Below are 56435 nucleotides of genomic sequence, written 5' to 3'. Positions count from 1 at the left end.
TAAATTTGCGCATAACATTAACACAATTTCGAAGCGGGATTAAAGGCAAAATCTATTAAGAATAAAGATTTGACAAAAATATCAGGCAAAATAAAAGGGCATGTCGCCCTTTTATTGAAAATATAAATTATTGGTCTGGTATGCAGACCGTTTTGAAGATTTAGTTGGATGACATGGCAACTTTGATTTTGTCCATGGCATTTTTTTCTAACTGACGAATACGTTCAGCAGAGACATTGTACTCTGCAGCCAGTTCATGCAAGGTCGATTTATCATCATCTAACCAACGGCGCTGTAAGATGTTGCGTGAGCGATCATCCAACTGTTCCATAGCATTATGCAAAGCTGAAGTACTTTGTTCTTCGTAATCTTCTTCTTCGACTAAACGAGCAGGGTCATAGCGGTTATCTTCGAGATAAAGCGCTGGTGCAACATGAGTTGAACCTTCATCATCGTCATCACCTTGAGCTTCAAAAGCAGCATCATAAGCGGTTAAACGACCTTCCATTTCCAGGACTTGTTCTGCTGTTACATTTAAGTCATTGGCAATTGATTGTGCTTCTTCAAGTGTAAGTTTTTTACTTGATTTTTTTAGGCTACGTAAATTAAAAAACAATTTACGTTGCGCTTTGGTGGTCGCAATTTTGACAATACGCCAATTGCGAATCACATATTCATGAATTTCAGCCTTAATCCAGTGCACAGCAAAAGACACTAAACGCACGCCCATATTTGGGTCAAAGCGTTTAACTGCTTTCATTAAACCGAGATTACCTTCTTGAATTAAATCACCTTGTGGCAAACCATAGCCCGCATAACTGCGCGCAATATGCACCACAAAACGTAAGTGAGACATCACTAACATTTTCGCAGCATCTAAATCTTGATCGTAAAAATAGCGATCAGCTAACTCTTTTTCTTGTTCAGCTGTCAAGATTGGAATCTGATTTACGGTGCTGATATAAGCACCTAAGTTAACACCTGGTGCAGATAAGGACAGGGGCATCAACTGATTGCTGCTGTCACTCATGGGTTCTCCTTATAGGAATTTCGTTGTATAGCTAATGCATTCATCTTAATTCGAATATTGTACATAAGTAAGGAAATTTGGGTATCGAAATGTAAAAATATATGCAAATTTGCAAAAAAAAATTTGAATTGAAAATAATTAAGATTCAATTAAGTAATGAAATTCATGCTCTGATCGTTTAGTCAATTGGCAGGAAATCTTGTTGATCTCGCAATAACGCGTAATATCAATTTCACTATGTGGATCAGAGGACATTAAAAGAAATATTTGATGAGGCAATGCTCTTTTTAATTCACGCTTTAACATTAATAGAGGCATTGGACAGGGTTTACCCATACAATTTATTTCAATCGCTGTCTGACCTAAAGGTTCATTCATTTTTTGGCAAGGTAACAACAGGGTTATGGAACACATATTTTACCAAGTTTATTGAAACACCCCAACAAAAATTGGAATATTCTTCAACAAATAAAAAATAATCGTGAAGCTGTTTAAAAAACACGCTTGATATCGAAAATAATTATCAAAAAAAATTCTATTAATTGTCATAAACCCATGTTAAGCTCGTTGCGTATTTAGGATTTATCAGAAACAATTCTTGTTTTGAAACCCTATTACAAGATGGATGTAACCGGGATTTTGTTAATAGTTTTACAGAATGATTACAAGCTTTGAAATTAGAAAATATTTTAAAACTTTGTTTGCTCTGCTGTTTGCAACACCGGGTGGTCCCTTTTTCTTAATAACTGAGGATTAACTTATGACAGCTCGTGAACAAGGCGTAGTTAAATGGTTCAACGACACTAAAGGCTTCGGCTTTATCCAACGCGCAGGCGGTGATGACGTATTCGTTCATTTCCGTGCTATTCAAGGTGACGGTCATCGTTCACTTCGTGACGGTCAACGCGTTGAATTCAGTGTTGTGCAAGGTCAAAAAGGTTTTCAAGCTGAAGAAGTTCAGCCTTTAGACTAATCTTAAATTTTTAAAATTTAAGTGGCGCTCCAATTTCTTATAAATTGGGGCGTTTTTTGTTTATAATGGGCGCAATTAAAAGTGTCTACAGTTAGAGCTCGTATTTATGTCATCAGGTTTCGAAACCCTTAATTTACATCCGCAACTTAAACAAGCGATTGATGCTTTAGGGTTTAAAGAAATGACCCCAATTCAGCAAAAAGTATTGAAATATACTTTAGCAGGTCATGATGCAATTGGTCGTGCTCAAACCGGCACAGGTAAAACAGCGGCATTTTTAGTCAGTATTATTAATGATTTGCTCACAAACCCAATTAAAGAACAACGTTTCCGTGGTGAACCACGTGCATTGATTCTTGCGCCAACACGTGAACTTGCAATTCAAATTGAAAATGATGCAAAAGATTTAGTCAAATATACCAATCTAAATGTCGTGACTTTGGTTGGCGGCGTTGATTTTGATAAGCAAAGAAAACAACTGGATCAAGGTTTTGTTGATATTTTAGTGGCAACTCCTGGTCGTTTAATTGATTTCACAGAACAAAAAGAAGTTTGGTTAGATCAAATTGAATTTTTGGTGATTGATGAAGCTGACCGTTTATTAGACATGGGCTTTATCCCATCAGTTAAACGGATTGTGCGTTTTTCGCCACGTAAAGAGCAACGTCAAACCTTAATGTTCTCGGCAACATTTAGCTATGATGTTCTCAATCTTGCCCAACAATGGTTATGTGAGCCAGTTACAGTCGAAATCGAACCAGAAAAGAAAACCAACGCTGATGTTGAACAACGTGTATATGTGGTCGAAAAGAAAGATAAATATCGCTTATTGCGCGAAATTTTGGCAGATGAACCCATTGAAAAAGTGATGATCTTTGCCAATCGCCGTGATCAAGTACGTAAACTTTATGATCATTTAAAAGCAGATGGTTATAAGGTGGTGATGCTATCAGGTGAAATAGCGCAAGATAAACGTTTGAAAATGTTAGATCAATTTAAAAATGGTCAGCATAATATTATGATCGCAACGGATGTTGCTGGCCGTGGTATTCATGTTGATGGCGTATCTCATGTGGTGAATTTCACTTTACCTGAACAGTCAGATGATTATGTACATCGTATTGGTCGTACAGGTCGTGCAGGTACACAGGGTGTAAGTATTAGTTTCTTGTCTGAAGATGATGCATTTAATTTACCGACTATTGAGAAAGCGATTGGGCAAAAATTGCCTTTAACGCGACTAGATGGTTATTGCTAAGTTTTTTGTTTCTTTATCGAATTGTGTTTAAAAAACCCACTTATTTAAAGTGGGTTTTTTATTGGCTATTTTAGTTTAGACGGCTAAACGGATTAACTTGCTTTACAGCTAAAGGTCAATGTTGTTTGATAGTCAGTATCTTTTTCAATACCGTAGTTTTTACCCATTACTGAACCTAATACGCCTGCTGCTGCCGTGATCATTTTTCCAGTCTGTTCATCAACGACACCTTTTAAACTGCCATGGTATTCAGTTTTTTCATCCACTAATACCGGTGCACCTTTTTTACCGCAAGCCTTGTTTGCTGCAGTAATGGCATTATTTTTTGCGGTAATTTGGTCTTTACCTAAGCCAGTGACTTCATACTGGTTATCTGCTTTTTGAATCGCTAAAGTTTGTGTTGGATTTGATGCACATGCAGTGAAGAGTAACGCTGAACTAGCAAGTAAAGTGATCGTTGTTAATTTATTCATATTGATTCTCAAATTCCTGTACTAAAAATTAAAAAGATACTGCTTTTAAATTAGTTATAATTTGAGCATAGAATATGGGCTAAATATTGAGAAACATGTATAAATTTTGCAGTTTTTTTTAAGTTTATTGATGATTTGGCTTTATTTTCGAAGCCAAAGGGTATCGAAGGCATTTTTTGCGAGCAATCATGCTCATTGATAACCTAACAATAAGTTGTATGTAATATTGACAGATGCCAAGTAAATTTTGTCGGAGATAGCTTAATGATTTTAGATTATGCTAATCTTGAAACAAGTGAAATTAACCAGATAATAGATAGGTCAATGTCAGATTTAAACTTCAAAGCAGTACATGACAATATTCATCAACGTCAATCGATTGGTCATTTGGTTGAACCTGCACCTTCACACGCACAACTGAATATTGCATTTAAAGCCGCTTTAACAGCACCTGATCATCATCGTTTAAAACCCACACAATTTATTGTCGTGGATGTTGAGCAACGTGAAGCATTTGGTGCATTACTGGCACAATCTATTGCTGACTTAGGTGAATTAGATCCAGCCCAAGTTGAACGGGTAAAACTTCATCCTTTTAGAGCGCCTATTTTAGTGCTTGCTGTGACTAAATTTCAGGATCACCCTAAAGTGCCTTTTTTTGAACAAACGCTGAGTTCAGGGGCTGCAATTGAAAACTTTTTATTGTCGATGCAGGCACAAGGTTTCGCAACTATGTGGCGGAGTGGGGCTGTGGTCGAATCTAAATTATTAAAATCAGCACTGGGTTTAGCTGAACGAGATTTAATTTCAGGCATTATTTATGTTGGTACAGCGGCAAAAGCGATTGCCCCGCGTGCAGAGATTGAAACAACACAATATGTTCATTTTTGGCAAGCTTGAGTCAAAAAGTTGTTGATATTTTCAGGTCGAAAAATCATTGGGTTATTAGGATAAGCATTTTAGGATAACAATAAATGTCGGATTTACAATTTAAAGATTTAGTTGAACCTATTGTATTGGGTCAGAAAACAGCGTTGCGTGTGACTGTACTGGGTGGTGGTAGTTTCGGTACTGCAATGGCAAATACAGCAGTACGTAATGGTTGTGATACCATGATTTGGATTCGTGATGAAAGTATCGCAGCTGAAATTAATGCGACTCATGTCAATAAACGCTATTTACCAGATTTTCAATTAGAGGTGGGTTTACGTGCTGAGTCAAATTTAGAAGAGGCAGTGCGTGATCGCGATATTATTCTGGTGGCAATTCCAAGCCATTCTTTTCGTGATGTTTTACGTCAAATTAAACCCTTTATTAGTGCACAAGCCGTTGTTTCATTAACCAAAGGCATCGAAGCAAAAACCTTTAGCTTTATGAGTGACATCATTCGGGAAGAGCTTCCTGAAGTTCCTTATGGTGTTCTTTCAGGACCTAACTTAGCCAAAGAAATTGTTGCAGGACAACCAGCAGGTACAGTGATTGCCAGTGATAGTGAATTAGTACGTTATGCCGTACAACAAGCATTGCATAGTGCCTTGTTTCGAGTATTTGGCAGTGATGATGTACATGGTGTCGAATTGGGTGGGGCACTTAAAAATATTTATGCTGTTGCAATGGGAATGGCTGCTGCTTATAAAGTAGGTGAAAATACCAAGAGTATGATTTTAACCCGTGCCTTGGCTGAAATGAGTCGCTTTGCAGTTAAGTTGGGGGCAAATCCTTTAACATTCTTAGGTTTGTCTGGTGTGGGTGATCTTTTCGCAACCTGTAACAGCCCGTTGAGCCGAAATTATCAAGTTGGTTTTGCCTTGGGTTCTGGAAAGACACTGGAACAAGCAACCTCTGAATTGGGACAAACCGCTGAAGGGATCAACACCATTGTACAAGTCAATGCACGTGCAAAGGAGTTGGATGTCTATATGCCAATTACCACTGCATTGTATGAAGTTATTTTTGAAGGTGCGCCACCACTGAATATTGCCGTTTCTTTGATGAAGAATGGGCATCGTAGTGATGTAGAGTTTGTGCTTCCGCATAACGAAGTTTAATCGTGTGTTGTTGGCACAATATTCAAAACTTTAGAGATGGATTTGTAACAAAGCCTCGTTATAATCAGTGCAGTATTAAAAAGGAAATCTTATGCAACTGACTTTGGTGCGTCATGGTGAAGCAGCTCCACCCGTCAATGGGGTGGACAGTAAACGGCCTTTAACACAACGTGGGCATTTACAAGCACAACAAACGGCTAATTTTTTAAAAGAAATCGTGCAGCCGGATGTATTTGTTGTCAGCACTTTATTGAGAGCACAAGAAACATTGGCGCACATACAGACGTACTTCCCGAATATATCTGTATTGGTCTGTGACAAAATAAAGCCAGATGATGATGCAAAATTAGCAATCGAATGGTTGTCACAATTGCCATTTGAACGTATTGTGGTGGTATGTCATATGAATGTTGTGGCACATATTGCAGAACAACTGACACATGAACATTTTAATCCTTTTGCCTTGGCAGAAGCTCGTATCTATGAGCAAACTGTGATTGCAAATGGTCTATCTACACAAGATAAAGCCTTTATTCCAACTGTATAAAAGCATTGTTAAAAGAACTTAACGGCAGAAAACGATAAATGTTGTACTTATGGATGCCTGAAGCCAATGGGGTTTGGCAGTGGTCTCGAGGAAGTGATTGGACTAAATCTTCGAGCCTAGAACAATTAATACAAGATATTAAACTTTACCAAGGTGAAGAAGCTGTGGTTTTCTTCCCAAGTCGTGAAGTGCAAATTCTTCAACAGAAATTCAGTAAAACTCAATATAAACAATTGGGTGTAGATGGTGTCAAATATTTATTAGAAGAATATGTGATTTTGCCGATTGATCAGATGAAAGTGTTTTCACACTTTCAACAACCCGATCAGGTTTCAATATTGGGGATTCATCAATATGCTGTCACCACAATGCAGCATTCCTTGTCATTGATTCCGTTAAAAATCGTCTCTTTATTACCTGACTTTTTGATGCTGCCTGTACCAGAAGTCGGACAGACGATTTTGGCCAATGTCAACGGACAGTTATTGGTTCGAGAAGGCGAGTTCCTTGGTAATTCGATTGATGATCTGAATGTATATTTGGATTTCGCTGATCGAGAGAAAAGCTATTTATATAGCGGATTGACAGATGAGCAAGCGGTCAGCTTATTTGCCATTGCGACAGCAGATCAGCGTGAGCCTTTTGATTATCAATTTAGTGAAATCAAAAAACCGAAACTACATCCTTATAATGTATTGCCAAAAGCCAAGCAAGCCAATCAAGGCGTTTCTCGTTATTGGCAAGCCTGTGCAGTTTTGGTGGTTGTTTTGATTATTGCGCAATTGAGTTACGATGCTTTGCGTTGGATTAAGCTGAAGAAAGTTGCAGATCAAACTGCTTTGATTGCAGTGGATCAGTACAAAAAATGGTTTCCAAATGAGCAGCGGATTACAGAAGAGTCTGTAGAACGTCAGTTTAAAAATAAATTGGCACTGAGTCAGAGTGCAAATACCCAAGCTTTACAATTACTCAGTCGTGTGGGGCCAATTTTAATGCAACATCAGATCATTGCCAGTCGTGTGAATTATGATACAGCTGTGTTAAATATGGATCTGGTGGCGAAAAATGCTGAAGGCTTGCAGACCTTGGTGACGCAACTGAATCAACAGGGCTTTAAAGCAGAATTAGGCAATGTTCAGACGCAAGGCGCATCTGTCGTTGGTTTGGTGAAGATACAATAATGAAAACAATGGAAAATGTGCAAAATCGACTGGATATATGGTCTGAGAAAATCGCAGAGAATTTAGAAAAAATATCTCCACGTGAACGTGTCATGGTTATTTTTACTACGATTTTTGTCATTGTGGCAATTGTGGGGGCGGCGTTGTGGTACACCCATAAAGCTGCCGAAAAACAACAAGCACGTTTAAATCAGATGAAAGATCTTGTGGTGTGGATGCAAAGTAATGTGGTGGCCATGAAGCCCGCAGATGATTTGGCATTAACCACTGCGGATAAAATTCAGCGTGTGGCTCAACAACAAGGACTTTCGGTTGCCTCGCAGCAAGTGGGTGAGCAATTTCAGATTATTGCACAACATCAAAACTATGCCGTTTTAGCTAACTTTTTAACCCAAATTGCTCAAATGGGTGTGAGTTTGGAAAAGATGGAGTTAGCCAAAGAAGGTGGGCAGATTAAATTAACAGCGACGGTACAGTAGTAGTGAAAATAAACACAGTTCAAGCATAGCCTTTTCAACATACTGTGCCTATAATATGGCAACTTAAAAAGCAGTAGACTTTTGTAGCTATGATGTATTCACTTGCTCGCCCTTTGTTGTTTTCTTTAGCACCAGAGCGTGCACATGAACTCACATTATCCATGCTTAAATCTGCCCATAAAATGGGGGCGATTCGTCAAACTGTTGCTGCCAAACCAGTCACTTGCATGGGAATTGAGTTTCCAAATCCAGTTGGTTTAGCAGCAGGACTGGATAAAAATGGCGCTTATATCGATGCCTTAGCGGGTTTAGGATTTGGTTTTATTGAAATTGGAACCATTACGCCTAAGCCACAAGAGGGCAATCCCAAGCCACGCCTTTTCCGTATTCCCCAAGCCAAAGCAATTATTAACCGTATGGGGTTTAATAATGATGGTGTGGATCAATTGGTTGAGAATGTTAAAGCCGCAAAATTTAAAGGCATTCTTGGTATCAATATTGGTAAAAATGCCACAACACCAGTTGAAGATGCAGTTTCTGATTATTTAGTTTGTCTTGAAAAAGTTTATAACTACGCATCTTATATTACTGTTAATATCTCATCTCCAAACACCAAGAATTTACGTTCTTTACAAAGTGGCCATGCGCTCACTGAACTTTTGGAAACACTCAAAAAACGTCAGTTAGAGTTGGCAGAAGAATTGCAGCACTATGTTCCGTTAGTGTTGAAAGTTGCACCAGATCTAGAAGCTTCAGATATCGAATTTATTGCATCACAATTGTTGCAGTTTAAAATTGATGGATTGATCGTGACCAATACAACATTATCCCGTGAGGGGGTTGAAGGTTTGCCATTTGGTGATGAAGCGGGTGGTTTATCAGGTGCGCCCGTATTTGAAAAGAGTACGGCATGTTTGGCGGCTTTTTCAAAAATTTTACAAGGTAAAATTCCTTTGATTGGTGTTGGTGGAATTTTATCTGGTGAACAAGCTGTTGCAAAACAACAAGCCGGTGCAAGCTTAGTCCAAATTTATAGTGGTATGATCTATACAGGTCCTACACTCATTAAAGACTGTGTTGACGCTATGATTTAAAATATGAATACCTTAGACATTATTATTCTGATTCTATTGCTCATTGGAGGGCTAAACGGTTTGCGACAAGGATTCGTGAAAGCCTTTGCGAACTTGATAGGATGGATTTTTGCACTGATTGTCGGTGCTAAATATGCCAATATCATCGCACCTTCAATGTCTGCACTCAGTCAGGATCCTGTGGTGCAGAAAATTGCTGCATTTGCTTTTATTGTCTTGGTGATTATTGTTTTAACATGGATTGTCACAGCCTTACTCAATCAGATTTTAAAAACTTTAAAACTCGGTCCGTTAAATCGTTTAGCTGGAAGTGCTTTAGGGACCTTGAAAGGTTTGTTCATCGTCCTCATTACTATGCAAGGTTTAGGGCCGTGGGTTGAAAGTTCTCCAACGTGGAAACAATCCAAATTCATTCAGACGCTGTTACCATTTGCACCTTTGGCATCTGAAATCTCTAAAGATGCTGCAAATGAAGCATTACATCATATACATTCAGAAGATCGTTCCGATGATACTTCTGTAACTAAGGCTGATCGATCATCGGATACTCAAAGCGATGAAAAATCAGCACATTCGACAAAGAATCCGTTTTATTAGTCCTAGCTGGTCTGCGAGGTAGTTATGTGTGGAGTCGTTGGTATAGCAGGTAAAGCACCTGTAAACCAAATGTTATTTGATGCGTTGACGATGTTACAACATCGTGGGCAAGATGCGGCTGGGATTGTGACTTGTCATAATGGACGTCTTTTTCTAAGAAAAGATAATGGTATGGTACGTGATGTATTTCATACTCGCCACATGCGCGCATTACTCGGTAACTATGGTATTGGTCACGTGCGTTATCCAACTGCTGGTTCTTCAAGTAGTGCAGAAGCGCAGCCTTTCTATGTAAACTCACCTTATGGGATTACATTGGCGCATAATGGTAACTTAACCAATGCGGCTGATATTCACGATGACTTATTCAAAACTGACTTACGTCATATGAATACGGACTCAGACTCAGAAGTATTGCTGAACGTTTTTGCTCATGAATTGCAAAAATGTGCATCATTAACGCCAATGCCTGAAGATATTTTTCATACAGTTAAACGTGTGCATGAGCGTTGTAAAGGTGCTTATGGCGTCGTTGCAATGATCACAGGGCATGGTATCGTAGGTTTTCGTGATCCGAATGGTATTCGTCCACTGATCTATGGTTCGCGTTTAACTGAAAATGGTGAAACAGAATATATTATCGCTTCTGAATCTGTTGCGATAACCGCGTTAGGTTTTAAAGTAGAACGTGATATTGAGCCTGGTGAAGCGATCTTTATCAATTCAAAAGGTGAGTTCTTTTCACAACAGTGTGCGGCAAATTCGCGTTACCGCCCATGTATTTTTGAATATGTCTATTTTGCGCGTCCAGATGCAACCATCGATGGTATTTCGGTATATAAAGCACGTTTGAAAATGGGTGAAACCCTTGCGAAGAAAATTCTTCGTGAATGGGGGGATATGCATGACATCGACGTGGTGATTCCAATTCCAGATACAAGTCGTACTTCTGCTTTAGAATTGGCGAATATGTTGGGTGTGAAATTCCGTGAAGGTTTCATGAAAAACCGTTATATCGGTCGTACCTTTATCATGCCGGGTCAGCAACAACGTACCAAATCTGTTCGTCAAAAACTCAACCCTGTAGAGCTTGAGTTTAAAGGCAAGAACGTTTTGTTGGTTGATGATTCGATTGTACGTGGTACCACTTGTAATGAAATCATTCAAATGGCACGTGATGCGGGTGCGAAAAAAGTCTATTTTGCCTCTGCTGCACCGATGGTGAAATATCCAAATGTGTATGGTATTGATATGCCAGCAAAAGCAGAGTTGATTGCTTCACATCGTAGTGTTGAAGAAATTCAGGAGATTATTGGTGCTGATCGTTTAATCTTCCAAGACTTGGATGATTTAAAAGCGGCAGTAAGAACCAGTAAAGTACCTGTTATTCAGGATTTTGATTGTTCAGTATTTGACGGTGTTTATGTCACAGGTGATATTGATGAGCAATATTTAACTGATCTTGAGCAAAGTCGTAGTGATACTGCGAAAAAAGAAAAAGATGGTTATATTGATGTCAATATCGATGCAGCATCTGTGGATTTAAGCGGTATCAAAGAAGAAATGTAAGCAACTTTGATTTACATTGAGAAAAAGCGGGAAGTTCCCGCTTTTTTCATTTATAGTATTTTGCAATGTAATGAGGAATTTTACATTGAAAGATGTCAGTCATTATTTGATAAAAAACAAGAATATGTTGTGGTCTGCAAGTATTTGCTTACTTGCGGTCATTTTGACCATTTTTATTCTAAATACTGTTTTAGGATTGCTGGTTCACTATGTGGACCCAGATCAAGAGATCTGGTGGAATATTCTCAGTCCTTACTGTGTTGGTTTGATCATCGTCATCATTGGTTGGTCAATCGCATATGAATTTTATGTGTTCCGTACAGGTGGTCACTCACTCGCAAAGCAATTAAAAGCTCGTCGTTTAAGTCAAATTGAAAGCACTCCAGAAGAAAGTGTGGCCTTAAAACTCGCAGATAAATTTGCAGAGACTTTTGAGATTGATGCACCTACATTGTATGTATTGCCAGATGAAGTCGGGGTTAATGCTTTAACTGCTGGGTTTCATCCAAGAGATACGGTGATTATCTTGACCTGGGGTGCATTACAGAATCTGGATGAATTAGAGCTTTATGGTTTATTGGGGCATGAGTTCAATCAAATTCTATCCGGTGAAGCGCGAGAAAATACCCGACTTAAAATTTTATATAGTGGTTTAATTACCTTTAGCCAGTTGGGAAGTAAAATTGCGAAACAGGGTTTTAATCGTTATAACGCCAAGGGAAATCAGCATAAATTTGAAACCAGTTTTGTTGCGGTTGGTGGAGTGATTTGGCTGCTCGGCAGTATGGGAATTTTAATTAATCGTTTGATTAAATATTTCACTTTGGGTGGTCGTACTTTTTATAACGATTATAAAACTAAAAAATTATTGCTCAATAATGCCAATGTGCAAACCTTATTACGTATCTATGTGCATCATGCAGGTTCTCAAATTCATAGCGAGTTTTCCGAAGCTATTGCGCATATGTGTTTTGCCAATTCCTTAAGTCCGCAAAGTTGGTTAAATATCCATCCAAGTATTGAAGACCGTATTTATGAGTTAAATCCAACACTGTTACAGGATCTACAGCTGGAAAATTTAAAAAAATTACGTAGTCAGCCTTTATTTAGTTTGTTACGCCCTTTGGAAGAATCAACAGGGGACGTTTATAACCCGTGGGTATCTCCACAGCCTTTACCTTTATTGCGTTTATCTCCAATTAGTTTTGCTTTAAACGATGCAATTAAACCTTTAAACCCAGAAGTACGCCGTCAAATTGAGCGTTCTGACTTGATTCAGCGCGCTATGCAAACGGCAACGGGTTCTCGTGAGGTGATGGTCGCAATCTTAATGATTCGACAGTATCGCGAGTTTATTCCGTCTGATGCGGAGGTAAGTCGTGCCATTATTGACTCACTTTTAAATTTAGATGGTCGGGTACATATTCAAATTTTCCATGATGCCTGTGAAAACCTTGGTAATATGCCTGCGACCAGTGCACGTCAATTCGTCACCAAGCTAGCGAAAATTATTCAAGAAGATGGCGAGATTGGTTTGTTGGATGCATTGCTGATTGAGCGTGTAAAGGCTGAATTGCATTTGTTGCCGATGCATACACCGTCATCCTTGGAAACGGTTAAACCACAAATTGTGCGCTTGATTGATGCCTTGCTACACGTACAGCAAATTAACAGTGCCAATCAGCTTGATGTGCGATATGAGATTTTAGAACGGGTTTTGTCTAAGGATGAGTTAGAACTGTTTGAAGAAATCTCAGATGAACCTATTGATTTGGGTGAAATCTTAAATGACATCGCAGGGTTATTATTACGTGATCGCCTCAGCATTTTGGGTGTGGCTGAAATTTGTTTGTGGAATGATCGAATTATTACCCAAGATGAATTAGATGTACTGCAATTGCTGTATTGGCGACTTGGCTTTGCCACAGACGATATCGTAGATCAAATGCAGAAAAAGAACAGTGTGATGATTATTTAACAAGGGTAAAGTGAGTTGTAGATAAAGCCATCATAGCAATGATAATAAAAAGAATTAGCTGGGAAATGCTAACACCACTTGATCTTAAGCGGTGTTAGAAAAAACGCTGAATTAACTCGCCATCGCATCGACAGAAAGCTCAGCCACGGTTGGCTTGGCTTTTTCTGCTTTTAGACCTAGCTTATTAAACAATTGTTTGTCTTTGCCTTCACCAGCATTTGGTGTGGTTAATAATTTTTCACCACTAAATAGCGAGTTTGCACCTGCCATAAAGGCTAAAGCTTGATCTGAGTCAGTGAGCGATTCACGGCCAGCAGAGAGGCGGATATAGCTGTGTGGCATGATAATACGCGCAACCGCAATCGTGCGAATCCATTCTGTGACATCAAGTTTTTCAACATCAGCAAGTGGTGTGCCTTCAATTGGAACAAGCATATTAATTGGTACAGATTCAGGATGAACAGGCAGGGTTGCTAATTCATGTAATAAACCAATACGATCATTACGATTTTCACCCAATCCAACAATACCACCACTACAGACTTTCATCCCCGCATTACGGACATGATCCAAGGTGTCTAAGCGATCATCAAAAGTACGGGTGCTGATGATATGTGAATAGTATTCACGAGATGTATCTAAGTTATGATTGTAATAATCTAGGCCTGCTGCATGTAAACGTTCAGCTTGTGATTGGTTGAGCATACCCAGTGTCATACAGGTTTCTAAACCTAATGCTTTAACTTCGCGCACCATTTCGAGGACATAAGGCATATCACGCTCATGTGGGTTTCGCCATGCTGCACCCATACAAAAACGCGAAGAACCTGATTCAATGGCTTCTTTTGCTTCACTGATCACTTTGTCAACTGCAATACGTTTTTCAGCTTCTAATTTTGAATCATAGCGTGCAGATTGCGAACAATATTTGCAATCTTCAGGGCACTTACCAGTTTTAATTGAAAGTAAAGTACTGACTTGAATGGTATTGGCATCAAAGTGTTCACGATGAGTTTGCTGTGCTTTGAAAACTAAGTCTAAAAAAGGCTGTTCATATAAAGCTTGAATTTCTTCACGAGCCCAGTCATTACGTACTGTCATTAATTAAATCCATGATAATCATTATCTATCCCTGTATATAATACATAATTCATGCCAATTCCATAGGGCAAAAAAGTCCAAATACGATGGTATCTTACGATTAAAAAGATCAAGAGTATAGAAAACTAAAATTATAAATATAGTTGCAAAGTTAACCACATTCCTTGTGATTTACTCACAAAATTTTAACTTTAATTTTTATTAACTTCAGTGTATTGGTCATTAAAATATTCAAAAATTACGAACTTTGCAACGATCTGAAAATTATCACTCGGCACAATTTAAGGGCATCAATGGGCTGAAATTTGGTGTTGTTTAGCATTTTGCTCGGTAATAGCCCAATCAATATGGACTTGCACAACTTCATCATGTAAGGCTCTATTTTGGGTCAATGCTGCAATAATTTGGGCTGAATACGGTGCATTACCTAAGCCAATTGCAATATTGCGCATAAAGCTTTGAAAGCCTGTACGTCGGATGGGGCTACCCTCAGTACAATTGAGGAAGGTTTGTTCATCCCATTGCCATAAATCCAATAAGTTAATATCGTCTAGGCCATGACGTGGGTTAAAGTCTTCAATCGAAGCTTTTTTGGCAAAACTGTTCCAAGGACAAATCAGTTGACAGTCATCACAGCCAAAAACACGGTTACCAATACCACGTCTTAACTCTTCAGGAATGATTCCCTTATATTCGATGGTTAAATAGGCGATACATCTGCGCGCATCCAGCATATACGGCTCAACAATCGCTTGAGTTGGGCAAATGTCGATACAGGCTGAGCATGAACCACAATGATGCGTTGCTGGTTCATCAAAGGGCAAATCAAGTGAAGTAAATAATTCACCTAAAACAAAAAAAGAACCCGATTTTTTATGAATCAATAAAGTATGTTTACCAGTCCATCCCATACCCGCACTTTCTGCCAATGATTTTTCAAACACCGGCGCTGAGTCGGCAAAGGGGCGGGATTCAAACGGACCAACTTTTTCTTTAATAAGGGTTGCCAAGGTTTTTAGCCGACCACGCATGATTTTATGATAGTCACGTCCACGTGCATAACGGGCAATAATTGCTGAATTGGGCTCATCTGGTACATAACGCGGTTTTGGTGTTTCCACCAAATAATTCATTCGTACACAGATGATACTTTTTGTGCCTGGAACCAGTAGTGTTGGATCCGCTCTTTTTTCTAAATTTTCTTCTAAAAACTTCATATCGCCATGGTATCCGCGTTTTAAATATTCTTTAAATCGTGGTAATTCAGCTTGAGCATCAGGACGAGCAATGACACAATCAGCAAAGCCCAGTTGCAAAGCCTGTTGTTTGATCCAAGATTTTAGTTCTTGAAGATCAAGCTGTTGCAAGGGAATGGATTGCGAAGTTAAAGTTGCCGACATAATGAATCAATGCGCTATAAAATAGTGAGAAGAAAAGGACAGAATGATGCATCAGCAAGTTTATCACAGCCGTGAAATACAAGCATGTGAAGCGCGTTGGTTTGCTCAGCAAAATAGCGTTTTTGGTTTAATGCAACAGGTGGCTTGGTCGATTGCGCAACGCTTAAATATTTTGTTTCAACAAGCTTCTCCCCCAATTACCACTGTTGCAGTGTGGTGCGGTGCAGGAAATAACGCAGGTGATGGCTATTGTGTTGCTCATTATTTGCATCAATACGGTTATCAAGTCGAAATATTTGCAACTGAAGCAGGGCATTCTCAGCAGTTAAAGGCGGCAATTGAATTAGTACAGACAGATAAAATAAAAATTCATCCACATTTTAATATCCAAAAGCGCTTTGATTGTCATATTGATGCACTGTTTGGTATTGGTTTAAACCGTGATTTGGACGATGCATTGCAAGCGATTATTCAACACTATAATGCCCAATCAGGTTTAAAAGTAGCCATCGATATTCCAAGTGGTTTAAATGCCAATACTGGACAGCCATTACCTGTTGCGGTAAAAGCTGATCAAACATTGACTGTTTTAGGTCTGAAAGCGGGCTTGTTTACAGGGCAGGGTCGAGAATATGCGGGTCAAATTGAGCTCATTTCAATTGTTCCAATAGACCCAGAATTAAAAGCAGTCGCACAGTTGTCACCTACCCAGATTCAATTGCCACAACGCCAAGCGTTCGGCCATAAAGGCAGTTATGGGCATGTTTTGGTGGTCGGTGGGCATGCAGAGATGGGCGGTGCAGTCATGTTAGCTGCTGAATCTGCATTTAGTGCGGGTGCAGGAAAAGTCACGATTGTATGTCATGCCAAGCATCACACAGCAATTCTGGCACGCTCTCCTAACATCATGCTAAGAGATATCAATGCTTTAACTGATGTGGATATTCAAAATTTATTAAGCCATGTGGATGCTGTCAGTTTTGGAATGGGTTTAGGGCGTGATGCTTGGGCGAAACAACAATTTTCAAAATGGTTTTCACCCATTCATTTAACCCCACAGCTACAAGTGGTTTTAGATGCTGATGCTTTATGGTTTTTAGCTGAACAAGCTGCTCAAGTCAATCAACGAACTTACCTGACGCCTCATCCAGGTGAGGCTGCTAAATTATTAAATTGCTCAGTGGCTGAGATTGAAAATGATCGTATTGCTGCGATTCAAAAACTTCAGCAAAAATATTCAGGACAATGGGTACTTAAAGGTTCTGGAAGTTTGATTTTAGAAAAGCATCTATGGATCTGTACTGCGGGGAATGCAGGCATGGGCACTGGTGGAATGGGAGATGTTCTTGCAGGAATGATTGCCAGTTTAAAAGCACAATTTGATGAAAATATTCACTTACATGAAATTGTCACCTTACATGCTTTGGCAGGTGATAGGCTCGCAAAAAACGGTATGCGTGGTTTACAGGCCCAGCAAATGCGTGATGCTGTGTATTATGTGGTCAATCATTGTCAGGAGTGAGTATGTGATGAAAGCGGTAAAACTGTTAATTCGTGGTAAAGTTCAAGCTGTAGGCTATCGTCGTTGGTTTGAAAAAGAAGCCTTACAATTGAATTTAAAAGGCTATGTGAAAAATCTAACTACAGGCGAGGTTGAAGCTGTTGTGGTCGGAGATGAACAAGCGATTTTAAGTTTGATTCGTCATTGCTATGTTGGGCCTTTACGTGCTGATGTGAGCAGCATTGAACAACAAAACCTAAATCATGATTTCGACTATACTGATTTTAAGATGATTCGTTAAAGAGATCATTTAGAATAGCAACCACATACTGATATAAATCAATATTACCTATGATGATCAACAAAATTTTATTCAGCTGTATTTTGATGTGCGGTATTCATACTGAGCTTGTCGCACAACCAGTAGACGCTGTGATGAATAAGAATAAGATTGTTTTAAAAGATTTGGACTTTAAAACTGTGATGAAATCTTTTTATCAACAGCAGATCCAATATGTCAAAATCCTTCAATTAGATCAGAGCAATATACAGTATGTCGGGATTAAAAATGCCGAATATACCCATGTCTTTGATCGTGATGATGCTGTGATTGTATTTAGTCCTGCGAATGCTTATCAAAATGCTCAAAATGAGTTGCGCTATCTTATAAGTACAACAGAAGTTTCGATAGATAAAAATAATCAATTACTAAACTTTTGTGGTGTATGCGCAACATTTACTAAAATCTACCTATTTAAGAAAAATGCTTTAGGTCAATTTGAGTTAGTGAGCCAGAGTCAGGATGAAAATAGTTGGATGAATGCAGATTTTAATTATTTGCCTTATCCGACTGAAAATATAGTTAAAAATATTCGAAAAATTGGTCCGCGAATAAAAGGCTATGTCGAAGAACAAGCGTATAGTCGACAAGGCTATTCAACGAGCACGCTCTATATCATCCCATTTGATGAAAACCCTGTAATGGTCAAATTGGAAGTTGCAGAAATTGGGAATGACAATGAAGTGACAGGAAGTGATAAAATCTACAATACACAAGCTGATTATCGCTTTTTAAGCACTGAGCATGATGGTTTGTACGATATTGAAATTCACTATTCTGGTACGCAACAAATCTATGTTGGTGATATCGCTAAAATTGTGCCTATAAATGAAACCCATGTTTATCAGTATAATGAAAAACAGCAGAAGTATATTCGAGTGAAATTACATGATTGATAAATATTTAGTTGTTGGAATTGTATTTGCTGCGTGTTTGGTATTGATCATTTATACCCAACTCGATAGTGGAAAAAAAGAAGATAAGTCTTTGTCATTCAAAGCAAAGTTACAAAAGGAATTTCCAAATTATACCATTCTTGAACGGAATCAAAACTTCATAATTTGTCGAGAAGGGAGTAATCCACGTATCCCTGAAGAGTTGGTATTGATACGTGTTGATTCAGAACAGAAGAAAAATCTAAGAACTTCTGGAAAAATGTTAATTGCAACCTATACGAAGCAACCCAGCATTCGTGAGATTCGAAAAGATACTTTGCCTTATTTAACTTGAGATGGGCTCTACCATCTCAATAAATAAAAACCCTTTCAGATCACCTTGGTGAATGTGATAGCTTGTTGATGATTGCGATAGCCTGGACTTTGACATGGGTAGAGCGAGGCGTTTTGGTGGCGTATATAAACTAACGTCGACGACTACTATTGCGACTCCGCCCACGAGCCATACCGCCTAAAGCATTCAGTACAGCTAATTTGCTCATACTGCCAGAAGCATGGGCATGGCAAATTGCTGCAGCGAGTGCATCGGCAGCATCTTGTTGGGGTTGGATTGATAAGTTAAGTAACTTCATTACCATCATCTGAACTTGTTCTTTGTCTGCAGCGCCATAGCCCACAACAGATTGTTTAATTTGACGGGCCGTATATTCTGCAACTTGTAAGTCTAAATTGACCAATGCTGCAATTGCCGCGCCACGCGCTTGTCCAAGTTTTAAAGCGGAATCAGGGTTTTGTGCCATAAATACTTGCTCTACAGCAGCTTCTGTAGGACCATGAAACTGAACAATACGTTCAACTCCAGCAAAAATTCGTTTGAGTCGCTCAGGCATTTCTGTTGTTTCAGTGCGAATTGTACCAGCATCAACAAAAGTAAGTTTTTGACCATCTTTTTCAATGATGCCATAACCTGTTAAGCGTGAACCAGGGTCAATTCCAATAATTAAAGGCATAATACTGCTTATCGTAAGTCTTGCTTCAATTATATGATTCTAAAAATGAATTGTAAGTAAAATTTTAACTTAGTTGTATAATCAAAGTACACAACAGTATTATTTCCCTTAAGCACAACGCTAGGGTGCTCATTATTTATAAAATCTTAGTCAATAAATCGCACAAATACATAAAATCGTTGTCAGAACACAAAATTACCCTTTAAAAATTTTTAACTGCCCATATAAATGATAGAAGCAACGAAATTCATTGTTTTTATATGTGAATTTTCAAGCTCACTTTTAATTTATCTTTGAGATGCCTTGTTTCGATGAAACTTTTTCCTATTATTTTAATTGGTACGATTCTTGAAATTGCTGTATGGATTGGTGTAGCCCAATTCATTAGCGGTTGGTACGTATTTTTCTGGTTTATCATTGCTTTTGTAATTGGTTTAAACTTGTTGCGTTCAAGTACAGCAACAATTATGCCGCAATTACAACAAATGCAAATGACAGGAATGATGGGAAACGATCCTGCAATTGCCAAAAAAATGGCGACAGCATTTGCGGGTATTTTGTTGATGATTCCAGGTTTAATCACCGATGTCTTGGCACTACTGGTTATTCTTCCACCTGTACAGAATGCAATTAAAAATGCAGGTATGAAATATATGGCGAAAAAGCAACAAGCCATGATGAACAATATGATGGGTGGAATGGGGGACATGGGTGGTGCTCAAGGTGAAAACCCATTTGCAGATTTGATGCGTCAAATGCAGGATATGCAGAACCAGCAATCTGGTGGGCAATATCGTGATTCAACCATTATTGATGGTGAAGCGCATGAAGTTGAACCGCAGCATAAACAAATTGAATTGAAAGATGTAAATAAAAAATAAAATACAGTCTATGATATTGAATAGAACGCCGAATCAATGATTCGGCTTTTTTATGTCTGAAATCAACGAAAGCAAGCATAATTTCTTAAACATATTTTTGATCAAACGATATAATCACTGAGTCACAATTTCTAAGATTTTATTATGTCGATGTTATTGACTATTTGTGCACTACACTTTGTTGCACAGTTGAGTCCTGGTCCAGATGTATTACTTGTCGCTAAAAGCTCAGCATCGACAACACGTGCCAATACTGTAAAAATCATTTTAGGCATCTCTGCTGGTGTGGTGGTATGGGTTGCATTAACCTTGCTTGGTTTTACGGTTTTATTGGAACAATGGCCATGGATTCAACAAGTCTTGATGCTGATCGGGGGCTTATTCCTTGCTAAAATGGGCTATGCAATGTTGAAAGGCGGCATTGCAACACTTAAACAAAATACCAATTTAGATGGCGTGATAGAGCAGCCCCCTAAAAACTATTTTCTATTGGGCCTTTATACCAATTTAGCTAATCCTAAGATTGTGATTTATTTTAGTAGTGTTTTTTCATTGGCATTGAGTTCAACAGCAGGTGCAAATTTAAAACCGCAGTTGGCAGTGATTATTCCAATACAAACATTTTTAGTTTTCAGCCTGTTGATGATGATCATGTCAATTCCTAAAATTAAACGCGTTTATCAAAAATCGGGAAGTTATATCGATATTGTTTCAGGAAGCTTTTTCTTATTATTTGCCATTTTCCTTTGGGTCGATGTCTTGAAAATGTTTTAGTGGTCGGGATGTTGTAGAGGATTTACGGGTTGTTGTTGTTGTTGTGACTGTTGATCATTGCGACTATCGTTTTGATCTTGAGTGGCATAGCGATGTGGATCTAAGGTTTTAATATTATTTTCAGATTGCGTGTATTTACGACTGCGATTTGCACGCTCTCTTAAACCGCCTTTTTTAATCAGCTGTACCAAAATAATCTCCAAAACAATATCTTTAACTTTACAGATTATAGCTTGAATCAATGTAATACAGAATATTGAATGAATGATCCACAATTTGATAGCTGTTGATTTATAATCACTTATTTTTAGTATGTAAATTTAAGTTATTGAATTTATGCAATAATATATTGAAACAAATTTGTCTTGTCAAAAGATATGAATCATGTACACTAAAAAAAGAAACAGATTTTTTGCATTACATATATGGATATAATTGTAGTGTAATAATTAAAAACAATAATAGCGCCATAAAAGGAGATCTGAATATGATTCTACAATATCATTGTGCTTGTTGTGATGAAGCGGTCAGTTCAACACAAAAAGTTTGTCCAAAATGTGGCTCTCAACATATTAAAAGCCCATATGGATTATGGACGTTTTGTCTGGTTGCTTGTTTGATTGCAGCAGTAACGTTTAAAGTGGGACATATTTATTTGCAAAATCACAATACAGAAACCCCAGCGCAAGTTTCTTTATTGAGTGTGTTACAGCCAGATGCTAAATCAGATGGTCAATAATTCGTGTAGATGGTAGGTTTAATTGTATAAAGGTTTGATTTTTTAAAAAACAATAAAATTAGATCATGCTAATGATTAAAATAAACAAACCATTAGAGATGTTTTAAGTTATAAATATCGATAAGATATTTAACATATAGATATTCAGTGGAGTAGAGGAGGAAAAATTTTGAGGTATTCATCCCGATAACATTAATTCAATAAAAAAGCTCGCATTTGCGAGCTTTTTTCAGATTTAGATCTTAGGCTAGAATTACAAATTTGCAGAAGCTTTAAGTGCTTCAACTTTATCTGTCTTTTCCCAAGTAAATGCAGTATCTGAACCTTCACGACCAAAATGACCATAAGCAGCGGTTTGCTTATACATCGGTTGAATTAGATCAAGCATACGGGTGATACCGTATGGACGTAAGTCAAAATGCTCACGAACCAATTGGATAATCAATTCATCAGATACTTTGCCGGTATTAAATGTGTTGATCGAAATCGAAGTTGGCTCAGCAACACCAATTGCGTAAGACACTTGAATTTCACATTTATCCGCCAAACCTGCTGCAACAATATTTTTTGCAACATAACGGCCTGCATACGCAGCAGAACGGTCAACTTTTGATGGGTCTTTACCCGAGAAAGCACCGCCACCATGACGCGCCATACCACCGTAAGTATCTACAATGATTTTACGACCGGTTAAACCACAGTCACCCACTGGACCACCAATCACAAATAACCCTGTTGGGTTGATGTGAAATTTAGTACCTGCATGGAACATTTCAGCAGGGATAATTTTTTTCACGATTTCTTCAATCACAGCCTCTTTAAGATTGGCTTGTGAAATTTCAGGATCGTGCTGAGTTGAAAGAACAACTGCATCTAAACGAACAGGTTTGCCATTTTCATAGGCAAATGTTACTTGGCTTTTTGCATCTGGACGTAACCACGGTAGTGCGCCGTTACGACGTAATTCAGCTTGTTTTTCCATTAAGCGATGCGCATATGAAATCGGTGCTGGCATCAACACATCAGTTTCACGGCTTGCATAACCAAACATTAAACCTTGGTCACCTGCACCTTGGTCTTCTGGTTTCTGACGATCTACACCTTGTGCAATTTCAGGTGATTGTTTACCCACCATGTTAATCACAGCACAAGTTGAACCATCAAAACCTAAATCGGTATGGTGATAGCCAATTCCATTTACGGTATTGCGGACAATAGTTTCAAAATCGACATTTGCAGTCGTTGTAATTTCACCTGCAAGAACGACTGCACCAGTTTTTACTAATGTTTCGCATGCAACCCTAGCGTATGGGTCTTCTTTTAAGATTGCATCCAAGATAGCGTCACTGATTTGGTCAGCCATTTTATCTGGATGGCCTTCGCTCACAGATTCCGAAGTAAAAACAGCATACTCGCGCATGAAAGTCCTATCACAGTAATTTATAAAGACGCAATATGTTACATCGACTTCAGCCTGAGGACTAGCATTACCTGACTAAAATGCATGAATTAAATTCATTTTCATGTGTTTTTAATTGATATGCTCATTAGAAAAATTGATAAAAGATTATGATTGAGTCCTGTTTCTTGGAAAATTTGCAAAAGCAGGCCGATTTGCATTCAAGTTATCATGACTTTTTATCGTGTGAAACGCTTTAGCGAGATCTTGTTCTATTGAATAATGATCAGCATCAAATTTTCAAAATTTAGACTGAATAGGATGGTGAAAGAATATCCGAATGTAACTGCATCGCTTAAACATAATCAAATTTGTTTTGCTGATGTTGAGATGTTCGATGTGAATAAGAAAAAAGACCGTTTTTAACGTTGATTTAAGACTATTCGGTATATTTTTTAATTAATTTGCAACCTAAGCGGATAAATATAGACTTAAGTCTTTACCCTGATCGCTTTTTTTAAGACAATACATCCCAGTTTTTGAATTTTCTATTCATCTTCCTATATTTTAATTTATTGGACTCTGATTTATGACAACCCCGCTGAATGAACGTCGTATAGCTAACGCAATTCGTGTATTGGCTATGGATGCTGTGCAAAAAGCTAATTCTGGACATCCAGGTGCTCCAATGGGGATGGCAGATATCGCTGATGTCGTATGGCGTGAATTTTTAAACCATAATCCAAGCAACCCACAATGGGCAAACCGCGACCGTTTTGTATTGTCAAATGGTCATGGTTCAATGTTGCAATATGCTTTGCTTCATTTAACTGGTTATGATCTTTCTATTGAAGATATTAAACAATTCCGCCAATTACATTCTAAAACTCCTGGTCACCCAGAATTAGGTTATGCACCAGGGATTGAAACGACAACAGGTCCACTTGGTCAAGGTGTTGCCAATGCTGTAGGTTTTGCACTTGCTGAGAAAACTTTAGCGGCACAATTTAATAAAGAAGATATTCAAGTTGTAGATCACTTCACTTACTGTTTCTTGGGTGATGGTTGCTTAATGGAAGGTATTTCCCATGAAGCATGTTCACTTGCTGGAACATTAGGTCTTGGAAAACTCGTTGTTTATTATGATGACAACGGTATTTCTATTGATGGTGAAGTAGAAGGCTGGTTCTCAGACGATACAGAAGAACGCTTTAAAGCTTATGGTTGGCAAGTACTTCGTGCAGACGGTCATGATGCAGATGCAATTCGTGCTGCGACAGTTGCTGCGCGTGCAGAAAGCTCGAAACCAACGTTGATTATCTGTAAAACGATTATTGGTTTAGGTTCGCCAAACAAACAAGGTAAAGAAGATTGCCACGGTGCGCCACTAGGTAATGATGAAATTACATTAACTCGTGAAGCATTGGGTTGGAAAGAAGAGCCGTTTGTTATTCCTGCTGATGTCTATACAGCTTGGGATGCAAAAGCAAAAGGTTCAGCTTCAGAAGCTGCTTGGAATGACGTTTTTGCAAGCTATGCTGCAAAATACCCAACAGAAGCGGCTGAGTTAAAACGCCGTGTGAATGGTGACTTGCCTGCAGAATTTTTGGCACAAGCGGATGCTTATATTGCTGAAGTGAATGCTAAAGGTGAAACCATTGCAACACGTAAAGCAAGCCAAAATGCGATTCAAGCATTTGCACCTTTACTACCTGAAATTTTAGGTGGTTCTGCTGACTTGGCGGGTTCAAACCTTACACTTTGGAAAGGCGCGAAAGGGGTTGAGTCTGATCCTGCGGGTAACTACGTACATTATGGTGTGCGTGAGTTTGGTATGACTGCAATTGCCAATGGTGTAGCATTGCATGGTGGTTTCATTCCTTATGTAGCAACCTTCCTTATGTTTATGGAATATGCTCGTAATGCAGTTCGTATGTCTGCATTGATGAAACAACGTGTGATCCATGTTTATACTCATGACTCAATTGGTCTAGGTGAAGATGGCCCAACCCATCAACCTGTTGAGCAAATTGCCTCTTTACGCGGTACACCAAATTTAAATACATGGCGCCCATGTGACACAGTTGAAGCGTCTATTTCTTGGAAATCTGCTTTAACACGTAACGAAGGTCCTACAGCGTTAATTTTCTCTCGTCAAAACTTGCCATTCCAAACACGTACTCAAGCTCAGATTGAGAATGTTGTGAAAGGTGGTTATGTATTGGCTGAAGAAAAAGGCGAATTAAAAGCGATCATCATTGCGACTGGTTCAGAAGTTTCATTGGCGATGGAAGCATATGCACAACTTGACGGTGTTCGTGTAGTGTCTATGCCATGTGCGGAAGAATTTGTGAAGCAAGATGCTGCATATCGTGAAGCAGTATTACCATCAAATATCCGTGCACGTGTTGCAGTTGAAGCTGGACATGTAGATTACTGGTGGAAATTTGTAGGTTTAGATGGCAAAGTTATTGGTATGTCAACTTATGGTGAGTCTGCACCAGCCAAAGATTTGTTCCAATTCTTTGGTATTACCACTGAAGCTGTTGTTGGCGCTGTAAAAGAATTAACTGCTTAATTCTTGCATCGTTTTAAATATAAAAACGCCCCTCTCGGGGCGTTTTTATATTGTGAAATTTGTTTGTAAATTAAGTAAATTTTAGTAGCAGTTTTTAGCAATAGGTATATAGTTGTGCCATTCATTGGGTATTCATGAAACATAGTGATACATATCCCAGAAGTGAGGAAAATATGAGCCTTTATGAACAAATTAGTGATGAAATTACCTTGATGGACGCAGGTGAGCAAAAATGGATTGGGCAAGATTTGCCACTTGAATCTATGGTTGCTGTTGAGTTGCTGTTACAAGATTTTCAAGAAGACAAGTTGATTAAGATCCGCCGTAAAAACCATGAAAAACAATCTGGTTTAAAGCAAGTCGATCGTGTCTTGGTTGAGAAGTTATAAGTTTAAAAGCCCCGAAAGGGGCTTTGATTTTTATCGTTTGTAATTTTAAGAATTAATCTTCATTTAAATTAACAGCTGAAAAAAATTATAATTATAGAATCTATTTTTGAAAATATAAAAGATCAGCAAATGAATACTGAACAAGAACAATATTCCATAAAACTAAAAGAGTTGATTGCACAAGGTTATAAAATTTTTTCTGTATATAGTCTTGATAAAACGGAAGCTTTAGATGCCTGTATGTGTGGTGGTTGTTGTTTTGAGGAAGATCATATTTATTTGAAAAATACACCATTGCAACGAATTGAGATTGGTATTTTCAACAATTATGTAAATGCAGCATATTCAAATCAAACACCGCTATGCGAGTTCAAATATTTTTTACCATTGTTTTTAGATTTTTTAGTGCAAGGAACCAATAATTTTTTATCAGAAAATTATTTCTTTCAGCGCATAAGTGCTTATAGCTTAGGGGACTGGACTATTGGGGAATTAGCCTTTTTACAGCAATTTGCAGAAACTTATATTCATTATCATTTATATCAAGAAGAGAATGCTGAATTTAAATATATAGAAAATTTTTTGGATATGTTTCAGTCTTATTTGTTTGATACAGAAAAATTGTCAGATCTCTGTTTAAAACATCCCGCAGCATATAGCTTAATTGACTATGCAACGCAAAAAGTGAATAGCGGTTATGATGAATATGAACAAGCAGATGAATTAAGTCTTACTTCTGAACGTGTTAGAAAAATCTTATTGCACTGGAAAAATGACGAGTCTATCCGCCAGCATTTCATAGATTGTTATAACGTTTTTAAACACCAAGGTTATACTTTTAATCAAGGAAATGCTAACTGGGTCAGAAAATGGATAGAGGGCATTGAACGGGGTATTTATTAATAAGAATACCTGATCCTCTTGTTAAAAAATGAGGGAATTCTTATTCAATACCCAACTCTGTCTGAATTTGGATATTTGAAGTCAATAATTTATGAACAGGGCAGCTTTCTGCAACTTTAAGCAGTCGTTTATGTTGCTCCTCGGTGAAATCACCTTTAAGAACAATTTTCCTTGAAATATTATTTTGACCTGCTTCAGGGTCACCCTCAGGATTTAAAGCTAAATCTAATTGAACATGTTCAATTTTAAGCCCTTTATGATTTGCATACATTTCTAGGGTGATCACAGTACAAGCGCCTAGTGCTGATAATAAAATTTGAATTGGATTCGGTGCAGTATCTTGACCACCTTTATCGCTAGGTTCATCGGCATACCATGTATGTCCTTGCGGATTGGTGAGTGTTACACGATAAGCTGTTTGTGTACTTTGTGCTTGAGCAATATTTGCCATAAAACATTCGTCAGATAAAAAAGACCAGTACTATAAATATAAAATTTCCGTAAAATGGTCTAGTGTAATTTATTGAGCTTTAAATTTTAGTTTTGAATTTAGTTTCTGATATATACATGGTTTAATTAAATTTAATAAATTAAAATTTTATAAAACAATATCTTATATTAATTTCTAAGGGCTTGATTAAGTTTTAAAAACGCTCATTATGGAATCGTTGCATATATGCAACATATCGTATTATCAATAACAATGAATTTATACGGGAAGTGTATAAACTAATATCCATTCGATAGCGAGAATATAAAGATGAACTTCAAAGCATTAACATTGGGTTTAGCCGTAGCATCAGTAGCAACTTTCAGCATGGCAAAACCTGTAGATTACAAAATTGATCCAACACATACTGCAACAGTATTTACTTGGAATCATTTCGGTTTTTCAACACCTTCAGCAAACTTCAGTGACATTCAAGGTACGATCTCTGTTGATAATGTAAAACCAGCAGACTCATCTGTCAATGTAACTATTCCATTATCTAGTTTAAATACCAATGTTGCAGCATTAGATGAGCATTTAAAAAATGCAGATTTCTTTGATGCTGCAAAGTATCCAAACATCACTTTTAAAAGTACTAAAGTTCAAGCTTTAGGTAAAAACAAATACAAAATCACAGGTAACTTAACTGTGAAAGATGTGACTAAACCTGTTGTTTTAGATGCTGTTTTAAACAAACAAGGTGAGCATCCAATGACTAAAGCACAGTCAATTGGTTTCAATGCAACGACATCATTTAATCGTTCAGCATTTGGTGTAGGGGCATATGTGCCAAATGTAGGTGATAAAATCACTGTAAATATTACAACAGAAGCTTCTGTAGCGAAGTAATATTGAAATAGATCAAAGGCCTATAAAGTTAGTTTAATTTGCTTTATAGGCCTTTTTTATCGTCTATTCCTTATTCAATTTAAAATATTTAAATAATCATTACTCACTATGATTTGCTCTAGAGGCAAAATCAGCTATTTTTCAGTCGTTGCAATTCTTTTATATTTTTAAATTTTTTCTAACATTAGCATGATACTGCTTATATAAAATGCTAGACAATTTCCTGCTGGGAAACTAACGACTATTTCGAACTGCTCTAGAAAAACTACGGTCGTCTGTGTAGTTAATGGTCGGTGCAAAAAAACCAGTCTTAAAGTCGACATTCCATGCCTTATATTTGTAGCCTATAGGTTTCCATGGGGATAATGAACTTGACCAATATTTACCATTAGATGGGGTATTAGGAAAAATATGAGTATCTAATGTAGGGCTAGTTGAATCATCAGCACAGTTAGCCGGAGCTTTTTGCCCATAAGGTAATTTTTTCATTTCAAGTTCATGATCTTGTCCATATTGTCTCCGCTCTTGTTCTGGTAATTGTATTTGTCCTATTTTCCTCCAGCCAGTACTACATTTGCGAATTGTTATTAATTCTTTTATTTGGGGAACACGCCAGTTATTTTTACCCTCAAATCCACCATTTTTATTCATTTGATTAAGATAATCTTGTGCATCTTCCCAGTTTTTAAATTCCATAGGATCGCCCTTACAAGTTGAGCCAGTCCATGATTGCCCAATTGAACAACGCATCCAGATTAGACCTGTTGCAGGGTCACGCCATTGCCCAGATTTGCTTAATTGCTCATCCGTTTCTGCGTAAACACTCATGGCGCTTGTTGACAATATTAATAGCAAGCATGCTGGAATTAAGCTTTTACGCTGCTCAATACAAAATTTAAATTGGTTAAAAATATTCATTTTGTCTTAGTGCTTAAGGAATAGTTCTCTTTAATTTACTTTTACTTTCCTCCAAAGTAAATGTAGAAAAGACCGAATACCGTATTATCGTTGCCTTGATATATTTCATAACTACATTAGTGAATATCGAGCAATGGTAAAGCAGCTGATATATCTGTTTAAACTAGACTTTTTATCACCTAGTTATAAGTTGAATCGATCTAATCGGTACGGATATCTAAATATTCAATATAACCAGTACCTTCAACTGCACGACTCTTGAATGTACCTTTATATTTATAGCTCCCTGCATAACCTCCCGCCATACCATATTGAAAATCAGCATTTGTTCGACCATCAATATGGATTAACGGGTTTCCATTATCATCATTCACGCTCCATGAGAAGGTACGAGCTAAACGCATTGATAAACCATTCGGGGTTATAACGCGCTGATCTTCAAATGTATGGACATTAAAATTAAATCCATTTGAATGAATACTGCCATGATCATCTGTAGAACGAATATATACTCGACGTTGCAATACCAGATTTAATGGACCAAGGATTTCTACAAGTAGGACTTGAGTTTTCTCATCGATATTTAAAATATGATAAGTAAAATAATTGATATATAAATTTACATCTACTGCACGAGCATATTCATAAGTACACAGTCCTTGAACTGTGGTTTTCTTACCTTGATATTCAAGAAATCCTTCATATTTACATAATAATGCCCAGTGATCATATAAACCCAATGACATTTGTACAAATTGGGCAATTTTATCAGTCGCATGAATCTTTAAATCAAAATTGAAATCATGACCTTCACGCTGCGCATGAAAATTTGGATATGTACCTTCGAGTAACACGTCACGACCAAAACTTAAAGATGAACCATTGCTTTCCAATACACAGTCATTTTCTACACTATAGCCATTAAAATGTTCTTTTGTACCTACTGCGGTACCGATTAATACGTTTGCAGTATCAAGCGCAGTAGTTTGGATTAAATGTTGATTCCGAAAAATTTTTACACGAGGTTGGCCAACCACAATTAAAAGATTCAAAAAATTAAATGGTGCTTCAAGATTTGGAATCATAACCCCATAATGAACGCAAGAATACTTTCCTTTTGGTGTATGCGTTGGCGTATTCACATCAAAAGGTCTTCCGTTGATTGTCTCTGAACGATCGATAAAATGATGTAAAAACTTTGGTGCAGTAATGTGTTTGGCAATAATCTTTTCATCAAAATGATCCTTAATACTTTATTTGTTAAAATTTACAGTTCTAATGAGATGCCTTGACGAGTACTTTTTATATCCAATGCACTCTTAGAGGTAATTTTAAGATATGATTTTGCAAATATTTTCTGTGATGTCTTGTTTAGGATTATTTCAAAATTTTGAGGTAGTTTTATTCCTAGGGGATTGCTTTCTTTAATCGAAAGTTCAGTAAAAACACGTGTTCCCATAATATAATCAAACCACGGACGTGTAACACACCAATTGGCATTTTGATTACTTGCCATATGATGATCATAGTGCCAAGGGATTCGTTTACGCGCATATTCAGGGTCTAGATGAGATTTTGCATGTACACGCCAATAATTCCAAATCCCATAATATAAGCCGGCAGTAAAAAATGGTGCAATGGGTAAAAATACAGTTGAAACCGCGGCTAAACCTAACAATGCGGTTTTTTCATTATAAATTTCTGCATTTTTAAACATAGATTCACGATATCCTTCATCATGAAACAGATCTGTTCTGGCACGTTTATGATGTGCTATATGTGTGAAGAAAGGGCTATTACGGTGTTTACTTGGAAACTCATGCAACCATACCTTATGTGCATACCATTCAAATCCATTCGCAACTAAAAGGCCAATTGGAAAACCTAACATCTCTGATCCTTTTCAATTAAGAAATAACCATCAGTGTAGAAAAAAACAGCTCATTTCTTTTGACCGAAAAGCTAACTCGTTAAATGTCATTAGAATCAAGTTATAGTGAAAACTTATTTTTGCTTGCGCTGGCGATAATGGGATGGCGTTTCATTTGTCCAACGTTTAAAGGCACGTGAAAAGGCGGAAGGCTCAGAAAAACCAAGTAAATATACAACTTGATCTATGCTTATATTGGGATTCATCAACAGCTTTTTTGCCATTTTTTCACGATAAGTTGCCAAAACTTTTTCAAAAGTCGTGTTAACTTCTTTAAGATCTGCACGAAGTTTTCGGGGCTGTAGCCCTAAATGTTGGGCAATTAATTTTAGATCTAATTGCCCTGATTCTAATAAACCAGAGCTGAGTAAGTTTTCTATATCATTAATCAAATAATATTTATCGACAACTTTTATCTGCTGTTTAGCGACATGCTCATGTATTTTTAATAGCATTGGTTCAGCCGATGCTGAAGCTAAACTCAATATTTCCGCATCAAAAATTATACAGCCGTATTGCATACCTAAACGAGTCGGGCATTTCCAGATACGTTGATATTCATCTAAACTCGCGCCTTCTTGGTAAGGCAACCATATTTCTTTGGGATAAAAATGATTGTTACTGATATAGTTTAAAAAATTAAGCATAACGCTTATGGCACATTCTAGATAATGACGAACTGGGTGCTGAAGATTCGTGATCATTGCATTTTGATTTTCAATGTGTAAATGAGCCACAAAAGCATCGGTAAAAATTTTCTGATAACGCAACGCTCTTTGTAAGCCGTCCCCAAATGTAGGACTACTCATAAAAATGTATTCTAATATTTCGCCTCTAAAAATCGGAAAATGTTCACCTACATGAAGTCCGATATCCTGATCAGCACTGATTTCTTCAGCTATTTCCCAAAAGCGTTGTTGGGTCGAATTATCTCGCCGAATGGTTTTGTCAGGTGGTTGTTCAGATAATCTTATTTGTGAAAATATCCGATTTGCGTCCAAATTCATTTTATTTAGGGTGTGATATGTTAACCAGAGAAAAACACCAGAATCACTAGATTTGCTTTGATCCATAAATCAAAAATACCGATTTCAACAGATACAATTTATATTCGTAGATCAGGCTACAAACGTATAAAAGTCATCAAAATTTAAGCTTGTTTTATCATATTAGAGAAAGCCATTTGACTGTTCAATGTCATTGCGTGCTAATTTTAATTATTGTTCTACAATCTAATTTAGCTATTCAGCAAATACGCCTAACAACCTTTTTAAAAAGTCTTTTATTTATGAGCAGCCTTTTCAACTAGTCGCTTAAAACTAGGGCATTGCAAATGCGATGGTGCAGGGCAGTCACCTACGTGGCGAAGTATGTCACGGAGTGCGATCAATTTATGAATTTGAAGATCAATCTCATCAGCTTTTTGGTGAATAACACTTGGGGAAAGATCAAGTGCACCACGACTATCGAACATTGCTGCGATTTCTTTAAGTGAAAAGCCTGCTGATTTTCCCATTGAAATCAAAGTGAGTCGTAACAGAACTTCAGAAGAGAATTGTCTACGTAATCCATGCCGAGAAATTGAGAAAATCAAACCGATTTCTTCGTAATAGCGTAGTGCTGAAGGTTTAATTCCACTTTTTGCTGAAACTTCACCAATATCAAGAAATTTCATACTTGACCTCAAGTCAACTTGAATTAGTAGTATGTGCTTAAACACCACTGCTGACAAGAGCGCAACATGACAGAGCAGACAGAATCATTAACAATGACAAACAAGACCCAAACTGGAATCACTATCACTTTGGGGTTATCCATGCTATTGGCATCGCTGGGAACAAGTATTGCTAATATCGCATTACCCACACTAGCTGAGGTTTTTTTACTGCCATTTATTCAAGTACAGGCTGTTGTAATTGGATATCTGATCTCGTTGACGATCACGGTTGTGATTGCTGGACGCTTAGGTGATCGATATGGATGTAAGTCTATGCTGATCGTTGGACTGCTTATATTCAGTTTGGCTTCACTGCTATGTAGTGTTGCACCCAGCTTATGGATATTGGTTGCTGCACGATCATTTCAAGGAATAGGTGCGGCATTCTTAATGACACTTGCAATGGCACTTACACGTCAGACCGTCAGTAAATCACAGTTGGGAAGAGCAATGGGAATGCTTGGAACAATATCTGCTTTAGGTACAGCACTTGGACCAGTGTTGGGCGGGTTTCTGCTTGTCGTGAGCGGTTGGCAAAGCATTTTTGGATTACAGTTTATACTTGCGGGTATCGCGATTATTCTGGCTAGGGTACTGCTGCCTAATGATTACATTAAAAAACAAATTCCTGCACTAACTTCTTTGCAAACAGACCAGAACATAACACTAAACCTCATGGTTAATTTGTTGGTTGCTGCTGTTATGATGACCACACTTGTCATTGGACCTTTTTATCTCAGTCTTGGTCTAAACTTGGATCAAATACAAGTGGGTTTGATTATGGGGATTGGGCCAGTGGTTGCTATCTTAAGTGGGATTCCATCGGGTCGACTTGTCGATCGTTGGGGCAGTCGCTATATCGTCATTACAGGGTTAATTTTTCTGATTTTCGGTAGCTCGATGCTCGCTATCTTACCGAAATTGATGGGTATAAGTGGCTATATTATGCCGATCATTATTTTGACTTCGGGTTATCAGCTGTTTCAGGCAGCCAACAATACCATGACCTTGGCGGATGTTCCCAAAGCTCGACAAGGGATGGTATCAGGACTTCTTAGCTTATCTCGTAATATGGGCTTAATTATCGGGGCTTCAGTGATGGGAGCTATTTTTTCATTTGGTGTTGGCACAAATCAGCTCACTCAGGCAACGGCTTTAGCAATCATTGATGGGATGCAACTTACCTTTATTTGTGCTGGAGCATTGATGGTTGTCGGCTTACTCATCAGTTGTGTCTCATTTCGTAGATAATATTGATCAGAAGGGTTTGTAGTGCAATCGTATAAAATGAGCCAGATTCAACAAGCCCTCAAAAAGAGGGCTTGTATGCATTTATTTTTGTTTGGTTTCAATTAAATCACTTAAATCATATCCTAAGCTTTTAGCATAATTTAAATATTCTTCAGTCGTGGCTGGATCAAGCTGTTGAGATCGACTGAGTAACCATAAATATTTCTTATTGGGTGTACCGATCAATGCAACTTGATAGTTTTCATCCAGCTTTAAAATCCAATAATCACCACGCCCTACAGGTAACCAACGAAGTGCTTTTGGTAAAAAACTCACTTTTAATTTGGAGTTTGTAGGCGCGTTTTGTACAGATGCTTCGCCAATTGATTGTTGAAGCTTGCCATTTTTATCGTAACAACGATTATCCACTTTGATTGAGCCATTTTCATTTAAGGAATAATCAGCAGTAACGTTATAATCGCATTTCTTTTGAAAATACATTGGCTTGCGTGCAATTTCATGCCAAGTACCCAGATACCTCTTTAAATCTACATTTTTAACGGTTTGAATCTTCTCATTTCCTGCATAAGCAAATGCCGCAACACTCAGTAATGCTATTCCACCGACGAGCGTTAATATTTTAAACTTGTTGTTCATGACATAGCCCTATATTTAAGTATTTAATATATATATTCATTATGTCGCGCTCGATGCGGGGATATTGTAATTTTGCTTACAAGTCATGTAGTTTTTTCATGTAAAAATCTCTTCTAAGCAGTCCAAGTTGTCTTTTTCTTGCGATAATTTCATCATGTTGGTAGGGCAGTATTTCAACCAATTGATCAACAGTTAAATGGTTGTTTTCAATGAGAAAGCAATCTTGATCTGTTGACCAAGCAGAGGATAAAAATTGTTTTCTGTTTGGCTTATTTCTAGGGGACATGGATTAAATTCTTTACACCTTGATGGCTGATAATCAATAAAACTACGAGTGATTGAATTTTAACGCTCTGCACTTTGAGTGAATCAGATTCGATATGTTTTATATCAAATCTTGATTTTGTTACTTAATCAAGATTTTAATACGTACTTTAGCAAAACTCAAATTTTAATTGTTATCGACAAATTGAGCGGGGGATAAAAATAGTTTATGCTCAGTTTAATCTAAGAATAATGGGGTGGATTTATGAAAAAAATAACAATGGTATTGTTGCTTATGCTTACAGGCTGTATTACACCAAATCCACATAGTTTGGTATTGATGCAGCAAAAAAAACAAATTGAAGTCATGCATGAGCAATTGGATAATGAAAATACCAGTAATGAGGTAAATAGAGCATTATTATGTGGTGAATATGAGCGTGTCTATAAAAAAGAATACCTGCCTGCTTTAATGAAATTAGACAAATCTATGGGACAAGAAAAACCCAAACAGTATTATTTGGATGAATTAAATAACACCATTACTCAATACTTAGATCTGAAAAAAATAACCTGTTAAGGCTTTTTAGTTGGTTCAGTATTTATGCTAAGTTTCTTCCATTTTCTGATTTGAACTCTAAAATTGGTAAAAGGGGCGACAGTGTTGATATGAATCCATTTATACAGTGGCCAGTTGGCAGGTGTGGTTGCCCATTTACGTTGATTTATTTCAAATAGTTCTTCATCTGTTAGATTTTCAATCCAGTCTGTGACTGCTTTGACCCGTTTAGACAATAACTGAGTATTTTCTTTTAATGAATGCTGGGCATAAGTTTGATAAAAATTTTGATATAGACTGGCTAAGTTATTCCATTTATAGCCTTCTTTTGGCATTGAAACGGGGAAACCTGCAAGTTCTTTACTTTCCCATTCTAATAATAAATTTACCCATCCCAATTGATAGGCTAAGTTTTGGGCAGGGGTTTTATCTACAGTCGCAACTTTATGATCTTTTAAGTCTTCGGATATTTCTTCAAATTCTGTTAAATATTGCTTTAATGAATTATTGATTGCAACAATCAGTTCCTGTTTAGATTGGTAGGTTTTCATCTATTCAATATTCCCAAAATAAATACAATACTGTTTATATTTAATGCATATTTAGATCTAATTTATTTTAACGATGACAATGATGGAACAACTCATTACCGTAGTGAATATACAGTAATGAGTCTGAAATTTATGCCAATAGAAAATCAGTCATTCCAGAAGGCTTGTCTATTGTTTATATTCCGCAGCGATTATTCAAAATTATTTAGTAGCAGCTTGCTCATCGCCTTGTGCACTTCTAAACAACTTCCATTCATCAACCACTGTTCCATTTGGAAGCTTACAATATCCTACTTCATTTCCTAAAGCATCTTTTTTAATCTGAGACTCTCCTCCCATTTTTTGACAATATACACTTGCAGGATTGGCCATGCCAAGCGGTTTAGCATTTTGATTATTTACTTCAGGGGTAGAGCAGGCAGAAAGAAGTGTAGTCATGAGCACAGAAGCGCCAATATATATTTTATTCATTGCAAACAAAGTCTTGGTTTTAAAGTATGCAGTATAAATAAATCAGCAAGCTTTAATGTATCTACTCTGTATAATCCTGTAGCTCAAACATAATGATCAGGTATGATTTAGTGTAAAATTTTAAGTTTGATTAAATAATTTTGTGTGAGAATAAAGAATATCTTTTTAATGTAAATGCTATGGTCAGTTAAATATAATAATCAGTTAAATATAGGCAATGCAGTATTGATATTACATTTCGAGCAACGCCGTATTAATGGGTGAAGAGTAAATACGTTATAAAAAGCACGAAACAGAAAAGTCTATTTCATGCTGATATAGATAAATAGATTATACATTTAAGTGTTTGATAAAATGCTCTAAAACCAGTGGTGATTTTAATTCAAGATTTGCTGCATATTTTTCATTTTCAGCTCGTAAATGAGGAATATTTAATCCAGTTTTGCGTAATTCACACGTATGTCCAATCAGCCATTTTTCCATATCGTCTGCCGCAACTTCGACATGGAATTGTAACGCCAAGATATTTTGTCCAACTCTAAACGCCTGATTTGTATAAATTGCTGAACTGGCAAGTAATTCAGCCTGTACAGGTAAGTCAAAGGTATCACCATGCCAATGTAAAACTTCGGTATTAACAAGCGGTAATAAGGGATTATTTTGAGCTAGATTTAGCTTCAATTGACTCCAACCAATCTCTTTTTGATGGCCTGCATACACTTTTGCACCTAAAGCATGTGCAATCAATTGTGCACCTAAGCAAATGCCAATAGTGGGTAAATTCTTGGCCAAACGTTGTTTAAGATAAGCGATTTCATCATTTAAAAAAGGATAATCTTCTGTTTCATAAACACCAATTGGACCACCTAAAATGATGACTAGACCTTCAAATTCAAATGCTTGTTTTAAATCATCCATACCTGCTTCAAAATAACGTATGCGATAGCCCAAATCATAAAAAGTGTCTTCAAGAATACCTAAATCCTCAAAAGCTAAATGTTGAATGGCATAGATTGTCTTCGGCAAAGCGTGTGTGGAGGAAGTCATGGTTTTATAATGATTTAACGAGAATATCGCTAATTTATACTAGATTGTATTGGCTTGAAAACTAAATTTATGCTGCGATTTGCAACATGGAATAAATACAGTGTTTGCTTGATTCCAAAATGGTCAATTTAACCGAATCATCAGAGATACTTCGCGCTATGAGTATAGCGCCGACCAGTTGACACAAGACGCCCCAAGCTTTTTCTTCACTTCCGAGACGTTGAGCAAATAGGGCATGACCGCGCTGTAATTCTTGTTGATAGCGTTGTTTAATCTCCTGATCAGCGCGCGCAACTTCAGTGGCGAGTGTTGGCAATACACAACCATAATCCGGATGTTCAACATGCAAGAGGGTTAAGTAACGATTGAGTTCAAATTCAATCCATAACTCAGCCTGATTATGAGGGTTGTTTTGCCACATCTGAATGCTATTTTTGAGTTCGTTTTCAACCAATGCTTTAAACAAATCCTGCTTGGAAGAAAAATGTGAATAGAATGCACCACTGGTTACGCCAGCAGCTTTCATAAAGCCATCTACACCAGTTGTAGCAAAACCATCTTTTTTGGCAAGCTGTCCACTGATTTTTAACAGCTCTTTTCTTTTTTCTTCTTTATAGCCAGATTTGTATCGCATATTTTCCTCGATCAAATTTTTTCTTGACGCTCTAGTTAAACTATAACATAGTAATCGTTATAATAACGATCGTTATGCAAAAAGGGAAGCATGATATGCAAGATGAAATAACAACATCAAATCAGAAAGTTGCATTGATTATTGGAGCTGGTGATGCAACAGGTGGTGCGATTGCGAAACGTTTTGCCAAAGGGGGATATATTAGTTGTATGACTCGTCGCAATGCTGACAAGTTACAACCGCTGATTGATGAAATTGAACAGGCAGGCGGTACAGCATATGGTTTTGCATCAGATGCTCGAAAAGAACAGCAAGTTATACAATTGATCGAAGAAATTGAAAGCAACATTGGCGAAATAGAGGTATTGGTTTTTAATATCGGTGCCAATGTTCCATGTAGCATACTTGAAGAAACCGCGCGTAAATATTTTAAAATATGGGAAATGGCGTGTTTCTCCGCCTTTTTAACTGGTCGTGAAGTGGCGAAACGAATGGTAAGCCGACAACGCGGGACATTGATCTTTACTGGTGCGACTGCTGGTCTGCGTGGTGCTGCTTATTTTTCAGCATTTGCAGGGGCAAAGCATGCACTTAGAGCTTTGGCACAGAGTATGGCGCGAGAACTTGGTCCGCAGAATATTCATGTGGCTCATGTGGTAGTTGATGGTGCAATTGATACAGATTTTATTAAAAATAGTTTTCCTGATCTTTATGAGAAAAAAGACCAAGATGGTATTTTAAATCCTGAACATATTGCTGAAAATTATTGGCATCTTGCCCAGCAACCACGTGATGCATGGACACATGAGCTAGATTTACGTCCTTGGATGGAAAAATGGTAAGTCACTTTATATTAGTAAGTTAATTAATGGTTGCGAGTTGCTATAAGTCATGTTGTATAAGCAGGTGGCTTTATCTTTGTATAGCGAGAGTACGTCTGGATGATTTAAGCTTCTTATAGAATCATTTTTACAGTAGTACGATAAAAACATGATCAGTACAGTTAAGGAATAACACTGAATGAAACAGGTAGAATTTTATTTTGATTTGGGTAGTCCATATAGTTATTTAGGCTTTTATCAGATTCAAAAAATTGCAAAACAAAATCAAGCGCAAGTGATTTGGAAGCCGGTCTTGCTTGGTGGTATTTTTAAAGCCACAGGGAACAGTAGTCCAATGGCTGTGCCAGCAAAAGCCAGCTATTCGATGATTGATATGGGGCGCTGGTCAAAACTCTGGAATATTCCAATACAAATGAATCCCTATTTTCCTATTAATACTTTAAATCTGATGCGGGTGATTACAGCGGTTCAGCTTTATCAAGCTGAAAAATTCTTAACAGTGTTAAACGCTTTATTTGATGCAATGTTTGGGCATCCGCGTAATTTAAATGATATCAATGAACTTATTAGCTTATTTCAATCATTGGGTTTTAGTATAGAGCAGGTTCAAACTTGGCTTTCAGATGAACAAGTTAAAGCCCAACTAAAAAATACCACAGAAGAAGCCATTGGGCGTGGTGTTTTTGGTGCACCGACATGGTTTATTGGCAATGAAATGTTTTGGGGCGTTGATCATCTTCATTTTGTTGAGATGGACTTGGCTAAATATTGATTGATACGCTTTTAAATTCTGATTCTATGATTTAGATGCTAGCATGAAAGAATCGAGTTGCGCTGTGCTGCAGCTAGCCATGCAGCAAAGCTATTCTACAGAAAGCCAAACTACATCGAATCATCAAAATATTTGATGAAGAAACGCTAATCGTAAATATAGAGGATTAAACATAATAATGCTGTAATAGCGCAAGGATCAGTGCCAAAGTAAATACGGATAAAAGTGTTTGCATGCTGATGCTTGCCGCCATTAATTGATGATCGCCGTTTAATAGTTTGGTTAAGATATAGGCGGAAGATGCGGTTGGGATAGAAAAGAAAATCATGATAGCAATCACCGCGGCATGACTGAGCTCAAAAAACTGCAAACAGATAAAGGCAATAAACGGGATCAGCAATAATCTGAGTAGGCTAATAAGCAAAGACTTTTTCAGATAAACTTTGAGGGTCGAAAACTGAATTGCTGTTCCTACACATAATAAGCCCAACATCAGACTACTACTTGAAAAAGCATTTAACAGATTTGCAAAGCCAGACCAAATAAGGATGTTTAAAACATTAAATGTAATTCCCAATATACTAGAACTGATCAGTGGATTTTTGATTAAAGACCAGAATATATTTTTAATGTTCAGTTGATCGTTATCTGTCAATGAAAGGATCGAAATAACATTAACCAAGGGAATTGCTATAGCAAGGATATTTACCAAGATACTTTTGATTTCAGCATTATTGAGTGTTGTGGCAATCGAGAGTCCGAGATAGGTATTAAAACGAATCAAGCTTTGAACATATACACCGATTTGGGCAATAGGTGTGCGGTTTAACTTTGCAAACAGATAAACGCCAGCAATGATCATGGCCATAATGAAAAAAATGACCGTAAGAATGCTGTTGAGATGCCCCATATTCATATCTGCATTTGCAAGAGAACTAAACAATAAGGCTGGAAATAAAATATAGTAATTGAGCTTTTCTGCGCCATTCCAGAATTTTTCATCCAGTATACGTGACTGGAACAGATAAAAACCTAAACCAATCAGGGCAATGGATGGGAAAAGAATAGTAATCATTTGTAGCATGCTGAACGCTCTATGCAGAACCTAATTCGACCAAGTCCTACCCACTGATTTTTTCATCTGTAAGCTAAACCCAAGTAAACTTTAATCAAGAATATGACTTATGCCTATTCATGGTAAAATGAGTTTTTACTCATGGATAGAGTGGCGATGACATTTACTCAACTGACTATTTTTGCCATGTTGGCTGAACAGAAAAGCTTTACTGTCACAGCGCAGCGTTTGCAAATTTCTCAATCTGCGATTTCTCATGCAATTAAAGGCTTAGAACAAGATTGGTCAGTCACATTGTTTTATCGCAATCATAATGAAGTTGAGCTAACTGAATCGGGTATACGGCTTTTAGTGCATGTGAAAGAAATTTTGAATATTTCTAATGTGCTAAAACAAGAAATCTCCGATATACAAGGATTTCATTCTGGCACTTTAAGAATTGGATCTTTCGGTGCTTCATCTTCTAATGTATTGATTCCCTTAATTCTAGAAAAATTTAGTTTAAAATATCCAAATATTGAAGTGTTTATTAAAGAAGGAACGGACAAAGATATTGCTCAATGGATTCATGACCGTACTATTGATGTTGGATTTGTGGTTTTACCTGAAGAACGTTTTGATACTTTTCCTGTGATTGAGGATATTTTTGTAGCACTTATTCCCAAATCCTATGCACGATCACAACAAAGTGCAGTTCGATTGGATGAATTGGTAGAACATCCTTTTTTAATGACCTCAGCAGGCAGTCAAAACCATGTGACAGAGATGTTTAGAAAAGCCAATCTGAGTCCAAAAATTAAATGTTATTTTTCTCAAATTTTGACCATTATTAATATGGTGAACAATGGTGCTGGTGTTTCAATTGTCGCAGATATGGCCTTGAATAAAGAGTTGATGACGCTGTTTCCCAATGTTCAAAAATTACCTTTATCACCCAATATCAAGCGGTCTATTAGTCTGGCAGTGAAGAATAAAAAACAGATGAGTCCAATTACACAGGCATTTATTGATATTGCACAAATGGTTTAGCATTTTATCGTGAGCCTTTGGTAAAAGAACAAAAGAAGAGTATAAGCACAGAGAATGAATGATTTGATTTATAAACTCATAGAACGTCCTAAAACAGCATTTATACTATGTGGCTGTGTTGCTAATCTATCCTTATGGGCAATCGGCCATATCAAAAGCTTTAGCATTTTATGGGTACTCAGCTTTTTCGTTTTTACCGCATTTTCTGCATTGGCTTTGTCTGTATATTTGATGGAAATTGTTGAGAAAAAGCCAAGATACAAAATCTACTTTCAACTGTTGTTTTACACACTTTTGATCATTTTATATTTAGCATTGAATACTTATAAATCTGTTTTAGATCAGAAATTTTTTCCACGAAGTTTAGTGATGTTTGTGGTTGTGTTTTTCACAATGTTATTGATGGTGAATTTAAGAGTTGTGGTGGGATATAGTTTCGAAAATATTAAAATGCTATGGAAAAGGCGTAAGTAATTTTGCTGCTGATCTCAATATATCTGATTTGAACGTATTGGTTTATGCAACTAAACAAACAATACTAAACAGGCAATACTAAACAGGCAATAAAGGAATGTGTTGATGGATTTAGAAACATTACAACGGCAAATCTGCAAAAAATATCAGTCAAAATATATCGAATTTAATCTGTCGGATAGGGTTGCAATTGCATTACAGAGTCTAGGTCAACAACCGATTTATGCAGTTCGAGTTGCGCTTAAAAAACCAGACAATGTTTCTTGGTTTATTCACTGTGGAGAATATTCTTCCGCTGATGATTTTTATCAACCGCTGCATGCCTCGCATTTACAGCAATATTTACCTGAAATTTTACCTTATTTGGCGCTTGAGCACGGTTATCATGTCATTATTGATGAGCATGGCTATGAAGATGTTTGGATGAATCCAACAACCGACTAAATTTAGCGAATCATCGCAATCTGTATAAAATAATGAATTGATAGTGATAAGAATTAAAAAGCATCTTCATCATGACAAAAAAAGCGAACCAAAGTTCGCTTTTTAAAAGTGTAAATCAACTACAGAACTTAGAAGAAGCCCATTGCTTTGGTTGAATAGCTAACCAATAAATTCTTGGTTTGCTGATAATGATCAAGCATCATCTTGTGGTTTTCACGGCCAATGCCTGATTTCTTATAACCACCGAATGCAGCATGTGCAGGGTAGATATGGTAGCAGTTGGTCCATACACGACCAGCTTCAATCGCACGACCCGCACGATAAGAGGTATGCGCAGAACGCGACCATACACCAGCGCCTAAGCCATACATCGTATCATTGGCAATTCGGATTGCATCGTCATAATCTTTAAATGTTGCGACAGAGAGCACTGGTCCAAAAATTTCTTCTTGGAAAATCTTCATACTGTTGTCGCCTTTGAAAATGGTAGGTTCAATATAGAAACCTTGACCGACTTCCTGACGATCGCCACCACCTGTAAGCAATTGAGCACCTTCAGCACGGCCTGTTGCGATACAGCCCAAGATTTTGTCTTGTTGCTCTTGAGATGCTTGAGCACCAATCATGGTGTCTGTATCTAGAGGATGTCCAGTTTTGATGCGTTTTACACGTTCAACTGCCATTTCTAGGAATTTATCTGCAATACTTTCTTGAACCAAGGCACGTGACGGGCAAGTACATACTTCACCTTGGTTTAAAGCGAACATGGCAAAGCCTTCAAGCGCTTTGTCTAAATAATCATCATCTTTATCCATGACATCTTCAAAGAAGATGTTTGGTGATTTACCACCAAGCTCAAGTGTCACAGGAATAATATTTTCAGTTGCGTATTGCATGATCATTTGACCAACAGCAGTGGAACCCGTAAATGCAATTTTAGCAATACGTGGATTGGTTGCCAGTGGGCGACCCACTTCAACGCCGTAACCATTGACAATATTTAAAACGCCTGGCGGTAAAATATCTTGAATGAGTTCAGCAACAACTAAAATACTTGATGGTGTTTGTTCAGCAGGTTTAAGTACAATACAGTTACCCGCTGCAAGTGCTGGTGCAAGTTTCCATGCTGCCATAAGAATAGGGAAGTTCCATGGAATGATCTGACCAACCACACCTAAAGGCTCATGGAAGTGGTAAGCAATGGTATCTTCATCAATTTCTGAGATACCACCTTCTTGTGCACGTAAACAACCTGCAAAATAACGGAAATGGTCAATTGCTAAAGGAATATCGGCTGCCAATGTTTCACGAATTGGCTTACCGTTTTCCCATGTTTCTGCAACCGCTAGTAATTCTAAATTTTCTTCTAAACGATCTGCAATTTTCAGCAGTACATTTGAACGTGTTGTTGGAGATGCTTTGTTCCATGAAGCTTTGGCTTTATGTGCTGCATCTAATGCAAGTTCGATATCTTCCGCAGAAGAACGTGGAATTTTGGTAAAGGCTTTACCATCTACAGGAGAGACGTTATCAAAATATTGCCCTTTAACAGGTGCTACCCATTTGCCATCAATAAAGTTTTCATATTGGGCTTTGAACTGTACTTTTGAACCAGGCTGATTTGGATCTACATAACGCATAAGAGTATCCCTTTACTTATATTCATGATCATTCATGATGTGTTTAATATGGCATGTATGAACAATGATTGTTTACATGATGGTTTGAGCATAGAGAGTCAAAGGTAGGGAAAAGGTTGGATGAAATCCAAGACACATTTGCGCTATGCTTTAATCTTTGGCAATATTTTCTTGTTTATTGAAAAATTGCTAAATATTGGAAAAAATTGGTTTTATTCTAACGCTTTGGTATGAGTTGTGTTGACTGAGGTTAAGCTCACTGTGTTAATGTGCTAGAGTAATTTATAAGCAGGTCCGCTGGATAAAAACAACAGAGAAAGGATAGGATATTTTTTAACGAATTACAGAGGAAGTAGCGTATGTTAAGCCAACAAGAGTTATCAAATAAACGGAGTTTAATTGAGCAATTACGCCAAAGCAGTAGTTTGTCTTTAAAACATGCTGATCAACTCGGGCAGAGTATTGCAAGTTCATGGCAACGTTCCAACTCAGCTGCGATTCCCAAAGATCGTGATGCAGCACCCTTGATGAATGTAAAACAAGAAAGAAAAACACTGTTAGAAAAAGCAATCGAACATTGTCGTGATGAATTAACCCATATCGCAGAACAGTCGGCAATGGTTGCTGCAGTAGGGGATATTGGCAGTACCATTATCTGGTCAGCCGCAAGTGGGCAAATGCGCAATGCCGCAGAACGTGTTCATTTTATTGCTGGTGGACAATGGCGAGAAGATTTGGTGGGAACCAATGCTTTGGCACTGTCATTAAAAACCCAACAATCCAGTTGTGTGTTTTCTAACGAACATTTTATGTCTTCTGTGCATGACTGGGTTTGTTATGCCTCTCCCATTATAGATCCATATTCCAAACAAGTTTTAGGGGTGATTGATCTGTCAACCACATGGAATCATCACAATAGTTTGGGTTTACTGGCAGCTGAACGCTGTGCCTCAATTATTCAATCGGCATTGCTAGAGTTTCAGCAACAACATTTATTTATCCGGGCTTTTGCTGTGCCACAAGTGTTGTTCAATGGCAAGATCGTGGTACTGACACCACGACAAATTGAAATTTTGACCATTCTTGCGTTGTGCCCACAAGGGATGAATCTGGAAAATTTACATCAAGCACTATATGGTGAACGAAAAGTGAGTGTCGGCACATTAAAAGCTGAAATGTCGCAGTTGCGCGATATTTTGGGCGGCATGCTGGGTTCACGGCCTTATCGTTTATTGGCACATGTTGAAGCAGATTTCTTGCAAGCAGAGAATGCTTTAGATGCGGGTTATACCGAATCCGCTTTAAAATTATGCAAAGGTGTATTTTTAGCTAAAACTGAAAGTCCTTTTTTATCTGCATGGAGAGACTGCCTTGAATCACGCCTGAGTGAAGCGATTTTTAAAGCCAATGAAACAGATGCTTTATTAAAACACCTTGCACATTTTCCAGAGGCGATTGATGCCGTTGAACGTTTGATTGAACTTACACCAGTCGGGCATCCTGCTCATCAAATTCTAATGAAATATAAAGATGAACATTGATTTTGCAGGATACTTTTAACTGATCATTCGCTTGTAAAGAAGAATGAATTGGCGCTTTTAAAGCTGTTTTTGGGCTAACCAAGAAAAAAGTTGATGATAAACTTCTTTTCTGACTTCTGGTGCCGATAAGACCAAGTCATGCAGTCCATTTTGAATGGTCATGACATTAACGTCGCCCTGTATTTTACCTGCATCCCTGATGATGTCTTTGACCTCTAAAATAACATCAGTGCTTTGAGCATCTCGGTTAAATTTCTTAGGATAGGTTGTTTTGTGAGAATGCATCACCAAGGTTGGTACATTGATCTGTACGCCTGCATGAATTTCTTTTTGAGCTTCAAAAATTGCATGCACAAAGCTTAAATATACTTTGGGGTAAGTTGGTTTTTTCCACTCTAAGCTGAAATCCCATTCGCCTTGCAAATCTTTATGCAGACTGGTGACATACCATTTATTTAATTCACTTGGAAATTTTAAATTAGGTAAGCGTTTACCCAATGCACTGAGTTTTGGGAGGGCTAATTTTTTCTTCCAAGCAGGCATATTAAAGTCATAGAAAGGACTATTGCACCATAAGGCTTGAATAAGGGGGTGTTGTGGATAATGTGCTGCATATAATGTTGCGATCAATCCACCTGTAGAATGTCCTGCCAGTAACACCTCAGTGTGGCCTTCCTGACCAATAATCTTTAATGCTTGTGTGATTTCTTCATCATATTCATTCAAATTTAGAACATAATAATATTTTTGATGTGGTAGGTAAGAACGACCATATTTTCTTAAATCAAGTGCATAAAAATCATAATCATGTTGATTAAATTGTTCAGCCATTTCTGTTTGAAAGAAATAATCGATAAAACCGTGGATATAGAGCACCGCTTTCTTGGTCGCTTGAGCTGCTTGTTTGCGTACCAAAGTCGCAGTGACTTTACCATCATAGTCATCTGGTAAATTTAAGGTTAGTTTTTCATAACCTGTACCAAGGATATCAGGTTGATATTCAGTAGATTGAGTGGTCATAGCATATTCCTGAATTTATTGAAAAATGAAATCCGAAAAATTACAGATAGTCTTTTACCAGCGCATAGGATTCATCATATAGTTTTTGTGCCAACTGTATATCTTTGGCTTTGCCTGATTTAAACGCAGGGGTTTGCAAACTCACATAATCACCATTGCGCTTTTCCCATGATGGATCAAAAGCAATTTTTTTAATTAATTCGGCAGGCTTAGATGGTGGAATAAGACCAAGTTTAATTATTGCATATTGCCATTTGGGTAATTCACGATAAATCTCAGAATCTACGCCACCTGGATGTAATGCATTGCTGGTAACATGACTTCCTTGTAGTTGTTTGGCAAGGATATTACTAAACAACAGATTGGCTAATTTACTATTACCATAGCTCAAAACACCATTGTATTTTTTCACTTGATCCGCGTTAAAGTTTTCAGGTTGGATACGACCTAAAAGATGCATCATTGAAGCCAAATGAATTACACGACCTTGTTGGGCTTTTTGAACCAATGGAAGAAGTTTCAATGTCCAAAGAAAAGGCCCCAGATAATTTACCCCAAACTGTTTTTCAAAACCATCAGCTGTGGCCTCAAGATCAGGTGTCATCATGCCAGCATTGTTGACTAATACATCAATTTTTTCATATTTGGCAATAATTTCATTGGCTGCTTGGTTAATTTGTTCAAGACTATTTAAATCAAGGTGAATCACGTCTACTTGACCTGTACCGAATGACTCTAAGTGTTGTTGTGCTGTTTTGGCTTTTTCTGGATTACGACAAGCAATGATCACATGGTGACCATCCTTAATAAATGTTTCTGCAGTTGCAAGCCCGATTCCGGTATTTGCACCTGTGATGATGATGGTTTTACTTGTTGTTGTCATTGCTGAAATAATCCGCTGATGTTTTAAGCATCATAGTCATAGATTGTGACTTTATCAATATATCTGACAATAATGATTGTCATTTTTTAATAAGCGTATAAAAAAGGAATATTACCTAAGTAATATTCCTGAGTATCAAGCACACTTCATTGAATTTGGCCTAAAACAGTTGTCAGGCTGACGTAGAACCAAAGAGTATCGTTTTACATTGCTGATTCAAAAATTTTAATGACTTGAGCATCAGTTGCTTTACGCGGATTTGTCAACATACAGGCATCTTTTTGCGCATTTGATGTCATTACTGCATGATCTTCCGCTTTGACACCCAGTTCAGCTAAGCCAGAAGGGATACCAATAGATGATGATAACTCACGGATTGCATCAATCGCAGCAAAGGCAGCCTCAGTAACGGTTAAACCCTCGGTATTGACACCCATTAATTGGGCAATTTTTGCATAACGGTCAGGACAAGCAATTAAGTTAAACTCACACACATGCGGTAATAGAATTGCATTACATACGCCGTGTGGAAGGTTATAGAAGCCACCTAATTGATGAGCCATTGCATGTACATAACCTAAAGATGCATTGTTAAATGCCATACCTGCTAAATATTGTGCATATGCCATCGCATCACGTGCTTCAAGATTTTCGCCATTGGCAACAGCAGGGCTTAACCATTCGCTAATCATTGAAATGGCTTTTTCTGCACATGCATCGGTAATTGGGTTTGCAGCAGTTGAAACATAAGCTTCTACAGCATGAGTTAAAGCATCCATACCCGTTGCAGCAGTTAAAGCAGCAGGTTTTGCAATCATGAGTTTAGGATCATCAATTGCAACAAGCGGGGTACAACGCCAGTCAACAATCGCCATTTTTACATGGGTATCTGTATTGGTGATAATACAGAAACGAGTCATTTCAGAAGCAGTTCCCGCCGTTGTATTGATTGCGACAAGCGGTGTCATTGGGACTTTACTTTGATCAATCCCTTCATAATCACGAATATGACCGCCACCTGCAGTAACTAGGCCAATTCCTTTTGCACAGTCATGAGAAGATCCGCCGCCTAAAGACACAATAAAGTCACAGCCATTATTGTTATATTCATTTACGCCATTGTGTACATTAATATCTGTCGGGTTTGGTTCTGCGCCAGGAAAAACATGACTGTCTACGCCAGCTTCTTTGAGATAGCCAACGATAATGTCTGCAACACCAAATTTGAATAGGCCAGCATCAGTGACGATGAGGGCTTTTTTTGCCCCTAAATTTTGTGCTTTAGCGCCGACTTCTTTGGCACAACCTGGACCAAAAAGTGAGACGCAAGGGATGTAAAAACCGTTTGTTTGATCTGCTATATTTTTAAAAGCCATGGTGCGATTCCTTCTACCATTGTTATTTCATCATTCCAGAAAGGTGATGATCACCTTGAGGTTGAGTATCAGTTTTGAGGGCTGGATTGAATACCTACTAAACACCTACCAAATTTTAATCATGCAAACTTTAAATTAAGCATTTGATATTTATATTTAAAATAAAATGATGAAGTTTTTCTTTATAATTTTAAGCTGAAAATCCAGCTTAAACGCGAGTTTTGATTAAAAACGACAAAAACAGATTTTATTTGGTATTTTTTGCTTTGACAGATCATTTTATTTTTAAAAAGTGAATCGTTGCTTTAAATTTCGGGGATAAATTTTAAGATCCATCAAAATAGACTAAATTATCAATTTGTGAGAATGTGTGTTAATAATTAAAAAGTGAAAATTATGTGAAAAATTTAATATTCCTATACTGAGTCAGTATGGGCTTAAATAGACTTTTTAAATATACCTATACTGTTAATTTATGCTAAATGATAAAAATAACATAATGATATATATCATTAATAAGTATTATGAAAAATTTAAAAGTAAAAGTACCAATATTTTTTTCGGATGAGTGTAAATGCTATTGATCAGAATTTTATACATAAATATTGTTTTTTATGTATGTTTTTTAAACAGGTTGCCACGGTTCGGTAATCTCATATTTTAAGGATAAAAAATGAAAAAAATATTAACGTTAAAAAATATTGCTATAGCAACTTCATTATTCGCGATTACCAGCACGAGTTTTGCGGGGGAGTATAAACGCTTTTCAGTATCTGCAGGTTGGTTACATGTCATGCCTCAAGGAAAAGCCAATCCCTTTAATATTAATACCAGTGTTAAAAATGGTACCAATGCAACAGTCGGAAGTATCTCTACAACCAGTTTTTTAAACTCAGTTGATCCTAATGCGATGGGAGAAGACTTAGGCGGGGTGCCATTTAATCAGAAAGAGGTGTTAACTGAATTTCTCAATGATGCCTTTATGCAAACCCTGTTGACTGATGGTAAGGGGAATATTTTGCCGGAGGTCGCAGGAACCGCAAATATTCATGGCTTGGAAAATTGGCAAGCCAAGGGTACAGGGCTTGAAGTCGATGATGTGGATACGCTGGGCTTGATGTTAAATTATTACATCAACGACAATGTTTCTTTGCAACTCATTGGTGGGATTCCTCCAAAAGTGGATATTAAAGGTAAGGGGGAAATCTTGGCACCGCTCACAGGATTAGCCACTTCGCCAAATGAGTTGGTCAATATCTTATTTCCAGATGGTATTGGTTTAAATCAAGCCATTCCAATCACCAATTTAGGCAATAAGTCTAAAGCAGCATCGGTGCGTGCATGGACACCAGCGCTGGAAGCGCAATATCAATTTGGTCAATCTGGTGTCAATAAATTGCGTCCATATATTGGGGTAGGAGTGATGTACTCTCATTTCACGGATATTAAGTTGAACTCACAGATCAAAAGTGATCTGGTTGCAGCGGGACACATGATTCAAAACGTTTTAGATGGAAAAGCTGGGGCTGCGTTAGATGGCAAACCTTCTAGTGCAAATCCTTATGTAAGAGTTAAAACGACTGATGCTATAGCACCCATTGTAAGTCTTGGCGCTACTTATGATATTAATGAAAACTGGTTTGGTGTGGCTTCTGTTTCTTATGCCAAGCTCAACAATCAGGCAAAGATTGATGTCGTTGATGCCAAGACTGGTAAGCGACTGATTAATTCCACGACAAAAGTCGATATAGATCCATTGATTACTTATGTTGGTGTGGGGTATCGCTTCTAAAATCAACACTATTTTCCCTAAGAATAGTGAAGATTTTAAATGGTTAGCTTCGGCTAACCATTTTTTGTGGTCTAGGTAAAATCTTGTTAGCGATATGTAGATTGACGAGCAATAAAAAAGCATCCATTCAGGATGCTTTTTTGAAGGTATCGTACAAATCAGAGAACTTATTTCTCTACGATTGCAGTTACACCTTGACCACCAGCAGCACAAATTGAAATGAGTACACGACCTGAACCTTTTTGGTTAATCAATTTTGCAGCAGTTGCCAAAATACGACCACCTGTTGCTGCAAATGGATGACCCGCAGCTAAAGAAGAACCTTTAACATTGAGTTTGCTACGGTCAATTGAGCCCAATGGTGCATCTAGACCTAAACGTTCTTTACAGAACTTAGGATCTTCCCATGCTTTTAAGGTCGAAAGAACTTGTGATGCAAAAGCTTCATGAATTTCATAGTAGTCGAAGTCTTGAAGTTTAATACCCGCACGAGCCAACATACGTGGAACAGCATAAGCAGGTGCCATCAATAAACCTTCTTTCTTATTGACAAAATCTACAGCAGCAGTTTCAGTGAATGTTAAGTACGCGAGTACTTCGTGACCATTTGCTTTCGCCCATTCTTCAGAGGCTAAAAGTACAACTGAAGCGCCGTCTGTAAGAGGAGTAGAGTTACCTGCAGTCATTGTTGCAGTTTCACCTTTACCAAATGCAGGTTTAAGCTTAGCCAATTTTTCAACTGAAGAATCAGGACGTAAGTTATTGTCTTTGTCTAGACCCATAAATGGCGTGATCAAATCATCGAAGAAACCTTCTTCATATGCTTTGGCCATTTTTTGATGTGAAGATGCAGCAAGTTCATCTTGAGCTTCGCGTGGAATACCCCATTCTAAAGCAGTAATCGCTTGGTGATCACCCATAGATAAACCTGTACGAGGTTCACCATTTTTTGGCGCATCCATCAAGTCTTTAACATTGATTTTAGCTAAGGCTTTTAAACGGTCTTTACCTGTTTTTGCAATGTTTAATTCAAGCAATGCTTTACGTAAGCCGTCACCAAATGCGATCGGTGCATCAGAGGTAGTATCCACACCACCAGCAATACCCACTTCAATTTGACCTAATGCAATTTTGTTTGCAACAAGGAAAGCTGCTTGTAAGCCAGTACCACATGCTTGTTGAATATCATAAGCAGGGGTTTCAGGGGCAAGTTGAGTATTTAAAACACATTCACGTGTCATGTTGAAATCACGGCTATGTTTTAGAACTGCACCAGCAACAACTTCACCTAAACGTTGACCTTGAAGGTTAAAACGTTCAATTAAACCGTTTAAAGACGCAGTAAGCATATCAATGTTTGACGCTCGGAAATAAGGGCCATTTGAACGTGCAAAAGGAATACGGTTACCGCCAATAATTGCTACGCGACGTACAGTGTTTTGACTCATAATTTTATCCTGCTGACCAGAAGTTTGAGTTTTAGAAGATGAAGCTGTTGTAACTTTTTTTGCCGTCGATGCCGTTGCTTTGCTACGTGAAGCAGCTGCTGGTGCACGAGTCGGTTTTTTAGTCGTGTTGGCTGCATTGGCATTTGTAGAATTTGTGTTGCTACTTTTACTCGTACGAGTACGAGGTTTTGATGTATTTGACACAGTTTCTTGTACAGTGCTTTCAGCGTTTGAATTTTCTTGAGTTGTTTTGCTCATAAGGCTTTTCCAAGCATGTTCGCAATATTCTTAGTGCTTACATTAACATAATTGGCTATGACTCGAATTGACTATAATGACATTTGCATATTCTTTCAGGTCAAGTCATCATTTTGGCAACTCAAGTATGATTTAACTGAAACTTATGGGTCATAGAGATGATAGCGTTGTTGACGATTCTTCTAAGCCTTGCGCGAAGAACAACGCAAGCCATTTAAGAAAGCGCAACACAGCTAAATATCTGAGATTATACTGAAGTTAAAAGATAGCTTAAGCCCCATACAAAATTAATTTGATGAGAGATAAGAAACATGTCTGACCAATACCAAGCATTTGCTAAATCTCCAATTGGTAAATTTGTCATAAAAAATTTAGGTTTACCATCACCAATCCAGCTAGACCGTTTTGAGTCAGCCACTCCTGTCGTTAAAGGTGCTGTATTATTTGGTGCAGCTCCAAAGAGTCATTTTACTGGTGAAGTTGCACAGGTTCTTAGTAATATTCACGCCAACACTTATGCAGGGAATAACGCAGAGTTACAACAAGCTGCTGCAAAATCTGGTTTGAATGTTGGTGCTTTTAATGAAGGCGATAAAGAATCAAAATTCAAAGCAGTGATATTTGATGCATCAGGGATTCAAAATTCAGAACAATTACATGAACTACACAAGTTTTTTAATCCTGTTGCCCGTCAAATTGCAACATCAGGCCGTGTAATTATTATTGGTTTAACACCTGAAACTGCACCAACGATTAAGCAAGCGATTGCACAACGTGCATTAGAAGGGTTTGTTAAATCGGTTGGTAAAGAGTTTAAGAAAGGAATTGCTGCAGATCTTATTCTGGTTGATGCAGATGCTGCACAAAACTTGGAATCAAGTTTACGTTTTGCAATTTCTCCACGTTCAGCATATGTATCGGGTCAAGTGATTCGCGTATCTAAAGGTGATGTGATTGATATCGATTGGGCGAAACCGCTTGCAGGTAAAACTGCACTAGTAACAGGTGCAAGCCGTGGTATTGGTGAAGCGATTGCACATGTATTGGCACGCGATGGTGCACATGTAATTTGTTTAGATGTTCCACCACAACAAGCAGACCTTGACCGTGTTGCAAGTGAAATCGGTGGTTCTACTCTCGCAATTGATATCACTGCTGCTGATGCTGGTGAAAAAATCAAAGCTGCGGCAGCTCAACAAGGTGGTTTAGATATCATCGTACATAATGCGGGTATTACACGTGACAAAACTTTGGCAAATATGAAGCCAGAGATGTGGGATCTGGTGATTAATATCAACTTATCTGCTGCTGAACGTATTAATGATTATTTATTGTCAAATGATGGTTTAAATGCAAATGGTCGTATTGTTTGCGTATCTTCAATTTCAGGTATTGCTGGTAACTTAGGTCAAACCAACTATGCTGCATCAAAAGCAGGTGTCATTGGTTTGGTGAAATTTACTGCGCCTGTGTTAAAAAATGGTATTACCATTAATGCTGTAGCGCCGGGTTTCATTGAAACTCAAATGACCGCGGCAATTCCATTTGCAATCCGTGAAGCGGGTCGTCGTATGAACTCAATGAGTCAAGGTGGCTTACCTGTTGATGTTGCTGAAACAATTGCTTTATTTGCATCTTCAGCATCTACAGGATTAAATGGGAATGTTGTGCGTGTTTGTGGTCAAAGCTTATTGGGTGCATAATCACGCATAAGTGAAATCCTGTTTCGTTTAGGGGATTACCGCGAAGCGATTATTTGTGTATTTAAATAACGCTTTCGCTGGCTTTCTCTTCAACGAAATCAGGATGTTTAAGCTGTATCATCCGTTAATTTCCAACTGAAATGTTGGATTTTTTAAATGTTGAATAAGAATTAATTTTTCAAAGGTCCAGTATGAATACTCGCCATTTTAGTCAACTTCCTAAGCCATATTTAGCTTATCCAAAAGTGATTCAGGGTTTAATTTTTAAAAAGCCAAAAGGTGAAAAAGTTCTACCGCAAGTTGAATATGTGGTTGATTCATTCAAAATTGATCCAAATCATTTAAAAGCATATAACGAAGTGTGTGGCTTTAAAAATAATGGGTATATTCCCGCGATTTATTTAGCTGTTTTATCGCAAAGTTTACAAATGCATATGATGACCTCTGAAGCATTTCCTTTTGCAATCTTAGGCTTGGTGCATATTCGCAATCAAATTAAGCAAACACGTAAAATTGGGGTCAATGAACAGCTGACTTTATCTTGTCAATTTGGTGAGTTAAAGCCCCATGATAAAGGGGTTCAGTTCGATTTCATCACAACAGCCAAAGTTGGCGGTGACGTGGTCATGCAAGGATTAACCACCTATCTAGCACGCCAAAAAACCGATGGTTCAGTTACAGAAAAACCAAAAGATAAAAAAGAACCAAATTATCAAGTTCAGGCGGTTTGGGAAGTTTCTGAAAATACTGGTCGTCGTTATGCTATGACATCAGGTGACTTTAACTTGATTCATATCCATGCATTAACTGCAAAAGCATTTGGTTTTAAACAAGCGATTGCTCATGGGATGTGGAGCAAGGCGCGTGTTCTCGCTGGGCTCAACTTACCAGAAGCTTATGAAGCCGATGTATTGTTTAAATTGCCGATGTATTTACCTTCAACAGTAGAATTTTTAACTGCACAAGATGGTACAACAACTGACTTTTTGATTCGTAATCAAAAATCACAAAAACCTCATGTTTCTGGTGTAGTTAACGCTTTATAAGATAAAATATAAAGCCTGAGTCGAGATGATTCAGGCTTTTTTAATTAAAAAAGTTATGATTAAAAAAATAGGATAGGGCAATGAGCAGTTTAACGGACATTATTTTTGCGAGTACGAAAAATTATCAAGGCTATGTGGATGAGCGTTTTCAAGATCTCGCTGTTCAATTTAGTCGTTTGCAGGATGGTCGTAGCGAAAATGGTGGTGCTGCTTTAACTGTTTATTTTCAAAATGAAAAAGTTGTCGATATATATACGGGTAAAAAATCAAAAACTGAGCAATGGAATGAGCGAACCTTGTCGGTATGTTATTCCACTGGGAAAGGTGTGCTGGCCACACTCGCGCATATTTTGGTGAGTGAAGGTTTCTTAGACTACGATACGCCTATAGTCAATTTTTGGCCTGAATTTGCTCAAAATGGTAAAGAGAATATGACACTGCGTCATATTTTAAGTCATCAAAGTGGCTTATACGATATTCGCAATATTATTGCTGGTGCCGTTGAAATGGCAGATTGGCAGCATATGCTCAAGGTCATGGAGCAGGCCACACCTCGTTTTGCTGTAGGAACTGATATTGCATATCAGGCATTAACATTTGGCTGGTTGGTGGGTGGTGTTTTAGAGAAAGCAACGCA

At 37.6% G+C, this 56435-nt stretch carries 60 protein-coding genes (1 of these 60 only partly in view); 34 read left to right on the top strand and 26 right to left on the bottom strand.

Annotation, left to right across the window (positions count from 1 at the left end):
- Positions 1-160: 160 nt before the first annotated feature.
- Positions 161-1030 carry an RNA polymerase sigma factor RpoH gene (gene rpoH, locus ACZ5QH_RS13375; RefSeq protein ID WP_004719424.1) on the bottom strand — a complete coding sequence of 290 codons (870 nt, stop codon included), beginning with the start codon at positions 1028-1030 and terminating at the stop codon, positions 161-163.
- Between the two features lie 138 nt (positions 1031-1168).
- A complete protein-coding gene (locus tag ACZ5QH_RS13370; protein WP_004822372.1) occupies positions 1169-1408 on the bottom strand; it encodes a sulfurtransferase TusA family protein in 240 nt (79 codons plus the stop codon).
- A 382-nt stretch (positions 1409-1790) separates the two neighbouring features.
- Here ACZ5QH_RS13370 and ACZ5QH_RS13365 point away from each other — a divergent pair, with 382 nt between their 5' ends.
- Both ACZ5QH_RS13365 and rhlB read left to right on the top strand, forming a co-directional pair.
- Positions 1791-2003 (top strand): cold-shock protein, encoded by a 213-nt coding sequence (locus ACZ5QH_RS13365; protein WP_004822370.1) that lies wholly within the window; start codon positions 1791-1793, stop codon positions 2001-2003.
- 106 nt (positions 2004-2109) lie between these two features.
- Positions 2110-3261: an ATP-dependent RNA helicase RhlB gene (rhlB, locus tag ACZ5QH_RS13360; RefSeq protein ID WP_004719428.1), complete on the top strand. Its 1152-nt coding sequence runs from the start codon at positions 2110-2112 to the stop codon at positions 3259-3261.
- A 92-nt stretch (positions 3262-3353) separates the two neighbouring features.
- Here rhlB and ACZ5QH_RS13355 read toward each other — a convergent pair whose 3' ends face one another.
- Positions 3354-3734, bottom strand: a complete 381-nt coding sequence (locus ACZ5QH_RS13355) for a hypothetical protein (protein ID WP_004719430.1) — start codon at positions 3732-3734, stop codon at positions 3354-3356.
- A gap of 324 nt (positions 3735-4058) precedes the next feature.
- Here ACZ5QH_RS13355 and ACZ5QH_RS13350 point away from each other — a divergent pair, with 324 nt between their 5' ends.
- The 9 genes from ACZ5QH_RS13350 (at position 4059) to ACZ5QH_RS13310 (ending at position 13227) form a co-directional block, all read left to right on the top strand.
- Positions 4059-4634 (top strand): nitroreductase family protein, encoded by a 576-nt coding sequence (locus tag ACZ5QH_RS13350; RefSeq protein ID WP_035371016.1) that lies wholly within the window; start codon positions 4059-4061, stop codon positions 4632-4634.
- 74 nt (positions 4635-4708) lie between these two features.
- Positions 4709-5782 carry an NAD(P)H-dependent glycerol-3-phosphate dehydrogenase gene (locus tag ACZ5QH_RS13345; RefSeq protein WP_303577741.1) on the top strand — a complete coding sequence of 358 codons (1074 nt, stop codon included), beginning with the start codon at positions 4709-4711 and terminating at the stop codon, positions 5780-5782.
- Between the two features lie 91 nt (positions 5783-5873).
- A complete protein-coding gene (locus tag ACZ5QH_RS13340) occupies positions 5874-6329 on the top strand; it encodes a SixA phosphatase family protein (RefSeq protein WP_004822364.1) in 456 nt (151 codons plus the stop codon).
- Between the two features lie 38 nt (positions 6330-6367).
- Positions 6368-7510 (top strand): type II secretion system protein GspL, encoded by a 1143-nt coding sequence (gspL, locus tag ACZ5QH_RS13335; RefSeq protein ID WP_004719438.1) that lies wholly within the window; start codon positions 6368-6370, stop codon positions 7508-7510.
- Positions 7510-7989, top strand: a complete 480-nt coding sequence (gene gspM / locus ACZ5QH_RS13330) for a type II secretion system protein GspM (RefSeq protein ID WP_239045417.1) — start codon at positions 7510-7512, stop codon at positions 7987-7989. The genes gspL and gspM overlap by 1 nt, the downstream gene beginning before the upstream one ends.
- Before the next feature lie 89 nt (positions 7990-8078).
- Positions 8079-9083 carry a quinone-dependent dihydroorotate dehydrogenase gene (locus ACZ5QH_RS13325; RefSeq protein ID WP_004719442.1) on the top strand — a complete coding sequence of 335 codons (1005 nt, stop codon included), beginning with the start codon at positions 8079-8081 and terminating at the stop codon, positions 9081-9083.
- 3 nt (positions 9084-9086) lie between these two features.
- The gene (locus ACZ5QH_RS13320) at positions 9087-9680 is read left to right on the top strand and encodes a CvpA family protein (protein ID WP_004719444.1); all 594 of its coding nucleotides are present in this window, start codon (positions 9087-9089) and stop codon (positions 9678-9680) included.
- 24 nt (positions 9681-9704) lie between these two features.
- Positions 9705-11249, top strand: a complete 1545-nt coding sequence (gene purF, locus ACZ5QH_RS13315) for an amidophosphoribosyltransferase (protein WP_004719445.1) — start codon at positions 9705-9707, stop codon at positions 11247-11249.
- Positions 11250-11334: 85 nt separating this feature from the next.
- Positions 11335-13227: a M48 family metalloprotease gene (locus tag ACZ5QH_RS13310; RefSeq protein WP_004822360.1), complete on the top strand. Its 1893-nt coding sequence runs from the start codon at positions 11335-11337 to the stop codon at positions 13225-13227.
- A 111-nt stretch (positions 13228-13338) separates the two neighbouring features.
- Here the strand turns inward: ACZ5QH_RS13310 and bioB are convergent, their stop codons facing one another.
- Positions 13339-14328, bottom strand: coding sequence for a biotin synthase BioB (gene bioB, locus ACZ5QH_RS13305; protein ID WP_004719449.1), 990 nt, complete (start codon positions 14326-14328; stop codon positions 13339-13341).
- A gap of 290 nt (positions 14329-14618) precedes the next feature.
- Positions 14619-15728 (bottom strand): tRNA epoxyqueuosine(34) reductase QueG, encoded by a 1110-nt coding sequence (gene queG, locus ACZ5QH_RS13300; RefSeq protein WP_004822356.1) that lies wholly within the window; start codon positions 15726-15728, stop codon positions 14619-14621.
- Between the two features lie 46 nt (positions 15729-15774).
- Between queG and ACZ5QH_RS13295 the strand changes: the two genes are divergently transcribed.
- From ACZ5QH_RS13295 to ACZ5QH_RS13280, 4 genes are all read left to right on the top strand, one after another.
- Positions 15775-17250 (top strand): NAD(P)H-hydrate dehydratase, encoded by a 1476-nt coding sequence (locus tag ACZ5QH_RS13295; RefSeq protein WP_303577740.1) that lies wholly within the window; start codon positions 15775-15777, stop codon positions 17248-17250.
- 7 nt (positions 17251-17257) lie between these two features.
- Positions 17258-17530: an acylphosphatase gene (locus ACZ5QH_RS13290; RefSeq protein WP_303577739.1), complete on the top strand. Its 273-nt coding sequence runs from the start codon at positions 17258-17260 to the stop codon at positions 17528-17530.
- A 134-nt stretch (positions 17531-17664) separates the two neighbouring features.
- Positions 17665-18465, top strand: a complete 801-nt coding sequence (locus ACZ5QH_RS13285) for a hypothetical protein (RefSeq protein WP_303577738.1) — start codon at positions 17665-17667, stop codon at positions 18463-18465.
- Positions 18458-18799: a hypothetical protein gene (locus ACZ5QH_RS13280; protein ID WP_004719458.1), complete on the top strand. Its 342-nt coding sequence runs from the start codon at positions 18458-18460 to the stop codon at positions 18797-18799. Before ACZ5QH_RS13285 ends, ACZ5QH_RS13280 begins: the two co-directional genes overlap by 8 nt.
- A 130-nt stretch (positions 18800-18929) precedes the next feature.
- On the opposite strand, the gene ruvC is transcribed toward ACZ5QH_RS13280, so the two are convergent.
- Positions 18930-19475, bottom strand: coding sequence for a crossover junction endodeoxyribonuclease RuvC (gene ruvC / locus ACZ5QH_RS13275; RefSeq protein ID WP_004719459.1), 546 nt, complete (start codon positions 19473-19475; stop codon positions 18930-18932).
- Positions 19476-19786: 311 nt separating this feature from the next.
- Here ruvC and ACZ5QH_RS13270 point away from each other — a divergent pair, with 311 nt between their 5' ends.
- Entirely contained in the window at positions 19787-20356 is a 570-nt protein-coding gene (locus tag ACZ5QH_RS13270) for an FxsA family protein (RefSeq protein ID WP_004822349.1), read from the top strand.
- A gap of 144 nt (positions 20357-20500) precedes the next feature.
- On the top strand, positions 20501-21130 hold the full coding sequence (locus ACZ5QH_RS13265) for a LysE family transporter (RefSeq protein ID WP_004822346.1): 630 nt from the start codon (positions 20501-20503) through the stop codon (positions 21128-21130).
- Here ACZ5QH_RS13265 and ACZ5QH_RS13260 read toward each other — a convergent pair.
- Positions 21127-21321 (bottom strand): hypothetical protein, encoded by a 195-nt coding sequence (locus tag ACZ5QH_RS13260; RefSeq protein ID WP_303577737.1) that lies wholly within the window; start codon positions 21319-21321, stop codon positions 21127-21129. The two genes, ACZ5QH_RS13265 and ACZ5QH_RS13260, sit on opposite strands and share 4 nt — an antisense overlap.
- Before the next feature lie 296 nt (positions 21322-21617).
- Between ACZ5QH_RS13260 and ACZ5QH_RS13255 the strand changes: the two genes are divergently transcribed.
- A complete protein-coding gene (locus tag ACZ5QH_RS13255) occupies positions 21618-21869 on the top strand; it encodes a hypothetical protein (protein ID WP_004822342.1) in 252 nt (83 codons plus the stop codon).
- A gap of 253 nt (positions 21870-22122) precedes the next feature.
- Here ACZ5QH_RS13255 and metK read toward each other — a convergent pair whose 3' ends face one another.
- Positions 22123-23289, bottom strand: coding sequence for a methionine adenosyltransferase (metK, locus tag ACZ5QH_RS13250; protein ID WP_004719464.1), 1167 nt, complete (start codon positions 23287-23289; stop codon positions 22123-22125).
- Positions 23290-23857: 568 nt separating this feature from the next.
- Between metK and tkt the strand changes: the two genes are divergently transcribed.
- The 3 genes from tkt (at position 23858) to ACZ5QH_RS13235 (ending at position 27138) form a co-directional block, all read left to right on the top strand.
- On the top strand, positions 23858-25846 hold the full coding sequence (tkt, locus tag ACZ5QH_RS13245) for a transketolase (RefSeq protein ID WP_096734390.1): 1989 nt from the start codon (positions 23858-23860) through the stop codon (positions 25844-25846).
- Positions 25847-26019: 173 nt separating this feature from the next.
- Positions 26020-26235 (top strand): hypothetical protein, encoded by a 216-nt coding sequence (locus ACZ5QH_RS13240; protein ID WP_004719469.1) that lies wholly within the window; start codon positions 26020-26022, stop codon positions 26233-26235.
- Positions 26236-26364: 129 nt separating this feature from the next.
- Positions 26365-27138, top strand: coding sequence for a hypothetical protein (locus ACZ5QH_RS13235; RefSeq protein ID WP_303577736.1), 774 nt, complete (start codon positions 26365-26367; stop codon positions 27136-27138).
- Positions 27139-27178: 40 nt separating this feature from the next.
- Here ACZ5QH_RS13235 and ACZ5QH_RS13230 read toward each other — a convergent pair whose 3' ends face one another.
- Positions 27179-27589, bottom strand: coding sequence for an OsmC family protein (locus tag ACZ5QH_RS13230; protein ID WP_034615249.1), 411 nt, complete (start codon positions 27587-27589; stop codon positions 27179-27181).
- Between the two features lie 309 nt (positions 27590-27898).
- On the opposite strand from ACZ5QH_RS13230, the gene ACZ5QH_RS13225 reads away from it, so the two are divergent.
- On the top strand, positions 27899-28477 hold the full coding sequence (locus ACZ5QH_RS13225; protein WP_303577735.1) for a YceI family protein: 579 nt from the start codon (positions 27899-27901) through the stop codon (positions 28475-28477).
- A 234-nt stretch (positions 28478-28711) separates the two neighbouring features.
- On the opposite strand, the gene ACZ5QH_RS13220 is transcribed toward ACZ5QH_RS13225, so the two are convergent.
- From ACZ5QH_RS13220 to ACZ5QH_RS13200, 5 genes are all read right to left on the bottom strand, one after another.
- On the bottom strand, positions 28712-29395 hold the full coding sequence (locus tag ACZ5QH_RS13220) for an Lcl C-terminal domain-containing protein (protein ID WP_464016703.1): 684 nt from the start codon (positions 29393-29395) through the stop codon (positions 28712-28714).
- 200 nt (positions 29396-29595) lie between these two features.
- The gene (locus tag ACZ5QH_RS13215; RefSeq protein ID WP_303577733.1) at positions 29596-30537 is read right to left on the bottom strand and encodes a DUF6670 family protein; all 942 of its coding nucleotides are present in this window, start codon (positions 30535-30537) and stop codon (positions 29596-29598) included.
- Positions 30538-30662: 125 nt separating this feature from the next.
- Entirely contained in the window at positions 30663-31286 is a 624-nt protein-coding gene (locus ACZ5QH_RS13210; protein WP_303577732.1) for a sterol desaturase family protein, read from the bottom strand.
- Positions 31287-31399: 113 nt separating this feature from the next.
- Positions 31400-32398 carry an AraC family transcriptional regulator gene (locus ACZ5QH_RS13205; RefSeq protein WP_303577731.1) on the bottom strand — a complete coding sequence of 333 codons (999 nt, stop codon included), beginning with the start codon at positions 32396-32398 and terminating at the stop codon, positions 31400-31402.
- A gap of 209 nt (positions 32399-32607) precedes the next feature.
- Positions 32608-33000, bottom strand: a complete 393-nt coding sequence (locus tag ACZ5QH_RS13200) for a helix-turn-helix domain-containing protein (RefSeq protein WP_239045428.1) — start codon at positions 32998-33000, stop codon at positions 32608-32610.
- Positions 33001-33066: 66 nt separating this feature from the next.
- On the opposite strand from ACZ5QH_RS13200, the gene ACZ5QH_RS13195 reads away from it, so the two are divergent.
- The gene (locus ACZ5QH_RS13195; RefSeq protein ID WP_303577730.1) at positions 33067-34293 is read left to right on the top strand and encodes an MFS transporter; all 1227 of its coding nucleotides are present in this window, start codon (positions 33067-33069) and stop codon (positions 34291-34293) included.
- Between the two features lie 81 nt (positions 34294-34374).
- Here ACZ5QH_RS13195 and ACZ5QH_RS13190 read toward each other — a convergent pair whose 3' ends face one another.
- Both ACZ5QH_RS13190 and ACZ5QH_RS13185 read right to left on the bottom strand, forming a co-directional pair.
- A complete protein-coding gene (locus tag ACZ5QH_RS13190) occupies positions 34375-34929 on the bottom strand; it encodes a lipocalin family protein (protein WP_096734383.1) in 555 nt (184 codons plus the stop codon).
- A 76-nt stretch (positions 34930-35005) separates the two neighbouring features.
- The gene (locus ACZ5QH_RS13185) at positions 35006-35215 is read right to left on the bottom strand and encodes an acyl-CoA thioesterase (RefSeq protein ID WP_303577729.1); all 210 of its coding nucleotides are present in this window, start codon (positions 35213-35215) and stop codon (positions 35006-35008) included.
- 243 nt (positions 35216-35458) lie between these two features.
- On the opposite strand from ACZ5QH_RS13185, the gene ACZ5QH_RS13180 reads away from it, so the two are divergent.
- The gene (locus ACZ5QH_RS13180) at positions 35459-35773 is read left to right on the top strand and encodes a hypothetical protein (protein WP_303577728.1); all 315 of its coding nucleotides are present in this window, start codon (positions 35459-35461) and stop codon (positions 35771-35773) included.
- Here the strand turns inward: ACZ5QH_RS13180 and ACZ5QH_RS13175 are convergent.
- From ACZ5QH_RS13175 to ACZ5QH_RS13160, 4 genes are all read right to left on the bottom strand, one after another.
- Positions 35770-36303 (bottom strand): ClbS/DfsB family four-helix bundle protein, encoded by a 534-nt coding sequence (locus ACZ5QH_RS13175; protein ID WP_303577727.1) that lies wholly within the window; start codon positions 36301-36303, stop codon positions 35770-35772. The two genes, ACZ5QH_RS13180 and ACZ5QH_RS13175, sit on opposite strands and share 4 nt — an antisense overlap.
- A gap of 201 nt (positions 36304-36504) precedes the next feature.
- Positions 36505-36741: a putative hemolysin gene (locus ACZ5QH_RS13170; RefSeq protein WP_245349895.1), complete on the bottom strand. Its 237-nt coding sequence runs from the start codon at positions 36739-36741 to the stop codon at positions 36505-36507.
- Positions 36742-37104: 363 nt separating this feature from the next.
- Positions 37105-37821, bottom strand: coding sequence for a glutamine amidotransferase (locus tag ACZ5QH_RS13165; protein WP_303577726.1), 717 nt, complete (start codon positions 37819-37821; stop codon positions 37105-37107).
- A 67-nt stretch (positions 37822-37888) separates the two neighbouring features.
- The gene (locus tag ACZ5QH_RS13160) at positions 37889-38455 is read right to left on the bottom strand and encodes a TetR/AcrR family transcriptional regulator (RefSeq protein ID WP_303577725.1); all 567 of its coding nucleotides are present in this window, start codon (positions 38453-38455) and stop codon (positions 37889-37891) included.
- A gap of 95 nt (positions 38456-38550) precedes the next feature.
- Between ACZ5QH_RS13160 and ACZ5QH_RS13155 the strand changes: the two genes are divergently transcribed.
- A complete protein-coding gene (locus ACZ5QH_RS13155; RefSeq protein WP_096734377.1) occupies positions 38551-39297 on the top strand; it encodes an SDR family oxidoreductase in 747 nt (248 codons plus the stop codon).
- Between the two features lie 178 nt (positions 39298-39475).
- A complete protein-coding gene (locus ACZ5QH_RS13150; protein WP_303577724.1) occupies positions 39476-40069 on the top strand; it encodes a 2-hydroxychromene-2-carboxylate isomerase in 594 nt (197 codons plus the stop codon).
- Positions 40070-40235: 166 nt separating this feature from the next.
- Here the strand turns inward: ACZ5QH_RS13150 and ACZ5QH_RS13145 are convergent, their stop codons facing one another.
- Complete coding sequence (locus ACZ5QH_RS13145; RefSeq protein ID WP_303577723.1) at positions 40236-41153, bottom strand: AEC family transporter; 918 nt, start codon at positions 41151-41153, stop codon at positions 40236-40238.
- Between the two features lie 147 nt (positions 41154-41300).
- Here ACZ5QH_RS13145 and ACZ5QH_RS13140 point away from each other — a divergent pair, with 147 nt between their 5' ends.
- The 3 genes from ACZ5QH_RS13140 (at position 41301) to ACZ5QH_RS13130 (ending at position 43091) form a co-directional block, all read left to right on the top strand.
- Positions 41301-42173 carry a LysR family transcriptional regulator gene (locus tag ACZ5QH_RS13140; protein WP_303577746.1) on the top strand — a complete coding sequence of 291 codons (873 nt, stop codon included), beginning with the start codon at positions 41301-41303 and terminating at the stop codon, positions 42171-42173.
- 54 nt (positions 42174-42227) lie between these two features.
- Complete coding sequence (locus tag ACZ5QH_RS13135; RefSeq protein ID WP_303577722.1) at positions 42228-42647, top strand: hypothetical protein; 420 nt, start codon at positions 42228-42230, stop codon at positions 42645-42647.
- Positions 42648-42752: 105 nt separating this feature from the next.
- A complete protein-coding gene (locus tag ACZ5QH_RS13130; RefSeq protein WP_034615201.1) occupies positions 42753-43091 on the top strand; it encodes an immunity protein Imm33 domain-containing protein in 339 nt (112 codons plus the stop codon).
- Positions 43092-43219: 128 nt separating this feature from the next.
- Here ACZ5QH_RS13130 and exaC read toward each other — a convergent pair whose 3' ends face one another.
- Positions 43220-44731, bottom strand: coding sequence for an acetaldehyde dehydrogenase ExaC (exaC, locus tag ACZ5QH_RS13125; protein ID WP_004719517.1), 1512 nt, complete (start codon positions 44729-44731; stop codon positions 43220-43222).
- 359 nt (positions 44732-45090) lie between these two features.
- On the opposite strand from exaC, the gene ACZ5QH_RS13120 reads away from it, so the two are divergent.
- Positions 45091-46272: a sigma-54-dependent transcriptional regulator family protein gene (locus ACZ5QH_RS13120; RefSeq protein ID WP_004719519.1), complete on the top strand. Its 1182-nt coding sequence runs from the start codon at positions 45091-45093 to the stop codon at positions 46270-46272.
- Between the two features lie 57 nt (positions 46273-46329).
- Here ACZ5QH_RS13120 and ACZ5QH_RS13115 read toward each other — a convergent pair whose 3' ends face one another.
- From ACZ5QH_RS13115 to mdh, 3 genes are all read right to left on the bottom strand, one after another.
- Positions 46330-47292 (bottom strand): alpha/beta hydrolase, encoded by a 963-nt coding sequence (locus tag ACZ5QH_RS13115; protein ID WP_303577721.1) that lies wholly within the window; start codon positions 47290-47292, stop codon positions 46330-46332.
- A gap of 40 nt (positions 47293-47332) precedes the next feature.
- On the bottom strand, positions 47333-48175 hold the full coding sequence (locus tag ACZ5QH_RS13110; RefSeq protein WP_034615196.1) for an SDR family oxidoreductase: 843 nt from the start codon (positions 48173-48175) through the stop codon (positions 47333-47335).
- A 203-nt stretch (positions 48176-48378) separates the two neighbouring features.
- Positions 48379-49551, bottom strand: coding sequence for an iron-dependent methanol dehydrogenase (mdh, locus tag ACZ5QH_RS13105; protein WP_004822286.1), 1173 nt, complete (start codon positions 49549-49551; stop codon positions 48379-48381).
- Between the two features lie 673 nt (positions 49552-50224).
- Between mdh and ACZ5QH_RS13100 the strand changes: the two genes are divergently transcribed.
- Positions 50225-51343 carry an OmpW/AlkL family protein gene (locus ACZ5QH_RS13100; RefSeq protein ID WP_004822285.1) on the top strand — a complete coding sequence of 373 codons (1119 nt, stop codon included), beginning with the start codon at positions 50225-50227 and terminating at the stop codon, positions 51341-51343.
- Positions 51344-51510: 167 nt separating this feature from the next.
- On the opposite strand, the gene ACZ5QH_RS13095 is transcribed toward ACZ5QH_RS13100, so the two are convergent.
- Positions 51511-53049: an acetyl-CoA C-acetyltransferase gene (locus ACZ5QH_RS13095; protein WP_004822283.1), complete on the bottom strand. Its 1539-nt coding sequence runs from the start codon at positions 53047-53049 to the stop codon at positions 51511-51513.
- Positions 53050-53360: 311 nt separating this feature from the next.
- On the opposite strand from ACZ5QH_RS13095, the gene ACZ5QH_RS13090 reads away from it, so the two are divergent.
- From ACZ5QH_RS13090 to ACZ5QH_RS13080, 3 genes are all read left to right on the top strand, one after another.
- Positions 53361-54752 (top strand): 3-oxoacyl-ACP reductase, encoded by a 1392-nt coding sequence (locus ACZ5QH_RS13090; RefSeq protein ID WP_004822281.1) that lies wholly within the window; start codon positions 53361-53363, stop codon positions 54750-54752.
- 191 nt (positions 54753-54943) lie between these two features.
- Positions 54944-55798: a MaoC family dehydratase gene (locus ACZ5QH_RS13085; RefSeq protein WP_004719535.1), complete on the top strand. Its 855-nt coding sequence runs from the start codon at positions 54944-54946 to the stop codon at positions 55796-55798.
- Between the two features lie 80 nt (positions 55799-55878).
- Positions 55879-56435: the 5' portion of a serine hydrolase domain-containing protein gene (locus ACZ5QH_RS13080; RefSeq protein ID WP_303577720.1), read on the top strand. It continues 709 nt past the right edge of the window; the window shows 557 of its 1266 coding nt (coding positions 1-557); its start codon is at positions 55879-55881; its stop codon lies off the right edge, out of view.

Source organism: Acinetobacter sp. Ac8 (assembly GCF_055392545.1).
This window is presented reverse-complemented; position numbering and strand designations above follow the sequence as displayed.

What these genes read in the sequence shown, in the direction of transcription:
- ACZ5QH_RS13115 (WP_303577721.1), bottom strand. Translation starts at nt 47,292, where the DNA reads ATGACCACTCAATCTACTGAATATCAACCTGATATCCTTGGTACAGGT.
- rhlB (WP_004719428.1), top strand. Translation starts at nt 2,110, where the DNA reads ATGTCATCAGGTTTCGAAACCCTTAATTTACATCCGCAACTTAAACAA.
- ACZ5QH_RS13170 (WP_245349895.1), bottom strand. Translation starts at nt 36,741, where the DNA reads ATGACTACACTTCTTTCTGCCTGCTCTACCCCTGAAGTAAATAATCAA.
- ACZ5QH_RS13200 (WP_239045428.1), bottom strand. Translation starts at nt 33,000, where the DNA reads ATGAAATTTCTTGATATTGGTGAAGTTTCAGCAAAAAGTGGAATTAAA.
- ACZ5QH_RS13210 (WP_303577732.1), bottom strand. Translation starts at nt 31,286, where the DNA reads ATGTTAGGTTTTCCAATTGGCCTTTTAGTTGCGAATGGATTTGAATGG.
- ACZ5QH_RS13240 (WP_004719469.1), top strand. Translation starts at nt 26,020, where the DNA reads ATGAGCCTTTATGAACAAATTAGTGATGAAATTACCTTGATGGACGCA.
- ACZ5QH_RS13135 (WP_303577722.1), top strand. Translation starts at nt 42,228, where the DNA reads ATGAATGATTTGATTTATAAACTCATAGAACGTCCTAAAACAGCATTT.
- ACZ5QH_RS13150 (WP_303577724.1), top strand. Translation starts at nt 39,476, where the DNA reads ATGAAACAGGTAGAATTTTATTTTGATTTGGGTAGTCCATATAGTTAT.
- exaC (WP_004719517.1), bottom strand. Translation starts at nt 44,731, where the DNA reads ATGCGTTATGTAGATCCAAATCAGCCTGGTTCAAAAGTACAGTTCAAA.
- ACZ5QH_RS13255 (WP_004822342.1), top strand. Translation starts at nt 21,618, where the DNA reads ATGATTCTACAATATCATTGTGCTTGTTGTGATGAAGCGGTCAGTTCA.
- gspL (WP_004719438.1), top strand. Translation starts at nt 6,368, where the DNA reads ATGTTGTACTTATGGATGCCTGAAGCCAATGGGGTTTGGCAGTGGTCT.
- queG (WP_004822356.1), bottom strand. Translation starts at nt 15,728, where the DNA reads ATGTCGGCAACTTTAACTTCGCAATCCATTCCCTTGCAACAGCTTGAT.
- tkt (WP_096734390.1), top strand. Translation starts at nt 23,858, where the DNA reads ATGACAACCCCGCTGAATGAACGTCGTATAGCTAACGCAATTCGTGTA.
- ACZ5QH_RS13345 (WP_303577741.1), top strand. Translation starts at nt 4,709, where the DNA reads ATGTCGGATTTACAATTTAAAGATTTAGTTGAACCTATTGTATTGGGT.
- ACZ5QH_RS13190 (WP_096734383.1), bottom strand. Translation starts at nt 34,929, where the DNA reads ATGAACAACAAGTTTAAAATATTAACGCTCGTCGGTGGAATAGCATTA.
- ACZ5QH_RS13120 (WP_004719519.1), top strand. Translation starts at nt 45,091, where the DNA reads ATGTTAAGCCAACAAGAGTTATCAAATAAACGGAGTTTAATTGAGCAA.
- ACZ5QH_RS13230 (WP_034615249.1), bottom strand. Translation starts at nt 27,589, where the DNA reads ATGGCAAATATTGCTCAAGCACAAAGTACACAAACAGCTTATCGTGTA.
- ACZ5QH_RS13130 (WP_034615201.1), top strand. Translation starts at nt 42,753, where the DNA reads ATGGATTTAGAAACATTACAACGGCAAATCTGCAAAAAATATCAGTCA.
- ACZ5QH_RS13340 (WP_004822364.1), top strand. Translation starts at nt 5,874, where the DNA reads ATGCAACTGACTTTGGTGCGTCATGGTGAAGCAGCTCCACCCGTCAAT.
- ACZ5QH_RS13220 (WP_464016703.1), bottom strand. Translation starts at nt 29,395, where the DNA reads ATGAATATTTTTAACCAATTTAAATTTTGTATTGAGCAGCGTAAAAGC.
- ACZ5QH_RS13090 (WP_004822281.1), top strand. Translation starts at nt 53,361, where the DNA reads ATGTCTGACCAATACCAAGCATTTGCTAAATCTCCAATTGGTAAATTT.
- ACZ5QH_RS13185 (WP_303577729.1), bottom strand. Translation starts at nt 35,215, where the DNA reads ATGTCCCCTAGAAATAAGCCAAACAGAAAACAATTTTTATCCTCTGCT.
- ACZ5QH_RS13290 (WP_303577739.1), top strand. Translation starts at nt 17,258, where the DNA reads ATGAAAGCGGTAAAACTGTTAATTCGTGGTAAAGTTCAAGCTGTAGGC.
- ACZ5QH_RS13195 (WP_303577730.1), top strand. Translation starts at nt 33,067, where the DNA reads ATGACAGAGCAGACAGAATCATTAACAATGACAAACAAGACCCAAACT.
- ACZ5QH_RS13175 (WP_303577727.1), bottom strand. Translation starts at nt 36,303, where the DNA reads ATGAAAACCTACCAATCTAAACAGGAACTGATTGTTGCAATCAATAAT.
- ACZ5QH_RS13095 (WP_004822283.1), bottom strand. Translation starts at nt 53,049, where the DNA reads ATGAGCAAAACAACTCAAGAAAATTCAAACGCTGAAAGCACTGTACAA.
- ACZ5QH_RS13295 (WP_303577740.1), top strand. Translation starts at nt 15,775, where the DNA reads ATGCATCAGCAAGTTTATCACAGCCGTGAAATACAAGCATGTGAAGCG.
- rpoH (WP_004719424.1), bottom strand. Translation starts at nt 1,030, where the DNA reads ATGAGTGACAGCAGCAATCAGTTGATGCCCCTGTCCTTATCTGCACCA.
- ACZ5QH_RS13140 (WP_303577746.1), top strand. Translation starts at nt 41,301, where the DNA reads ATGACATTTACTCAACTGACTATTTTTGCCATGTTGGCTGAACAGAAA.
- ACZ5QH_RS13145 (WP_303577723.1), bottom strand. Translation starts at nt 41,153, where the DNA reads ATGCTACAAATGATTACTATTCTTTTCCCATCCATTGCCCTGATTGGT.
- ACZ5QH_RS13320 (WP_004719444.1), top strand. Translation starts at nt 9,087, where the DNA reads ATGAATACCTTAGACATTATTATTCTGATTCTATTGCTCATTGGAGGG.
- ruvC (WP_004719459.1), bottom strand. Translation starts at nt 19,475, where the DNA reads ATGCCTTTAATTATTGGAATTGACCCTGGTTCACGCTTAACAGGTTAT.
- metK (WP_004719464.1), bottom strand. Translation starts at nt 23,289, where the DNA reads ATGCGCGAGTATGCTGTTTTTACTTCGGAATCTGTGAGCGAAGGCCAT.
- gspM (WP_239045417.1), top strand. Translation starts at nt 7,510, where the DNA reads ATGAAAACAATGGAAAATGTGCAAAATCGACTGGATATATGGTCTGAG.
- ACZ5QH_RS13110 (WP_034615196.1), bottom strand. Translation starts at nt 48,175, where the DNA reads ATGACAACAACAAGTAAAACCATCATCATCACAGGTGCAAATACCGGA.
- ACZ5QH_RS13355 (WP_004719430.1), bottom strand. Translation starts at nt 3,734, where the DNA reads ATGAATAAATTAACAACGATCACTTTACTTGCTAGTTCAGCGTTACTC.
- ACZ5QH_RS13285 (WP_303577738.1), top strand. Translation starts at nt 17,665, where the DNA reads ATGAATAAGAATAAGATTGTTTTAAAAGATTTGGACTTTAAAACTGTG.
- ACZ5QH_RS13365 (WP_004822370.1), top strand. Translation starts at nt 1,791, where the DNA reads ATGACAGCTCGTGAACAAGGCGTAGTTAAATGGTTCAACGACACTAAA.
- ACZ5QH_RS13235 (WP_303577736.1), top strand. Translation starts at nt 26,365, where the DNA reads ATGAATACTGAACAAGAACAATATTCCATAAAACTAAAAGAGTTGATT.
- mdh (WP_004822286.1), bottom strand. Translation starts at nt 49,551, where the DNA reads ATGGCTTTTAAAAATATAGCAGATCAAACAAACGGTTTTTACATCCCT.
- ACZ5QH_RS13270 (WP_004822349.1), top strand. Translation starts at nt 19,787, where the DNA reads ATGAAACTTTTTCCTATTATTTTAATTGGTACGATTCTTGAAATTGCT.
- ACZ5QH_RS13265 (WP_004822346.1), top strand. Translation starts at nt 20,501, where the DNA reads ATGTCGATGTTATTGACTATTTGTGCACTACACTTTGTTGCACAGTTG.
- ACZ5QH_RS13160 (WP_303577725.1), bottom strand. Translation starts at nt 38,455, where the DNA reads ATGCGATACAAATCTGGCTATAAAGAAGAAAAAAGAAAAGAGCTGTTA.
- purF (WP_004719445.1), top strand. Translation starts at nt 9,705, where the DNA reads ATGTGTGGAGTCGTTGGTATAGCAGGTAAAGCACCTGTAAACCAAATG.
- ACZ5QH_RS13225 (WP_303577735.1), top strand. Translation starts at nt 27,899, where the DNA reads ATGAACTTCAAAGCATTAACATTGGGTTTAGCCGTAGCATCAGTAGCA.
- ACZ5QH_RS13205 (WP_303577731.1), bottom strand. Translation starts at nt 32,398, where the DNA reads ATGGATCAAAGCAAATCTAGTGATTCTGGTGTTTTTCTCTGGTTAACA.
- ACZ5QH_RS13085 (WP_004719535.1), top strand. Translation starts at nt 54,944, where the DNA reads ATGAATACTCGCCATTTTAGTCAACTTCCTAAGCCATATTTAGCTTAT.
- ACZ5QH_RS13180 (WP_303577728.1), top strand. Translation starts at nt 35,459, where the DNA reads ATGAAAAAAATAACAATGGTATTGTTGCTTATGCTTACAGGCTGTATT.
- ACZ5QH_RS13325 (WP_004719442.1), top strand. Translation starts at nt 8,079, where the DNA reads ATGATGTATTCACTTGCTCGCCCTTTGTTGTTTTCTTTAGCACCAGAG.
- ACZ5QH_RS13100 (WP_004822285.1), top strand. Translation starts at nt 50,225, where the DNA reads ATGAAAAAAATATTAACGTTAAAAAATATTGCTATAGCAACTTCATTA.
- ACZ5QH_RS13370 (WP_004822372.1), bottom strand. Translation starts at nt 1,408, where the DNA reads ATGAATGAACCTTTAGGTCAGACAGCGATTGAAATAAATTGTATGGGT.
- ACZ5QH_RS13155 (WP_096734377.1), top strand. Translation starts at nt 38,551, where the DNA reads ATGCAAGATGAAATAACAACATCAAATCAGAAAGTTGCATTGATTATT.
- ACZ5QH_RS13280 (WP_004719458.1), top strand. Translation starts at nt 18,458, where the DNA reads ATGATTGATAAATATTTAGTTGTTGGAATTGTATTTGCTGCGTGTTTG.
- ACZ5QH_RS13165 (WP_303577726.1), bottom strand. Translation starts at nt 37,821, where the DNA reads ATGACTTCCTCCACACACGCTTTGCCGAAGACAATCTATGCCATTCAA.
- ACZ5QH_RS13350 (WP_035371016.1), top strand. Translation starts at nt 4,059, where the DNA reads ATGTCAGATTTAAACTTCAAAGCAGTACATGACAATATTCATCAACGT.
- bioB (WP_004719449.1), bottom strand. Translation starts at nt 14,328, where the DNA reads ATGACAGTACGTAATGACTGGGCTCGTGAAGAAATTCAAGCTTTATAT.